Here is a 54417-nt window from a genome sequence, read left to right as displayed (position 1 = left end):
TCTGCCCGGTGACGCCGTCTCGGTTGGACAGGGGGGCAGCGTCGCGGGGTTGAAAGGAGGTGGAGCCTCATCCGCCGAGACGGCAACCAACGTTCCGGCCGTCAGTCCTGCTGCGACGATGATCGTGCCGACAACAACACCGACCAGCTTCCTTCGTCGCGCCCTCATTGCTCTCTACTTGTCGTCTGTCGTTCCCGAGGTGGAGAGTTCGCTCAGATCGATCGGATGTGACCTGGGGAATCCGGCCGGTGCCTGGGTGAAGTCTGCTGAGCCCATGCAGTCGTCGCGTTCCGGTCCACCGTTGGGTGGCGGCGGCGCGACCGATCTGCCCGGTGACGCCGTTTCGGTCGGACAGGGGGGCAGCGTCGCGGGGTTGAAAGGAGGTGGGGCCTCATCCGCCGAGACGGCAACCAACGTTCCGGCCGTCAGTCCTGCTGCGACGATGATCGTGCCGACAACAACGCCAACCAGCTTCCTTCGTCGCGCGCTCATTGCTCTCTCCTTCCCTCAGCACGCCGGCAACTCCGTGCGCTCCGCAAACCAGCGACGCCATTGCGTAATGACCGTTTCGCAGTGGCGCATTGTCCATCCCCCTTGGACAAGTCCAGTTTGACACGACAGACAAAACAGAACAACACCGAAAATAGGGCGCGCGCGCGCGCGCTTGTCAAGGGCTGGAGACAACTCCAGATGAGGGCGTTCCGCCGCTCAGTCGGCCGGCTCGTTCTCGATCGCGCCGCGGCGCATCTTGCCCCACTGGCCGCGCTTTCTCCATACCTGGAACGTCGCAAGGAACCGCTCGAACGCCAGGATTTGGCGGTACCCCAGGGACTCCACCACGGCAGCCAGCAGCAGAGTGAGGCGATCGCGCGCGCGCGGGTAGCGCACGAGCAAGAGCATCTCGATGCCGGCTGCAAGCTCAGAAAGCAGTGCACCGAACAGCACGGCGAAGACGAAGAACAAGACGACGAACTGCATTGAGATCCGCCCCAGGGCAAACCCCACCGGGATGCTGATCAGCCCGAGAACCTCAATCACCGGGGCGAGGCCTTCGAAGAGCCAGAAGTAAGGAATGCCGACCATCCCCACCCGTCCGTAGCGCGGGTTTAGCAGCATACGCCGGTGTGTCCACAGGGTCTCCCAGAGACCGCGATGCCAACGATTCCGTTGCCGGCGCAAGGTGGAGAACTCGCTCGGAACCTCGGTCCAGCACACGGGATCCGGCGCAAAGACAATGCGATAAGGGCGACCGGATTCGCGGAAGTGTCTGTGGATCCGTGCGACGAGTTCCATGTCCTCGCCAACGGTGGATGTCTTGTACCCGCCCACGGCCAGGATTGCATCGCGGCGAAACAATCCGAAGGCTCCCGAGATGATGACCAATGCGCCGAACTGACTCCACGCCGCGCGCCCGGTGAAGAAGGCGCGCGCGTACTCAAGCGTCTGGAATCGCTCGATCCACTTCGTCGGCAACCGAAGACTGGTCACGACTCCGTCGCGGACAGTCGCGCCGTTCAGCGGGCGAACCGTTCCACCGACGGCCACGACGGTCTCGTCTTCGGAGAAGATCCGGTAGGCGCGAAGCAGGGCGCGCGCGTCCAGCAACGAGTCGGCGTCGACCGCGCACACAATGGGGTACCTCGCAAGGTTGATCCCAACGTTAAGCGCGTCGGCCTTGCCGCCGTTCTCCTTCTCGGCCACGATCAGGTTTGGATGGCGCACCGACCGGAGAACGCGGTGCACCGGCATCGTCGGCAGCGTGACGCGGTAGACCTCTGGAACCTCCACGAGCGCAAACGCCTCGATGAGACGCGTCACCGTCTCGTCGGTCGGTCCGTCGGCGATGACGACGACTTCATACTCCGGGTGATGCAGGCCCAGTAGCGCGCGCACACTGGAGACGATGCTCTGCTCCTCGTTGTAGGAGGGAACCAGAATCGAAACCGGCTTGTACGCCCCGCGCTCCAACAGATCCTGCAAGACGATTTCAGACATCCCGCGCGCGGCAACGATCACCGACCGCAACCCGAGGTATACGAACAACGCGTAAGTCAGGTTCAGCACCGCGAAGTAAATAAGAACGAACTGCTGAAAACCGACGACCAGGGCTTCAGCGGTTCTCACACCGCCTCCCGCATTCGCCTAGCCTCGGCGGGATCGATCTTGCCCGCGTCCAAGAGCGATTGCACGGCCATTTGTCGCGCATACTTGTCCGGGCTCCTCCGGGCGGCGTCCTCCAGGGCAGCGCCTCCGCGCGCGCCCATGCGGAGCAGAGTCTGCGCGGCGGACCGGCGAACCCACCACGATTGATCGGCGAGGAGACAGTGCAACTTCGGCACTGCGACCTCCGCACTCGCAAGCGCAAGCGCGCGCACAGCCTGCGAACGCACGAATTCCACCTCATCGCGAAGCGCGGCGATGATGCTCGGCTCGCTTCCCGGCGGGAGGTATCCCAGCCTGCACAGCGCGCGAATCGCCGAGGCGCGCACGTCGGAATGGGGATCCCCAACGAGCGCGGCGGCGTCGTCGGAGAGAGTCAGCAGACCCATCTTGCCGACCACACTCAAGGCAACCAAGACGTGAGATCGAGACGCATCCGGCGACCGCAGCAGGTCGCCGGCCACCTTTGACGCCACGTCCCCGAGCAGGATCAGGGCGTCTTCCAAGACACCCGCCGGCAGATCGGTGGTCCGAAGAGCCGCCGAGAACCGTTCCGTCGCGCGCGAGCGCACCGTACTCGACGGCATCGCGGCGATCGTTCGCGCAAGACCCTGCAGCGCCGCGCGACGAACCGACGGAGTCTCGTCGGAGAGAAACCCCATGAGGGGCTCGAACGCCTCGGGCGCGCGCACGCGGGCGAGGACCTCAAGGCCGTCAAGGCGTCCTGCGAGAGCCTGCCGCCCCCCTCCGGGGAGCCGGCGGCGGCGGAACCCGGCCCGCGCGCTCTCCAGCGCCATGCTGGGGATTCGATACGTTTGAAACAGCTCGTCAATCCGCGTCCCGTCAACACCGCGAAGAACCTCTCGCATCGCGATCAGCGCCTCAACACCGTCACGCGGCAGCGGTCCCTCCGGCGCCGCGGCGCCGCTGAAGACAACTCCCGCCCACAGTGATGCCCACTCGCCGATCCCTCCGACGACACCGGCGCGGCGTTGGGTAAGCACGTGGTAGAGCAGCACGAATGATGTGGCCAGCAAGACGGCAAGGCCGGTGGCGAGAACAGCTCCAATCACGATGTTGCGGAAAGCCGAATCCGGCAGCACTCCACCGGAACCGACCAAGGCCGCCCAAGACAGCACGGCCAGCACAACCGTCTCGAGCACGAAAAGCCCGAGGATTAACGAGGCGTAAAGTGCGTCACCTCGTCCGCGCCAAGTCCTCACGTCCCTCCACCCACTTGCGAATTCGCGACAGCAACTCGGTCGGGCTGAACGGCTTCGAAACGTAGTCGTTTGCGCCGGCTTCGAGAGCCTCCACAACGTTTTGCTCGTGCTTGATGGCCGAGAGAACGATCACGGGCGTCGACATGCCGACCTCTCTTCGCAAATAGGTCAGCAGCTCCAGCCCGTAGCCGCCGGGAAGCATCAGATCCAACAAGACGATATCCACGTCGTGCGTCGCGAGAACATCCTTCGCGGCAGACACATCGTGCACGACAATGGCCTCGTGGTCTTCCAGTTCGAGGACGTGCTCCAGAACGCGGCACACCACCACGTCGTCCTCTACGACGAGCACTTGGCCCACGGGGCAACCTTTCGACCGGACGAACACCGCAGGGGGCGCCCCGGCCTCAGTCTCGGATGGGTTAAAGCCTCACAAGCCTAGCGGACTACCTCAAAGGCGGTCACGCAGTCAGGCCGTGACACTTCTTGTACTTCTTGCCGCTACCGCACGGACACGGTGCGTTCCGAGGAACCTTGTCGGAGTGCGCGGTCTGAACGACCGCCGCCCTCTCCTCGTTGTCGGTCGATTCCTTTAGGAAGCGAAGTCGAGACTGTTTTTGGGCTTGAGCCTGTTCGGGGGCCTGCTCACGGACGACCTGGACATGGAACATGTACTGGATGAAGTCTTCCTTGATGGCTCCCTGAATCGCCTGGAACATCTCGTAGCCTTCGCGCTGGTACTCGATCAGCGGATCACGCTGACCGATCGCACGCAGGCCGATCCCCTCTTGCAGATAGTCCATCTCGTAGAGGTGTTCGCGCCACTTGGTGTCGAGCACCGACAACAGCACTCGGCGCTCGATGTTGCGGAACTCGTCTTCGCCGATCTCGGCCGCGCGCGCACGGTAGGCCGCAGTCGCCTCTTCGACGAAACGGTCGGCCACCTCCTCGACCGTCAAGTGCGCCAAGTCGAAGGACTCAGGCGTGATCTCGGTCGCATACACCGTCCGCATCGTCACGCACAGTTCGGCCAGATCCCACTCCTCGGGGTGTAGGTCCGAGTTGAGCGAGCCGAACACGATCGATTCGACGACGTCGTCAACGAACTGCTCCGCCATCTCGCCCAGATCCTCGCCGTCGAGCAACTGGTTGCGACGTTCGTAGATGACCTCGCGCTGCTTGTTGATCACGTCGTCGTACTTCAAGACGTTCTTGCGGATCTCGAAGTTCTGCTGCTCGCGCTGGTGCTGGGCCCGCTCGATCGACTTGGTTACCATGCGCGCTTCGATGGGGACGTCATCGGGGATCTTGAGTCGATCCATCATGCGCGTCACCATGCCCGTGGCGAACAGGCGCATGAGGTCATCCTCGAGCGACAAGTAGAAACGGCTCGCTCCGGGGTCACCTTGACGGCCCGACCGTCCACGCAACTGGTTGTCGATACGGCGCGACTCGTGACGCTCGGTGCCAAGCACGTAGAGGCCGCCGAGTTCGAGCACTTCGTTGTGCTCTTTCTCCCAGGTCTCCCGGCCGGCCTCCAACCTCCGCTTCAGTTCGCGCTCGTACTCGTCGGTCTCTGGAACGAACTCGTTGACGAGCAGATCTTGCTTGATCTCATACTCCGGACTACCGCCCAGGATGATGTCCACGCCACGTCCGGCCATGTTGGTGGCAACGGTCACCGAATGCTTGCGCCCGGCCTGAGCGACGATGTACGCCTCTCGCTCGTGCTGTTTTGCGTTCAAGACGTGGTGCGAGACCCCGCGACGGTCCAACAACCGCGCCAAGCGCTCCGACTTCTCGATCGAAACCGTTCCGACCAGAACCGGTTGCCCGCGCTCGTACCGCTCGGCGATGTCGTCGACGACGGCGTTGAACTTCGCTTCCTCGTTCTTGTAGACAACATCGGGCTGATCTAGCCGAACAACCGGTCGGTTCGGCGGAATCTCCACGACACCCATCTTGTAGATGTGTTCGAACTCCGCAGCCTCGGTGACCGCCGTTCCGGTCATGCCCGAGAGCTTGTCGTACATGCGGAAGTAGTTCTGAATCGTGATCGTGGCGTAGGTGATCGTCTCTTCCTTGATGCGAACGTTCTCCTTGGCCTCGATCGCCTGATGCATCCCCTCGGAATACCTGCGACCTTCGAGCACTCGACCTGTGAACTCGTCGACAATCTTCACCTCGCCGCCGGTCACGATGTAGTCGACGTCGCGCTTGTACAGCTCCTTGGCCCGCAACGCGTTCTGCAGGTAGTGCACAAGCTGTGACGACACCTGGTCGTAGAGGTTCTCAATGCCGAGAACTCCCTCGACCTCGTGGACTCCCTCTTCGGTGACCGCGACGGTACGCTTCTTCTCATCCACCTCGTAGTGAACGTCGGGATGCAGCCGAGGCACAATGCGAGAGAACGTGCGATACCACTTGGCAGACTCCTCGGCCGGACCCGAGATAATCAGCGGAGTGCGAGCCTCGTCGATCAGAATCGAGTCGACCTCGTCGACAACCCCGAAGTGGTGGCCGCGCTGAACCCTGTCCTCTGAGACCCACGCCATGTTGTCCCGCAGGTAGTCGAAACCAAACTCATTGTTGGTCCCGTAGGTGATGTCGGCGGCGTACGCCGGTCGGCGCTGCTCGGGTCGCTGGTTCGCCTGGATGAGCCCAACTGACAGCCCCAGGAACCGGTAGATGCGACCCATCCACTCCGCGTCGCGGCGTGCCAAGTAGTCGTTAACGGTCACGACGTGAACACCCTTGCCGGTAAGAGCATTCAGATAGACCGGCGCAGTTGCCACGAGGGTCTTTCCTTCACCCGTCTTCATCTCGGCGATGAACCCCGAGTGCAATGCCGCGCCTCCAACGAGCTGGACGTCGTAGTGGCGCTGCCCCAAAGTCCGCCACGCGGCCTCACGAACGGTCGCGAAAGCCTCGGGCAACACGTCGTCGAGTTCCTCCCCGTCTGACAGACGGGAGCGGTAGATGTCGGTGAGCGCGCGCAACTCGGCGTCCGAGCGCGCCTTCATCTCATCCTCGAAGGATGCACTCGCTTGCGCGAAGCGAACACACTGCTTGAGGCGTCGGCCTTCACCGAGGCGCAGGATCTTCTGCAGAGGGGATGCCACGAGAAGCGGTTTCTACTGGATCTCGAGGAGCTTCTCGCGAACCGCGTACACGACCGCCTGCATCCGGGAGTGCAAGTGCAACTTCTCAAGGATGTTGCGGATGTGGTTCTTGACGGTGTTTTCGCTGATGAAGAGCTCCTTGGCGATGTCGCGGTTATTGCGTCCTTTCGCGACCAGGCGCAGCACTTCCATCTCCCGCTCGGTCAGCCGAGGTTGAGATGCAAGGGGCTTCTCGTCGCCCTTCTTGACCATTGTGGCGAACTCGGCCAGAAGCTTCGACGCCATCGACGGGCTGATCATCGACTGCCCGCCCTGCACGGCCCGGATCGCGCCTGCGACATCCTCGATGGATATTTCCTTCAACAGGTAGCCGCTGGCTCCCGCCTTGATGGCATCGTAGAGATCCGCCTCCTCATCGGAGATCGTGAGCATGAGGATCTTGGCATGCGGCACCAAGTCTTTGATCTGCTGGGTGGCCTCGATGCCTCCCCGGCGCGGCATCCGCACGTCCATCAAGACAACATCGGGCATCGTCTCGGACGCGATCTGGATCGCCTCGGTCCCGTCCGAAGCCTCACCTACCACCTCGACGTCCTTCTCTTGCTCAAGAACCATGACGATGCCACGGCGGAACAAAGCATGGTCGTCCACGATGAGGACGCGAATCGGCTCCTCGCCCGCCGGCGGTGTGGTTACGCTCTCGTTCACGTCCCTCCTCCGACCACTAGTCGCGCTCGATCAACCCGAACGAGCCATCATGCCGCCGGTATACAACGCCGGCGTGCTCACTCTCAGCGTCAACGAATAGATAGAAATCATGGCCAAGCATTTCCATCTGGAGCACGGCCTCCTCGGGTGTCATCGGCTTGACCGCAAATCGCTTCGTACGCGTGATGTGCGGCCGATCCTCTTCGCCCGTTTCTTGCTCTCCATCCGATTCTATCGGACCAAGAGCCCCGTTCCGTGAGATCGGGGCCGAAACAGACTCATCGGGACTGAGGGCAATGCCCGAGATGCCCCGGCTTGTCCTGCTTCCCCTCTCGACGAACTTCCCCTTCAGTCGTCGAACCTGCGCTTCAACCTTGTCCAGGACGCGGTCAACTGCGGTGGCGGCGTCGGTACCGCTCGCGCGCGCGCGCAGCACGCGGGTCTTCGTCGTGAGCGTTATCTCGACGATGTGCTTGTCGGAGATCCGCGGGTTGTGCTCCTCGGAGAACTCGATCTCCGCAGTCTGAATGCTGTCCAAGAACCGACTTACCTTCTCGATCTTGTTTGTCGCGAGTTCCTTAAGTGAGCTTGAAACATGCGTGTGGTGGCCCTTGACGATCACCTGCATTGAACCCTCCCGTCCACGGCCCATTTCCACTTTTACGAGGTTCCGCCCGGCTGACCTGGTCTTTGACCCCACACTCGCCTGCCGGGAAGCTCGAGACCTTGCGCTCACAGTGAATCCTGACGGACCCAGCGCTTGCGGCCGCTTACCTCCTCTCGCGCACGGATCCGGCGGACCCGCCACGGCAGGACTTACTCCTAAGTGGCACCATGCTCAGCAACCACGGGTTGCCTTACGTGGGTCGTTTCGCCCGCCACTAGCATCGACTTGGCAGTCCTTCCGGGCTGCCTCAACCACAGACCCAAGCGGAACCTCAATGATGATTCTATAGGGCTCGGGCGAATGTGAGAACGTCGATCTCAACAACGCCCGCATTCAGCAGTGCCCGGGCGCATTCAGCCGCAGTAGCCCCGGTCGTCATGACGTCGTCCACCAGCAGCAGCGAACGGGGAGGACGGGCAACAGCCGCGAACGCCCCCCGAAGATTCTCGCGACGCTCAAGGCGGCCCAAACCCGCCTGGTCCCTCGTCTCCCTGGTCTTGCGCAAGGTTCCAACGCATTGCACACCAAGGGCGCGCGCAACCTGCCGTGAAAGCTCGCGGGCCGGGTTGAAGCCGCGAACCGCGACCGCGCGCCGTGTCGCCGGTACGAACGTCACTGCGGTTCTCGACAGCCCCGCGGACGACTCAACCATCGCGGCGGCGAGGCCGTGCGCCGCGCGCCGCTCTCCACCGAGCTTGAACGTCATCAGCGCATCGCGCGCCGGCCCCTCGTAAACAGCCGCCGCGCGCGCGAAACGCCACGGAGGACGCGCGCGGCAACACGCGGCACACCCCGCCACCGGGCGCATTGACGGTCGCCCACAACGGTCGCAGCACGCCTCGATGCGCGGGAAGGCGGCCGCACACGCCGAGCACAACCATCCCGAACTGAGAACGCGGCACGACAGGCAACGAGGGGGAAACAAAAGGTCCGAAAGCCGCACGAAAACTACGCTATTCCAACCTGACGCACCGTGTAGCGGTGCGCGATCGGAGTGCTCGGAGTGTAACGATGGACCGGTTCGCGACGGAGTCGCTCGTCTACGCGCGGACCGCCCGACGAACCTGCGCAGCAAGAGAGCGGCGATACGGAGCGCGAGCGACTCCTTGCTCGGTAACAATCGCGGTGACCAGGTCGGCCGGCGTGACGTCGAACGCCGGATTGCGCGCGGCAGTCCCCTTCGGGGCGATTGCCGCGCCTCCGAAGGAAAGCACCTCCGATGCCGCGCGCTCCTCGACCTCGATGCCGCTCCCGGACCGGGTCTTCAGGTCTACGGTCGTGGTCGGGGCGACGATCACGAAGGGGATCCCCGCCGCGCGCGCCGCCAGCGCGTGAGCGTACGTACCGACTTTGTTTGCGACATCGCCGTTAGCCGCAATGCGGTCGGCGCCGGTCATGACCAGCGACACCTCGCCGCGCGCGATGAGGCCGGCCGCCGCGCCATCGACGATCAGAGCGTGCTCGATGCCCAGCCGGCCGAGTTCCCACGCCGTCAGGCGCGCGCCTTGCAGCAGCGGCCGCGTCTCGCACGCGAACACCCGCACTGCGAGCCCTTGCTCGTGCGCGTATCCGATTGCCCCCAGCGCGGTGCCGCGCCCGCCGGTTACCAAGAAGCCGGTGTTGCAGTGCGTAAGCACCGTCGCCCCCGCAGAGAAGAACTCGAGGGCGTGAGCGGCCATCACCTCGCACGCGCGCTCGTCCTCGGCGTGGATGGCGAGCGCCTCTTGCAGGAGGCGCCGCGCGAGGGCGGCCGGACCGAGCGATGTCGCCTCGGCGCGGGCGACCGCGAGTGTTCGCTCGATTGCCCACGACAGATTCACGGCCGTCGGCCGCGTCGCGGCGAGAAGCGCGCCGGCCTGCTCGGCGCGCGCCAGAACCGTTGCCGAACGGGAAGCGCGAGGCCGAAGCGCGGCCTGTGCAACCCCCATCGCTCCGACGATTCCAAGAAGAGGAGCCCCGCGCACGCGAAGAGTCGAAATCGCCTCGGCGACCTCTTCAGTCGTGCGCAGCGTGCGCCTCACCAGCCGGTGCGGCAGCAACGTCTGGTCGATGACGACGATGTCGCCGCTTCGCCACTCGATAGCCCGCATCACGGGCGGCAGCATACCGGTGACGCGGTCGCCGTACAGACGACCGGCTAGACGGGCGGCCGCAAGGCCGGCCGCGGCCAACCCAAGCGTGTAGTTCCCAGTCGCGGAGGTGACCCTAAACGACGCGGCCGCGCCGATTCCCGCCACCGCGAATTGACCCAGGGATAGCTGCCCACCGAGTCCGGTAACCACTCCGATGGAGAGCCCGACGAGCGCGAACCGTCCGGTGAAGCGGTGTCTGATGCGCGCGCTCACCCCGTCTCCTATCCTTTTCGCATCTGCCGCACGGGAGGTCCACCGATGGGAAGCACCGCACCGGAAGTCATCGCAGAACTGCGCGCGTTTCTCGGCGACCGGCTGTCCACGAACGCCGCCGTACGCGAGCAGCACGGCAAGGACGAGTCCTACCACACGCCAATGCCTCCGGATGCCGTCGCATTCCCAAACGACACCGCGGAGGTAAGCGAGATCGTCCGCATTTGCGCACGGTCGGCCACGCCGGTCATTCCCTTCGGCGCCGGCACATCACTGGAAGGCCATGTGACTGCGGTTCACGGCGGCATTTGCGTCGACCTGTCCGGCATGAACGCCATCGTTTCGATCAGCCCCGAAGACCTCGATGCGACCGTTCAAGCCGGGGTCACCCGCAATCAACTCAACGAACGCTTGCGCGATCACGGCCTGTTCTTCCCGGTGGATCCCGGCGCCGAGGCGACGCTCGGCGGCATGGCCGCCACCCGCGCGTCCGGCACAAATGCCGTTCGTTACGGCACGATGCGCGACAACGTCGTGAGCCTGACGGTAGTGCTCGCCGACGGCCGCGTAGTGCGCACGGCGCGGCGCGCGCGCAAATCGTCGGCCGGCTACGACCTCACGCGACTGTTCGTCGGATCTGAAGGCACCCTCGGGATCATCACCGAACTGACGGTGCGGCTGTACGGAGTGCCGGAAGCGATAGCCGCCGCAGTCTGCTCCTTCTCCGACATCGCAGGTGCGGTGTCCAGCGTCATCGAGACCATCCAGCTTGGAGTTCCGGTCGCGCGCATCGAGCTGCTCGACGAGGTGCAGATGGACGCCGTCAACAAGCGCTCGGACCTTCACTATCCGGTCGCCCCGACCCTGTTCTACGAATTCCACGGGACCCCTGCCGGCGTCGCCGAGCAATCCGAGATCGCGCAGGCCGTAGCGGTGAGGCACGGAGGGGCCCGGTTCGAATGGGCGACTAGCCCAGAGGACCGCACGCGCCTGTGGCACGCGCGACACAACGCCTACTACGCCGGGCTTGCTCTGCGCCCCGGCGCGAAGGGCCTCACCACCGACGTATGCGTTCCGATCTCGCGGCTGGCGGAGTGCGTCGTGCAGACGAAGGAGGACCTCTCGCGTTCAACCATCCCCGCGCCGATCGTCGGCCACGTCGGCGACGGCAACTTCCACGTGCTTTTGGTCATCGACCCACAAGACCCCGAGCAGCTCGCCGAGGCGGAGCAGTTGAACGAGCGAATCGTGGCGCGCGCCCTAGCGATGGACGGCACATGCACGGGAGAGCACGGCGTCGGCCTCGGGAAGATGCGCTTCTTGGATGCCGAGCACGGTGAGGCACTTGAGATCATGCGCACGATCAAACACGCGCTGGATCCGCTCGGCATCTTGAACCCGGGGAAGCTCGTCGCGATGTGGCCGAGTCACGCCAGCGAACGAGTCCCGCCCGAGTAGGTCGGCGCCGAACCACGTCGCATGCGTCCGCGGCGACGCGCGACGTACTACCCCGAAGCGGGGCACCTGTTCTTCGTCGAGCGCGCGGACGAGTTGATGGAGATCGTGGCGCAGGGGAGGTAACCCCGCCTTAGGTGCCTTCCTGCCAGGAACCCAGGTAGGAGACCTGCTCCGGGGTCAACTCGTCGATCCGGATGCCCATCGTTTCGAGCTTCACGCGCGCAACCTCGCGGTCGATCTCGGCGGGGACGTCGTAGACCTCGGGAGCCAGACCCTGGTTCTGGACGAGCCACTCGGCCGTCAGCGCTTGGTCGGCAAAGGACATGTCCATCACGGTCGCCGGGTGACCCTCGGCCGCGGCAAGGTTCACCAGTCGCCCGTCCGCAAGCAAGTACACCTTGCGGCCGTCGACGAGAACATGCTCGACAACGTGATCGCGAACCTCGCGAGTCGAGGTCGTCATCGCGAGCAGGTCGCCCTTGTTGATCTCAACGTCGAAGTGGCCTGTGTTCGCGACGATCGCACCGTCCTTGATGACCTCGAAGTGCTCCCGACGCAAGATGTCCTTGTCCCCGGTGACGGTGATGAACACGTCTCCGACGCGCGCCGCGTCGACCATCGGCATCACTCGGTAGCCCTCCATTGCGGCTTCCAACGCCTTCACGGCATCGACCTCGGTCACGATGACCTGCGATCCCATCCCGCGCGCGCGCATCGCCAGCCCGCGCCCGCCGTAACCGTAGCCGCCGATGACGACGGTCTTGCCGGCCCACAAGATGTTGGTCGCGCGCGTGATCCCATCAAGGGTGGACTGACCGGTGCCGTATCGGTTGTCAAACATGCGCTTGGTCGGCGTGTCGTTGACGGCGACGATCGGGTACCGCAGTACCTTCGCGGCCGCCATCTGCCGGAGCCTGATCACGCCGGTTGTCGTCTCCTCGGTCCCCGCGATGATCTTGTCGATCTGCCCCTGGCGCTGCTTGTGCAGCACGCTCACCAAGTCGGCGCCGTCGTCCATCGTCACGACCGGCTCGCGGTCCAAGATGCGATTGATATGACCGTAGTAGGTTGCGTTGTCCTCACCCTTGATGGCGTAGGTGGGAATCCCCATGTCGACCAGCGCGGCCGCCGTGTCGTCCTGCGTGGACAACGGGTTCGACGCGCAAAGCGCCACGTCGGCGCCGCCTGCCTGCAGTGCGAGCATGAGGTTCGCGGTCTCGGTCGTCACGTGCAAGCACGCCGCAATGCTTACGCCGGCGAGCGGCTTCTCCTTAGCGAAGCGTTCGCGAATCGCCTCCAAGACCGGCATGTGGCCGGCCGCCCACTCAATCCGAACACGTCCGCGCGCGGCGAGGGAAGCATCCTTGATGTCGAAATCCATCCGAGTCCTCCTGGAGACGAAAAAGCCCGGCAAGCATATGCGGTTTCCCGGGGCCGGGGAAAAGCGGAAAGATTGCCCTACCGCGACGCGAGTTGCGCCTTCAGGCTCTCGATAACCGCTACGGGGGTCGGGTCGGCGCCCCGAAGCAACGCGCAATAAATGCTGACGAAGTCGCCGAGCAGACATGCCGACATCAGTCGCGCCGACGGCGCCTGCCCCGAGGCGGTCGCCTCCAAGACTGCCCCGACGCGCTCCCCCATCCCCGCCAGTGTCGCGTCGATGCGGCGCGCGATCCGGGGGTGCTCCCCGGGCGACCGAAGCACAACAACGGCGACCTCTCCGAGCGCCGCGATTCCCGGGTCGTAGCCGACGATTTCGTTGTGGTCGAGTTCGGGCAGGACGGCGGACCACGCGGGCATCTTCGCGTTCTCGTTCAACTGACAGCGCCACCGCACGGCGGCCACAGACAAGATCCCTTCTTGGCCCCACACGATCGGAAGCCGGCCGCTCAGTGCGACCGCTAGGCGTTTGGCTTCATTGGTCGCGGTCGGAACCTCGCGACGAAGGTTCGCCGCCCCGGCATCCAAAACGGACTCAACTTCCTTGAGATCTCCGGAGAGGTCCGGAAGGACGCCGAGGCGCTCGAGGGTCACCAGAACCGAGGGGGCCAGCGAGTAGAGAGCGGCCCGAGGCTGCAATCCTTCGACCGGGGAGATACACGCCACGCCTGCGCTCGCGGCGAGTTCGGCGAGTGCCCCGCCGGTCGTTACCGCGACGATGCGCGCGCCGCGCGCGCGCGCCTGCTCGAAACACGACAACGTCTCTTCCGTGTTCCCGGAGTACGACGCGCACACCACGAGGGCGTCGGGACCGACCCACGAGGGTAGGTCGTAGCCCTTGACCACCGCCACGGGAACCGACGAAAGCGGCGCGGCAACGGCAACGGCAACGTCGCCTGAGATCCCGCTGCCGCCCATGCCGCAAACCACGACATTGCGGATCCCGGCGGCCTCGACCGAGATGGATGCCGCGCGCGCGCGCCGGACCCCCTCGGCCCACTGCTCCGCAGCACGCTCGACGAAACCGAGCGCGTCGGACGGATCGACGGCCACGATGTGCTCGCGGTCGTCCAGAACGCTCACGACGAGGGCTTCTCCGCCTCGTCGATCAGCATGATGGGGATGTCGTCGCGCACGGGGTAGACGTACCTGCAATCACCGACGCAACTGATCTTCTGCTCCGCTTCCGCGTACTCGATCGGCCCACGACAGTTCGGGCAGATCAGGATGTCGATCAGGTCCTTGCTTACTGCCATCTTCGTCCCTCCTAGTCGCGCTGATTGTACGCAGTCCTACCCGCGAATAATCGTCAACAGATCGTCGCGGCAGCGCTCACCCTCTGCGGCCGTCCGATGCTCAACATTGAGTCGCAACAGCGGCTCGGTATTCGAAGGGCGAACATTGAACCACCAATCGTCGTATTCAACGGTGAGACCGTCATCGCTGTTGTGGCGCCCATCCGCATACGCGGCGGCGATCTTCTCAGTCACCGCCTGTTTGTCGCCGACATCGGAGTTGATCTCGCCGGAGTTCCAATACCGACGGAACGGAGCGAGCGCGGCCTGGAAATCGCCGCCCGCCTCCGAGATGACCTCGAGCGCGAGCAGAGCGCAGATCATTCCGCAGTCGGCGCGCCAATGGTCACGGAAATAGTAGTGCCCGGAGTGTTCGGTACCGAAAATCGCTCCGGTGTCGGCCATGATCTTCTTGATGAAGGAATGCCCAACGCGAGTCCGAATCGGCTCGCCGCCGGACTCGCGAATCACTTCCGGCACAACGCGAGAGCACGTAAGCGAGTAGACGACCTTCTCGCCGGAGTGGCGCTGCAGGATCGACTTCGCGACCATCGCGCCCAGCAAAGACGCCGAAACCGGCTCCGCACGATCATCAACGAAGAACACGCGGTCGGCATCCCCGTCGAACGCAAGCCCGGCGACCGCTCCGTGCTCGAGCACTGCCGCGCGCAGATCGCGGAGGTTCTCGGGCTGGATCGGATCGGCCGGGTGATTCGGAAAGGTCCCGTCCAGATCGAAGTACAGCGGCACAACCTCGATCGGAAGGTTCTCGAACACGGCAGGGACCGTCAGTCCCGCCATCCCGTTACCGGCGTCGACGACGATCTTGAGCGGGCGAAACCGCGATGCGTCCACGAGCGAGAGCACGTGATCGACGAAATCCTCGAGCACGTCGCGCCGGCTGATGGAGCCCAGCCGCGGAGGACGGGGAAACTCGTTCTCCGCGATCATCTGCTTGATTTCCGCCATTCCGGTTTCACTGCCGATTGGGAACGCCCCTGCGCGAACAAGTTTCATCCCGTTGTACTTCGCCGGATTGTGCGAGGCCGTGAACACAACGCCGGGCAGGTTAAGTGCGCCGGAGGCGTAGTAGAGCATGTCGGTCGACGCGACTCCGATGTCGACCACATCGGCCCCTTGCGTCACCGCACCCGACATGAATGCGGCCGACAAGGGCTCGCTGGACGAACGCATGTCGCGCGCGACGATCAACCGGCGCGCGCCGAGCAGCGCAACGAAAGCACGGCCCGCGCGATGCGCGACCTCCTCGTCGAACTGGTCCGGATAGGTACCACGAACGTCGTAAGCCTTGAAGATCGTGTCCAGTTCCATGGGCGTGATCCTACCGGCCGCGCACGGGAAGCCCGTCGAGCAGCTCTCGCGCGACCCGGGCGATCGGCACCGCTCCGAGACGAGCCGCCAGCCGCTCTGCGTCGCGCAGCGGCCGACGCGCGCCGTCATCTCCGGCGGTTGCAAGCGCAGCTCCCAGGAACAGTGAGGACTTCGCCTCGTGCCGGCGCGCGCCGGCAGCCCGCGAACGACTCAGCGCGCGCGCAGCCGCGCGCGCAGCCGCACGCGGACGATTCACCAGCAGCGCATGCTCGGCACGCACCCAGTCCAGCCGAACACGCGCGCGCCAGTCCCCACGCGGCACGACGCCGGCTGCCTCTGCCAGCCGGCCGGCACAGGTTCCGGCGTCGCCGACTCCCACCGCATCGGCGGCGAGCCCGATTAGTGCGTGGGCGCGCGCCGATGACGTCGTCGCAAGACGCGCGGCGCGCAGATCGTGGGCGCGCGCCCGGCGATGCCGTCCGGTTTGACGAAGCACCGATCCCAACGTCAGGGACGCGGAAACCCGGATCCCGACATCGCGCGCGCCGCGGGCAAGCGGCTCCGCAAGGCGCTCCGCCGCCTGAAAATCACCCCGCGCCGCGGCGACATACGCGCGCAGCCAGCGGGAGCCCTCTGGATCTTGGGAGGCAAATCGCTCGGCAAGACGTTCGGCGACCGCAAACCTGCCGACGTACGCCGATGCGGCCGCCCGCTCTCGCCACACCCAGGCTAGCCCTGGGACTTCGAAGCACGCCCCGGTCGGCGGGCCAACTCCAGCACTTCGGGCAGGTCGATCGGCTCGCCGTCTTTATGCCACCAGCGCTTGTCACAGTTGTGACAGGAGAAGAAAGACACCGGGGCCCCGGTTTCCATGGTGAGATTGATATTGATGACGTTGCTGGAACTGCACTGCGGGCAAACTAGCGCGCCCATGATTCCTCTCCTACTCAGCCGGGACGACCCCGGATGACCCGAAACATACCTGTTTATGCCGTCCGTTCCTATGATCCGCGCGGGTCATTCTCATGCTTCTTTCGGGTGATTTACCGATTACCGGACACTCCGTCGGGCTCGGCGCCTTCCGGGAGGGTCTTCCCAATGTAGCGCGATCGAAGCCGCCCGCCCTCACGCCAATAGGCGTACCAGTACGGGCCGTGCGGACAACGAGTGCAGCCGCGCTTCCCACAGCGAACGTGTTCGAGGCGATACGTGACCTTGTTTTGCGAGAGCGCCGCCCCCGGCTCGAACGCCGGGCCTTCACGATGAAGCAGCAGCCCCCGGATGAAGATCATCAAACGGCGCAGGTCATACTCGTCAAGCTTCCGGATCGAGCGGATTAGTTCGCGCTGTATAGCCATCGACCCTCGCAAAGCGGCTTCGAGTTCTTGTGTACAGGGAATGTACCCAAGAACAGCCTCGCACGTTGCGGCATCCCGTGCAAGCCTTGAAAACCGATCGGCGACGTAGGTGAAACGCCAGGTCGAAGCCTGTCTACGATCGCGTGTTCCCGATCAGGCGCCGGTGGACGCGCCGGCTGTGCCGTGCCAGGACCCGACCTCGGGTCGAATCGGGGTCACAGGTGGAGGAACAACTCGCAGGTCCTCCTTGCGCCACCCGAGCGGAACCGCCAGACGTTCGGCGTGCGCCGCGCACAAGTCGTAGGCGGCCGGGTGGGGCTGCGGCGTCACGTCTTCAATCCAGGCGACCTGCTGCTGGTACGCGTACGTCAACGAAGCCGACGCCGGCCAGCGGCAGCCGTTGCGGGAGCAACGGCGCACATCGTTCTTTCTCTTGCCGAGCACGCGCGCACCATACGGGAGCGATACGGGCATTTCAAGCGTCTAGGGAGTTCATCGTCGCCGCGCGGACCCATTCGAGCGGCATGCGCAGGTGGCACCTCCGATCTTACCGGCGCAATCGCTACCTAAGACACTTTTGATTTTCACCGAAGTAAGCGGATAAGACTTCTGCGGCGATTCCCGGACGCGCATCGACGAGAAAGGAAAGAGGCCACCGTCACACGTGGCCTCCAAGCTGCAGATATGGCGTTCGCCGGACGGCGGGCGCAGGGAAGTCCCCCAAAAGATGTACCCCCAAGTAGCTTTCGGGTTTCCCCTAATCACTTCTCGGGAGTACTCAGTCAACCTAGCATCCGGCGCACGACGAAGCAAGAGGTCCGCAAAGGAATTTCCTGCGAGAAAGGCTAGACCGCGGGGACGCGGGCGGGAATACCTACCCGCGGGTCGGTGGTGACCGCGACCGGGCGCGCCGTCCTAACCGGCGACGCGGGGATCCCGTAAGCCAGCGCCGAGCCGTCCGTGGCGCGAGCCGCTACCTGGAGAACGACCGCGACCGGCTGGTCGGAGGAGACGTCGATTCCCAAGGTAGCCGCCGCATTCGACAGCGTCAGCACCAACAGCCTGCCCGGCGCCACCCGGCGCAGGACAGAGCCGGTGCGCGTCCCGAAAAGGTCGATGCGAACGTCGGCCGGTTCGTCGGAAGCGTTGATCACGAAGGCCTGAATCAGCGTCTTGGGATACGGGCTGCCTGCCACTCCCCTCCACCGACGGCCGGCAGCCACAAGCGGCGATGCGACCTCATCCGACGGAGATCCCGCCCGATCCCAGGACACTCCGGCGGCAACGGGCGAGCCCATCCCGACGTCGATCACCAAAGCGGCCGCTCGAGACTTGGCAGACTCCGGAATCGCGATCCGACGAGACGTCCCGGCGCGCAGCGTCGAAGGAGCGCCCGGCAAAACTCCCTGGTGCGTCCCATCTACGACCCTAATCGCGACGGCGGAGTCCTCGACGCCGACCGGCGACACCGTAGCCGCCACGCCCAAACCGCTGCGGGCTGCGATCACCACACCGCTGCGCTCCGGCGGCCGACCGGACAAAATCTCCAGGCCGCGCCCGGACGAGACGATCCCCTCTGCCACCACGCGTCCGGCGCGCGCGGTGATAACCGCGGTCACGGCGCGCGCGTCGAAAGCGAAGTCGCCGACGGCGAGATCCAGGCGCGAACGCGCCGGGACGACTCGACGCGAAAGACGCTGCGGCTCCAGGCGGTGCCCGTCGGCAAGCAACGACACGCTGATATCTGCGCTCGCGCTTCCGGGGTTGAACACCGACACCGACGCCGTCGCGCCAAACGTCCGCAGCGAGGACACGACTATCTCTCCCGCGGTCGGCCTCTCGCACAACGCCCCGGCCCCGCCGCCCCGGCCCCCAACCTTAGGCATCCACATCGAGTGGGCAGCCGTGATATCGGAACCCGAGTACTCGAGCACTGCCGCCGCCGGCGCCTTGACGCGACCGCTGATCCGCAGAGCGCGCGCCTTCGCCGGGCCGATCGCGAAGGGAATCACGACCGGCTTCCCCACCTTTGGAACCAGCGTGACGCGAACATCGGCGGTCCGCGTGCCGGCGTTGGCGACATGTATGTACGCGGTTCCCCGCGAGGGCAACGCATTCGGGCAGGCGAGCACTCCGCCGGTCGTGGCCGAGACGACGCCATGTGACATAGCCGGCGCGGGCGGGCGCAGAGCATCCGCCACGATCGCGCCGACGAACACAACCACGACGAGCACCACACGCATGCGCGTCCTCATCGCTCCCCCCGCTCCCGAGCCGCACGCTGCGACCACCACGCCGCAAACAGCAGCAGAATCCCGAGCTGAATCGAAATCACGAGTCGATGCCGGCGCTGGCCCGTCCACACGATCTCGATGTCTTTGTGCGCGGATGCGACCTCAAACCGCGATGCCCATCCGAAAGATCGCTCGGGACGGAGTTCCTTTCCGTCCACCCGCAAGCGCCACTTCGGCGAGTAGTCCTCCGCGATCACGACCTCGCGCGCTGTCTTCGCCGTCGATCCGGCGTACCTGCTGTCAGCGCGGCGAGCGAACCCCGCCCCGACGCCGGGCACGGACTCGGCGCCGGCTGCGGCATCCAAGCCGGCGGCGCCGGCGAGAACCCATCCCGGCGCCGAGATCCCCGCAGCGATGGGGACGCCGACGCGGTTGACGTACACCGTCGAATCCGCGAACCGCTGAGAGAAGGCAAGATCCACTTGGCTCGCGAATGCGTCTCCGAGGCGCGCGCCCACCTCAGGACGAACGATCACATACCGGACCCCCAGAGTGGCTAGCAGCCTTCCGCCGGACTCGGTAGATCCTCCGGCGATCGCAGCAACCGCGCGCCGCAAAGCCGCGTCGCCCGCTCCCGCAGGACGAACAAGGTACGAGAGCATCGTCGTGCCCCGAGCCCCGCTCAACGCCACCCGCGGCGACGACGCCGTTCCGGAGACCCACAGGACCCGGAAGGCGCCATACGACTGCTCCTCGGCAGCAATGAACGATGGCACCAACGTCTCGGACCGCACGAGTCCGGGATGCCACCCGGACGCGATCCAGCCCGCAGACACGACCGCTTGGAACAGCAGCAAGGCACCAGCCACCCCAACTGCGACATGCGCGGCTCCGAACTGGCGGGCGCCCAAACGCGCGGCCGCCTCGATGCCCATGCCTGCCAGCAGGGCCAACGCAACAGACGCCCCCACAAGCGGCAGCGTGGCCCGGGGCGCGATCCACGGGACGCCTCGAACAACCATCCACCCGAGCAGCATCGCCGTCACGACAAGCGCGCCGAGAATCCGTGCAGGGGCTCTGCGCTCAGCGGGAGCCATCAAGAACCCGAGGAAACCCGCGACAGTCAGCCCCGCCGCGATGGCCAGTGGCAAGGGGCGCACCACCCCCGGAGACAACACCAGAATGTCGAGCATGCGGGCCTGCGGATCCGCACCGCCGGCGCCGAGCGGTGAACCTGCCCGGAACAACTCAATGCTCCAAGGAAACAGCAGCACCAGCGCGCCGATGACAGCCGTTGCGCCCAGCGCCAGGACGTCCCGGGCGCGCTCCCGTACGACCACCGAGAACACCACGGCTGCCCCGAAAGTGAAGACGAGTGTCCACGGCGACAGCGAAGTTGCGAGGGCGACACCGGCAACGGCCGCAGCAGCCGGTCGCCACCCCTTGCTTGGAGCGAGTCCCGCGGCGCGCGCCAACACCAACAGGATTCCCGGCGCTGCGGCAATCAGAACTAGGTCCCCCAGTCGCCCCGCACCGAACGCCCCCATCAACAAAGGAGACACCGCGTAGGCGAGCATTGCGACTCGCCGCCCCGTAGGACCCAGACCAACGGCGTACGCCAGCCGGAACATCGCCGACACGCCGATCGCCGGCAGGCCAAGGACCAACACGCGCTGGGCAAGCCACGCGCTTCGCGCGCAGACGATAGTCAAAAGCCCCAAGATCACCAGCCCCGGCGAGGCAGGGGCCGCACCGCCGTAACCGGCGCCGCGCCAGCCCGACCAGTACTCCGAGAAGAACTCGCCGGCCTTCATGGGAAACGGCGCAAAATCCGCACCGGCTATGCCGCCGGAAAACAACAACGTGCGGGCGCCGAGCGCGACCACTATCGCAGTCAGTGCTCCAAGAGCGAGACCAGGGTGTGCGCGCGCTCTGTCGATCAGCCGAGGCGGCGGCTTGTCGAAGTCGTCCTCACTTCCCGCGTCCACATCGCCGACAACTACCTCGATAGCGTGCTCAAACTGCGAGCGAAGACGCGTCGCGCCGTGGTGCATCCAGCGCGTGATCTCCGAATCCCTCACCCTGCGCGCGCGCTGAGCGCGGCGGCGAGCACGCAGCGTCGACGGCAAATGCACCACGTTCCACTCGAGCGCCTCAAGAACCTGAATCGCCGACGCGCGCCTACCGGTGATGAGGAACAACACCACGTTCATCAGTGAGATCGCCAACGTCATCGGAACCGCCAGGGCAAGGTGCCACCCTCCGTAGTTCTTGATGAGCGTTGCGATCATGTTGCGCTCGGAGAAGTACCGGATGCGGTTACTCGCCGCCGTCGCTCGTAGGTTGCGCATCGTCGCCGATGCGTGGCGCGCGGAAGCGGTCGTCGTCACGACCGTCCGATAGCCGGCAAGACGAGCGCGCCAACAGAAGTCGAAGTCGTCACGCAGAACCGCATACCGCGGGTCGAACAAGCCCACGGACTCGACGACATCGGCGGAAATCAGCATCGCCGCGCTCGTCACGTACAAGACCTCGTGGATCCCATCGTGCTGACCTTGGTCCAACTCCCCGCGCTCGACTCGCGGAACATAACGGCCGTAACGGTCGGCAGTCTGCCCAATATCTTGGAGCAGTCCGGACTCGGTCCATTCGAGCAACTTCGCGCCGACGACACCGACACCGTCGGCGCGCATCGCCTCGATCATCGCCGACAGCGCGCCCGGCGCGAGTTCCGCGTCGTCGTGAACCAGAAGGAACACGTCGGCAACAAGCTTGCGGTCGGTCGCGGTCTTTAGTGCCACGGCGAGCGCCCGACCGTAGCCGGCCCTGCGTTCCAGCTTCACGACCCGGCGCGCGCCGAGCGCCTTCGTCAGGATCTGAGCTGTGGCATCCGTAGAGGCGTTATCCACCGCAACGATGTCGATGGGTCTGTGCTTTTGGGCTCGCAGCCCACGCAAGGCCTCAGGCAGCCACCGCGCTCCGTCGGTCGCAACCAGCAGCACGAGTACGGAGGGGCGATCAGGGAACTCCATGAGCGCGCGGGAGCGTATCACGCTGAGAAACCCGCTTCATATCGGACCGCGAAGACCACTGAGGCCTGCCGGGCGGGCAGGCCTCAGACGAAACTCGATGCTACTTCTTCCGAGCAACCGTTCGGCGTGTCGTCTTCCGAGCAGCCGGCTTCTTCGCAGCCGACTTCTTCGCAGCGACCTTCCGCTTCGGAGCAGCCTTCTTGACCGGCTTCTTGGCAGCCGCCTTCTTCGGCGCAGCCTTCTTGACCGGCTTCTTGGCAGCCGCCTTCTTCGGAGCAGCCTTCTTGACCGGCTTCTTGGCAGCCGCCTTCTTCGGAGCAGCCTTCTTGACCGGCTTCTTGGCAGCCGCCTTTGCAGCCGGCTTGCGCTTCGGAGTCGCCTTCTTTACTGCGGTCTTGCGGGCCCGCTTCGGCGCCGCCTTCTTTGCGGTCGTCTTCGCGGCGGCGGTCGCGCGCTTCGTCGTGCGCTTAGCCGTTCCCGTCTTTGTGACCCGACGCTTCGTCGGTGGCATGAGGTGTCACCTCCTCCCCGTTCCTAGAAAGGAACACTTAGGCAGTGAGCCGCTTCAGGCGCCGACGTTCACGCTCGGACAGCCCGCCCCAGATCCCAAAACGCTCGTCGTTCACGAGCGCGTACTCGAGACAGTCCTCTTGCACCGTGCACTGCGCACAGATCCGCTTCGCTTCGCGCGAGGAACCACCCTTCTCGGGAAAGAAGACGTCCGGATCGACGTACGCACACAGCGCCTGTTCTTGCCATGGCAGCCGGTCGTCGTCTGCGAACCGTTGCACATCCTCCCCCTTGCGCGCATGACGAATACGACAACTGTAATTACGCTGCTGTAATTCTAGGGATCGATATGCGTGGGTCAAGCCCGAACGCCTATTTTCTTCTCACCGTCCGAATACGCGTTCGGGCACCCGGACCGACAATTAAGCGCGAAAAGCCGACCGGCGGGCCCTTTCGGGTGCCCGCCGGTCGATGGGGGGAGAGGTTGCGCGCTGGCGCGCTGAGAATAGTTTCGTCTTCGGAGCGTCCATCTGAATGACTCGCCGTGATGGAAATGGAATAGTCCGTAGGGTCTAAGTCGAGCGACGGCGCGATGCGGGCGCACTGCCGACCGACCCGGTTCCACGCTTTCGAGGCGGAATCTCACGCCGCTTCGCATCCGCAGCGCGAGCAGGGATCTTCTTGCCGGGAGTCTTCTTCGCCACGGCTTTCCTCACTGGAGTCTTCGTGGATGATGCGCTCTTCGCCGAGCTGCGACTCGCGCGTTGCTGCGGAGGGGCCGTCGAATCCAGCTCTCGCGCCAACTCAAGCGCGCGCACGATCTCATGCGATGGCTCCTCCCCCGACTCGGGGACCTCTTCCCCGCTTTCAACGGCGACGGTCACCGTCGTCTCGACGGATGACTCAGGGAGTTCGACCGGCTCTGCAAGCGATTCGCCGGGTCCCGCGAACACCTCTATCGGCTCTGCGAACTCCCCGATCGGCTCCGCGAGCAAATCGAACAGCCCCGGCGATCCCTCGGCGTGCGGTGCGGGTGGCGCGACCGGTGACTCCGGCACCAAGGCCGGAGGGGACGGCGGCGGAACGGACACTGCCTCCCAAATCCCCGCATCCGGTGCAACTTCAGGACTGGGCCGACGCGACGATCCGGGTCCGCGCGCAAAACGACGAAACCATCGGGGACCGGTCGACGGCGCGACCTGGTCGTCCGAGCCGGAGTGGTCGCTCGCTTCCGCGTCCGCCGGACGAAGACGCCCGAGAGCGCCCTCCAGATCGGCACGTACAAACTCGCCCAAACGCGCCGGCAGCATCCGCAAGGTCTCCTCGATCCGTCCCGCGGACTCCCCGACGTCACGGACGGCCGTGTCGAGTCGTTCACCCAGCACCGCCGCAAGCCGGTCGGCGCGCGGAAGGTCGCGCAGGAGCGCATCGATGCGTTCCCCCACGCCTGCCGCGAACGACTCGGCGCTTGGCACAGCGCGCAGAATCTCGGCGGCTCGCTCAGCGACCGCGCGCGCAGTCTCCTCTGCCACGATGGCGACGGAGGCAACCTCGGTCCTGATGTCCGCGCGCGCAGCGAGTATCTCTGCCCGAATGCTCTCTGCTGCTGCCGCCGACTCAGAATGAAAACGCTCGGCGGACGCGGTTGCCGTCGCTTCAATGCCGGCGCGCGCCACAGCCACCGCGTCGCGCACGACCGAAGTGACGCGACCCTCGGACGCGGCAACCTCGGAGCGCAGCAGCGAGGCCGAAGCCGATTCGAACCGCTCGACGCGCGCGGCGATGTCTGCGATGCCCGCACCCAGTGCGCTTACGCGATCTTGCATCCCCTGCGCCCAGTCGTCGAGATCCGATCGCATCTGGCCGCGCAGTAGCGAAAAGTCGGCAATGCTCGGGGTGGACTCCAGACGATCTTCCATCGCACGAACGCGCAGGATCGCCTCGCGGACGGTTTCGCCCAACTCGTGCAGCGCCAGCACCTCGTCGTTCCGGCCCTGCGAGCCGTCGTCCCCGGCTTCCCTTTCGACGAACAGGTCCTCAGACACGAGCGGCCACCACCGGAGTGATGATGTCGTACAGGGTCGTTCGACGGGCCGGGATCCGCCCGATCTCGCGCACAGCCCGGTGGATCTCATCGGGCTCAATGCGGATGCCGTTCGATGCGCCGGCCATCCGACTGATCGTCTCTTCGGTCAGGGTTCCCCCGAAGTCGTTGCAGCCCGACTGAAGCATCCGCTTCGCGCCCTCGACGCCGAGTTTCACCCACGACACCTGAACGTTGCGCACGGCGCCGTGAAGAAGAATGCGCGAGATCGCGTGCATGCGAAGGTTCTCGTACGGCGTCGGGCCGGGACGCGCTTTGCCCGCGAGATAAATGGGCGCGTTCTGATGAACAAACGGCAAGGGAACGAACTCGGTGAATCCGCCGGTGTCCTCTTGCAGTGCTCGGATCCGGCGAAGATGTGCGACCCACTGCGGCGGGGCATCGACGTGTCCGTACATGATGGTCGCCGAACTCGGGATCCCCGCAAGGTGGGACGCGCGCACGATGTCCTCCCACGTTGCCGCCGGAAGCTTGCCCTTGGTGAGCACCCAGCGCACCTCGTCGTCCAGGATCTCTGCCGCCGTCCCAGGGATCGAGTCCAGTCCCGCGGTCTTCGCCTCGGCCAGCCACTCGGCAAAGGAAACACCCAGCCGCGCCGCGCCGTTGAGGACCTCCATGGGACTAAAAGCATGGATGTGGATCTGAGGAACCCGCTGCTTGATCGCGCGCAAGATACCGAAGTAGTAATCGCCGGGCAGGTCGGGATGGATACCGCCCTGGATGCAAACCTCGGTCGCGCCGTCGTCCCACGCTTCTTGGGCGCGCGCGGCGATCTCATCGTTGGTGAGAAAGTACGCGTCGGGGTCTTCCCGCCGCTGCGCAAACGCGCAGAACCGACACCCCACGTAGCAAATGTTGGTGAAGTTAATGTTGCGGTTCACCACGTACGTCACCACATCTCCGACGGTCTCGCGGCGCAGATCGTCAGCAATCCGGCATAGCTCGTCGAGCGCATCGCCCTCGGCGTCAAACAGGGCCAGCGCATCGTCGTTGGTGATCGCGCGCCCGGACTCCGCTCGCGACAGCGCGGACAGCACCGCCGTCGGCGTGCTAGCCGGACGTGCGGTTCTTGCCTGCGGCTCGATGACTTCCCAGTCCCCGTGCACGGTCGTGCTGTCGTCGCGCAACTCACGCCGAAGTTCCTGCGTCGCCCCTTCGGAGTCCTCGACGTGAGCAATACCCGCGCCGGACGGACGAACGAACGCGACGTCCGGAGCTTGCCAAGCGATGGGTTCGGCGACGCTTCCGGCGCGCGCCCAGCCGTCGCCCTCTCGCAGCGCATCCACCGCGCGCCGCATGCGTCCGTCGATCCAGGGATCCGGCGTTGTTGCGTACGGCGGGTAGATCGTCAGGCGCTCACGCAACTCGCACCCGCGCGTTTCGGTCTGCGCGCGCACGTGCTCGATCTGCGGCCAGGGTTTCTCCGGGTTGACGTGATCGGGGGTCACCGGAGAAATCCCACCCCAGTCGTTGATCCCGGCGTCGAGCAGCTCCGGGAAACGCTCGTCGGACAGGTTGGGCGGAGCCTGCACACTCGCGCGCGGGCCGAGCACAACGCGCGCGACGGCAACCGTAGCGAGCATGTCGTCGAAATCGGCGTCGGGGAAACATCCCATCGCGGTTCCGGACTTGGCCACGAAGTTCTGGATAATCACTTCCTGGATGTGCCCATAGGTCCGAGAAAGCGCGCGCAGAGCAAACAGCGACTCGACCCGCTCACGCAGGGTCTCCCCGATCCCGATCAGGATGCCGGTGGTGAACGGGATTGAGAGCCGGCCGGCGTCCTCGATGCACCGCAAGCGTGCAGTGGGGTCCTTGTCGGGCGATCCGAAGTGCGCCAGTCCGGGCGTGCGGTGCAGTCGCTCCGAGGTGGTTTCCAGCATCAGGCCCATCGACGCGGCGACCGGCTTCAGGCGCGCCATCTCTTCCCACGACATGACGCCGGGGTTGAGGTGCGGGAGCAGTCCGGTCTCCTCGATCACGCGAACAGAGGCCGCACGAACGTACTCAAGCGTGGAGTCGTACCCGCGCGACTCCAGCCACTCCTTGGCTTGGGGCCACCGATCCTCGGGGCGGTCGCCGAGGGTAAACAGAGCCTCTTTGCATCCGGCCGCGCGCCCGGCTAGTGCAACCTCTGCCACTTCATCCAGGGAAAGGTACGGCGAAGAAACCTCTCCGGGGACGGTAGCGAACGTGCAGTACCCGCAGCGGTCACGGCACAAACGCGTGAGTGGGATGAATACCTTGCGCGAATAGCCGACAACGCGACCGAAACCCGCGTCGCGCAACCGACGGGCCACCGCGCAGAGGCGTTGCAGGTCTTCGCCGCGGGCTGCCAGCAGCGCCTCGGCCTCGTCGAGGGACAAGGTCTTGCCTTCCTCCGCCCTACGCAGCGCGCGACGAAGGGCGCGCGCGAGATCGCCCGAGAACGCGGACGGATGAACTGCGACACCTTCTCGAGGAGAACGATCGGAGCGCGGCATCGTGCGGGGAGACTACCACGACCGATCAAAGCCCCGACACGCCGTCCGAGAGCGCGTCTGCGACGCGCGACGGTAGGCTGCGCGAATGATCGTCGTACTCGCCGGCGGCCTCGGCGCCGCACGTTTCCTGCGCGGACTGGTGCGCGTCGTGCCTGCCGAAGAAGTCTGCGTGATCGGCAATACCGGCGACGACATCGACATCTACGGGGTGCATGTCAGCCCAGACCTCGACATCGTGACGTTCATGCTCGCCGGCATCCTCGACGAACAGCGCCAATTCGGGATTCGCGACGACACGCACGTGGTGATGGACGAACTCGCTGCAACGGGGCACGAAACCTGGTTCGGGCTCGGCGACCGTGACTTCGCGATGTGCACGGCGCGCACCCAGTGGCTTGCGTGCGGCGTGCCGCTGCACGAGGTCACACGGCGACTCGCGCGGCGATTCGGGATCGGGGTACGGATCTTGCCGATGACCGACGACCCCGTCCAGACGCGCATTACCGTTCGAGAGCAGACGGGGGACGAGACCAACCTTCACTTCCAGGAGTACTGGGTTCGGCGGCGCGCGGCCGACCCCGTCATCGGTGTCCGGCTTGACGGCGCAGAGGGCGCGCGTCCGGCGCCGGGAGTACTCGAGGCGATCGCGGACGCGGAGACGATCTTGGTGGCACCCTCCAACCCCATCGTGTCCATCGGCACGATCTTGTCGATCCCGGGGATCCGAGAAGCGCTACGCGACGCGCGCGCGCCGGTGAGCGGAATCTCCCCCATCGTCGGCGGACGCGTGGTCCGAGGAATGGCAGACAAGCTGATGCACGCCGCCGGGGTCGAGATATCGGCAACCGGCGTCGCGTCTTTGTACGCGGACTTTCTCGATGCGTTCGTGGTGGATCACTGCGACGAGTTCCAACTTGAAGCCATCGAAGCACTCGGCGTGCGCGGGGTCGCAACGCAGACCATGATGCACACGGCAAACGATGCGGCCGCGCTCGCCAAGGTAGCTCTCGGGGCGCCGGTATGAGCCTTGAGATCTTCCCCGTCGAAGGAATTCCCGAGATCACAGCCGGCCGGGACATCGGCGAGATAATCGCCGCGTGGGCTGATCTTCGCGCCGGCGACGTCGTCGTCGTCGCGCAGAAGATCGTGTCGAAGTCCGAGGGGCGCTTGGTTCCGGTCGACCCCGCACGGCGCGACACCGAGCGCGCGCGCCTGGTTGAGCGGGAGTCCGTTCGCTTAGTGGCCCGGCGCGGCGACCTCATGATCGTGCAGACGCGGCACGGCTTCGTGTGCGCTAACGCCGGCATCGACGCGTCCAACGTTCCCCCAGGATACGTGAGCCTGCTCCCCGAGGATTGCGACGCGAGCGCCGCGCGCATCCGGGCACGCATCAATGATCTGACCGGGCTGGACGTCGGAGTCGTCGTGTCGGATACGTTCGGCCGTCCCTGGCGCACGGGGCTCACAAACGTCGCACTCGGCGTCGCCGGCCTTTCGCCGCTGCGCGACCACCGCGGCGAAACGGACGTCTTCGGGGCTCAGTTGCACGCTACGGTGATCGCAGTCGCCGACGAGATCGCCGGAGCCGCCGAGCTGGTCATGGGCAAGTCGGACGGCATCCCCGTCGCCGTCGTACGAGGTATCGCGACTCTCGGGGCGGGCGGGCACGGCCGGGACCTAATTCGGACGCCGGAGCAAGACCTGTTCCCCCTGGGGATCATCGATGATTGACGTGTCGCTCTAACCCGTATGCAATAGGCCGGAACTCAAAGGAGGCAGGCGTGGCAAACAAGAAGGCCCGGCAAGGACGGCGCGACACGGCAAAGCAGCAGCGAGCAGAGCACGCACGGCGTGCGGCACGCAAGCAGCAGGTTCGCAAGGTTGTGACCCTGGTGATCGTCGTGGGGGCCCTGGCGCTCGGCGGGATCATCGTCCAAGGCGGTAATGGTGGAACTAAGAAAGTCGCCTCCCTGGACACACTCGCGGCTGCGGCCGGATGCTCGAAACTGCAGTCGCCGCCAAATCAAGGCCGCGAACATCTGACGAGCGCGACCACCGTCGACTACAACTCGAACCCTCCGACCTCAGGGACACACTCGCAGAGCGAGGCCAACACAGGAATCCACGCCACCCCGATTCCCAGCGAATTGCAGGTCCACAACCTCGAGCACGGACACGTCGGCATCCAATACACCGACGCCCTGCCGGAGGCGATTCGCACGAAGCTCGAGGAATTGACCAGCAAGCACGACAAGTACGTATTCATGGCACCGCGCGCGGACATGCCGTATACGCTCGCGTTCACCGCGTGGACCAAGCTGATGACCTGTGAGGCTCCGACGGACCCGGTGGCGGTGGCGGCGGTGGCGGAGAAGTTCCGGGACGTCCACGAGGATCAGGGGCCCGAGAACAACCTCCCGGGAACTCCGAACTAGCTACAGCACTACCGTCGAAACCATCCCGCGGGCGGGGTTTCCTGCCTCGTCCCCGACCGTGAGTTGGATGGTGTAGCTGCCGACATCCGTAACTTGTGGGTTCCAGTACGCGACTGCGCTCGCAGGAAGAGAGACCGTCACGGGCGCCGACTGATAGACGACTTCGTTCGTCCCGACTAGGTCACGAACAACAGTGAACGAGTACGTCGCCGTCGCGGCGTAGTCGTCGGACACATCGAAAGTGATCGTGGCCGCATCTTCCTGCACCGGGACGACGACGGGCGTCACCTCGAACGCGCTCAGCCTGGGCGGCGTGCGGTCGACGATCAGCGGCCCGACGGAACATGCTCCCCATTCGACTCCGTCGAAGGCTCGCACGAACAAGCGATGGACCCCGGTCGGAATGTTGAGCGGCACGAGGATTTGTCCCCGCAACGACTCGACCGCGGAGTTGAAGACGCCGTCGGCTGCGTCAAGGCGCTGCCCGGCGGCGAACCCCGAGCCCGGCGAGCCGGGGAGGTCCAGGAACCACTCAACAGCTTGGATCGGACGAACGGCCGAGCGCGCCGTCCCGGTCGCCGTCACTTCGCTCGAGCCGCCGACCGCACGCGGAAACGACGCCGCGACTCGGTCTACCACGGGGCCGATGCCGTCCTTCAACGCTCGCTCGAAGTTCACCCTGCCGGAGCCGTAGTAGTCGTCGCGGCCCGGGTATGCGACGGCGTTCACGTCGTCGGCGTTTCGCTTGATGATCTCGGACACCTCCGACGGCGTCCTGCCGGGAACCTGTGCAAACAACAAAGCCGCGAGGGCTGAGACATGCGGCGTGGCCGTGCTGGTGCCGCACGGGCCCGTCGAGAACCCACTCGGCGTGCGCGGATCGAGCGACACGATGCCGACCCCGGGGGCGGCCACGCCCACAGAAGCGTTGTGGTTCGTGCACGTCCCCGGCCGGTCCGCCTCATCGACGGCGGAGACCGAAAGCACGCCGCGCATCTGCGCCGGGTAAAAAGGCGCGTCGTTCGCGTTGTTGCCGGCGGCAGCGACCACAAGAGATCCGGGACGCGTGTCGGTGCCGGTGGTCACGGCCGCGATGGCTGCCTGGACGGTTTGCGAGTACTCGGTCAACCCGAGCGAAAGATTCAGCACCCGCGCGCCGTGTTCCCAAGCCCACAGGATGCCCTCGGAAAGCCCCGAGGCCTTCGTTCGACCCGCCCCGTCTACCACCTCGACCGGCATGATCTGCGCCGAGTAGGCGAACCCGGCAATTCCATGTGCGTTGTTCGCGGCTGCGCCCAGAATTCCGGCAACGAAGGTGCCGTGGTAGGCGGCCGAGCCTCCACGGTCGGCCGCGGAAACAAAGTGATCAGCCGCATCGGCGGTGTCGATCTGGCCGCCGTTGGCAGCGTCGAACGCTGCGGAGATGGGACCGGGTTCCGCGTTGATCCAGTCCTGCATCGTGGTATCGATGGCCGTGTCTAGGACTGCGACCTTGACGGGAGCCGGAACGGTGTCGCGCTTCTGGGCCTGGGTGAAGAAGCGACCCGGGGCGACATCCCATCCCCCCAACGCATTGACGGCACCGACGTCCCACTGCCGACCGGAATCGCACCCCCCGATACACGGATCCTGCGGAAGCAGCGCCACGTGACCGACGTAGTCGGGCTCGGCGTACTCAACTCCGGCGCGAGAGGAAAGGCGTCGCGCGGCAGCGATGACTGCCGCGCCCGCGGAAAGCCGGACGACCGAGGTTCCGATCACCGGTATCCTGCGCTCGACGACACCGCCGACCGCAGCGAGTGCCGCACGGCGTTGTGAGGGGCGCGCGCCGGATGCGAACTTCACCAGCACTCGACCGGGAACGAACTCGGACGACGCAGGGACGGACGCAGCCGGCGCGGGCACGGCAGCCCCCCCTGCCGCTGCGACACAGATCGCGAGGACGGCCCGTCGAATCCTGCTGCTACGCATACGTCGGCGCTCCACCGGCACACCGTGCGCGCCGGGTTCCGGTTGGGCGAGCGTGAGTTCCCATGCGTCGCTCAGGCGCAGTACCGTCCGGCGACTGCCTGCCCAAGCGTGAACTCAAGCGCGGGGCTCGGCATGGAAACCGCGGACGTGCGACCATTCGGGACCGGGAGATTCTGTGCCGGGATCATGACTCCGGCTCCCGCGATCACAATCTTCAGCGCGGCAACGTCCACCCGCTTCGGTTCCGAAGTTGCCGAGCGCGCGTGCGCGACGATCGAAACATACCCCGGCTGATCGAAGATCACCGTGTTCGGCTGGTAGGACTCTCGAAGCGGAATCGGACCGATCACCGTGTCCGGCACCCCCTGTCCGGGATTGGACAGCAGAATCGAGATCGACGCGTTCTGGAGATTGACCGCGGAGGCGGTGGCGGTACAAGTCGCGGAGGCAACAGTTTCAAGCGACTGCGCGCCGATCGACACCACTACCTTCTGCGACGGATCGGCAAACGCCACACTAACGCCGGCCAAGCGGACCTCGGACGTTACCTTGCCCCGTGAGGCAAACGTGCGCAGCGTGGCACCCGCCGACGGCGAGCCGCCGCCGGGGTTGTCGAGGGAAGTGACCTTCGCCTCCTCGAAGTCGTCTTCGGAGTACTGGTACCCGGTGTCGGCCGCGTCGGCCCGGTACCGGTCCAGTTCTTGCGTCGCTTGCATTGACGTCCCGCGCCGGACCTGGCCGTTCTCCCCGTGGCTCGCATAAACATCGCCGGCGTTGGCCCTGCCTTCGTACGCTCCGTCACCGACAACCGTGAAGTTGTCGAACCACGCGCGCGTTCCCGAAGTTCGCAGCCCAACCGCGCCGGAGTCGTAAGGCAGACCCGGGAAGGGGTCGGCCGCCGTCGGAGTGTCGCCCGAGGGAACATCGGTGTGATCGATCACCATGCGTCCGTCCACGAAGGCCTGGATGCGTCCGCCGGCGACGACCACCTTGTACCGATGCGGCTTGCTGAGATCCGCCCACGTAGGCGCCATCTTCGTCGACAACAGGAAGTACCCGCGGCCGATGCGCTTCCACAGCGCATAGATCTTGCCGGTGGGAAAGTCGCCATTGATCCCCGTGACCACGGCACTGAAGAGATACAGGTTGTCCTTGTCGGCAACCCCTTCGGTGACCGGCGCGCGGAAGACCATGCCGACGCTGACTCCCGGAGGCAGGTCACCAAGCGCCGTCTGTGAGTCCATGATGGCTGCGGTTACCTCGGCGGTGAACGTGCGGAAGACCCTGCCGCGCACGAACAGCATCGGCTCATTGGGCACCGCGGCGCGTGATTGCTGGACAAGAACCCGATTGGCCCCGGCCGTCGGCGTATCGCTCATCGACTGGTCCTCAACGGTCCACGCCCCGCTCTTGATCTCCCAGGAGTCGGTGGGATTAGTTCCCGGCAACGGACCGGGAGCCTCGACGTCGAAGTTCGTCTGGAAACCGCTCGTGATGGGATGCGCAACACCGGTGCCCGATACCGCGAGCCCGAGCGCAAGGACGAAAGACGCCGCGCTCGCCCCCACTCGCTTGGATGCGCACCGCTTTGTTCTCATCACCGCTCCTTCGTCAACCCGCAACGGACGCCGACAGATGCGACGAACAATCGAAGGTTTCTCTGTTCAACCTGTCGCTCCTGCCACAGATGTGCCCAGAAACGCCATGTTTACCGGGTCAATCAAGCATGGTTACGCATTGCTCAGATTGCGGACCGAGGGCCCGTTCGTCGCGAAGCGGTGCGAACCTCCCCCGGCAATTGCCTACGAGCCGGGCGAAACGGGCACATCGAACTCGGCGGCTTTTGGAGGGGGCCCGAAGGCTCGCGCGCGCCCATGAGCGAGCCCCAGCTCGATCGCACGCGCGACCGGCTGAGAGGTCTGCGGTTGACTAATCCATCCGCGATACCGGCGCGAGATCGCCCGAAGCGTGCGAGCCCGCCGCACGCCCCGCAAGTGGTTGGCGACGATCAGGAATGAGTTGCGCACGAAGAAGTACTGGTACATCGGCGTCGCCTCGCCACCGAAGGAGACGCTGCGCCCGTGGTGGACGCGCGCGCGCGCAACCACGCCGATTCGCGAACCCGCGGCGCGCGCGCGCACCCCGAAGTCAACATCCTCCCACACGAGGAAGAACCGCTCGTCGAACAGACCAATCTCCTCGATCAGCGAGCGCCGGATCAACATCGCGCTGCCCGTGGCGTAGTCGGTCTCACAATCGCCGAGTTCGCCGAGAGGCTCATCCCGGCCTTGCGCATGCACCGCAAGGTGATCCAAATCGACGGTCGCGCGATAGAAGTCGACGATCGAGGGGTCGTCGCGGCACAGAGACACCGGTGCGGCGATCCCCCACTCCGGGTGATCCAGCAAAGCCTGGGTGAGCAAATCGAGCGCACCCGGTTCCACCACGACGTCGCTGTTAAGCACCAGCACCGCATCGGTCCCCCGGTCTAGGGCCAGGCGAATCCCGGTGTTGTTGCCGCCGGCATATCCCGCATTGACGCCGTTCTCGATCATCACGACGCCGGGGTACGCATCGCGGATCGCATCCACGGACCCGTCTCCCGAGGCATTGTCAACGACGATCGCGTCGACTCCGGTATCGCGAAGAGACGACAGCGCCGCGATCGTCTCGTGCGGCTGCCGCCAGTTCAGCACGACGGCCGTCGTCTTCACGCCCGCTCCCACTCCCCCGTCACGGAATCGCGCCGGCGGATCACCCGGGCCGGAACGCCTGCGACGACCGAGTACGCAGGAACGTCTCGCGTCACAACCGAGTTCGCACCCACCCACGAGTTGCGTCCAATCCGCACGCCGGCCAAGACCGTAGCGTGCTCCCCGATCATCACGCCGTCTTCGATGATCACTTCGGCCACACGGAAGGGTTGCTTCTTCAGCGGGATGACGTCCGAAGCTTCCTCGTATTCGTACTGGTGATCCTCGATACACACCCCGGACGCGATGCCGACATCGTCGCCGAGCACGATGCGCTGCATCGCACCGAAGTGAGCAAAGGAGTTGATCACGACCCGATCGCCGATCTCGATGCGCGCATCGCGCTCCGGAAGCGGCGGACCTTCCAAGTGTGGGTTCTCCGTAACGATCTCAATCCGGCAGTAGGGGTGGATCGTCGTCGCCGAGCCGACGAAAAGGCGCTCGGGATGATGGAACATCGAAGGCATTCGGATCAGCGACCCGACGCCGACGGATCCGAACTTCGGAGCGTCGCGGCGATCCTCGTAATCGTGGATACGCCGGTGCATGCGTGCAACGTAGTCCTTCACGGCCGTACCCCCGCCATCGAAAGCGCGTCCCCCAACCCCGTGGCCGCCGCAAGTCCGAAGGCGGCCTTGCGCAGCCGTTCCTTGCGATTCCGTCCGAAATCGCGGTGAAGGTTGAAGGTTCGCTCGAAGACTACTCGGAACCCGGCGCGCGCGAACACCGCGCGAAGGGTCGCCGGCGAGAACTGCCAGACGTGTCCCGTCGGTTGGATCCCATACCAGAGCGCGCGCTCATATCGCGCGCCGAAGGACCGGTAGTTCGGCGAGTTTGCGACGAACAGCATTCCGCCGGGACGCAATAGTCGTCTGCAAAGAGCAAGAGATTGGTCGAGTTCGGCGACGTGCTCGGCGGTTGCCGAGAGACAAACAATGTCGAGACTCTCGTCGGAAAACCCCGCGGAAACCAGCGGTGCTGAGATCATCTGCAAGCCGCGCGCGCGGCCGACTTCGGCTGCTGCTTCGTTCGGCTCCACGCCGGTCGCGTCGTAGCCGAGAGCGGTCGCCATGCTCACGATGGTCCCGATGTTCGCGCCGACATCAACGAAACGTCGGGGCGGCGGAGCGAGAAGGGTAATGTCGTCCATCGTGGAACGAAGCAATCTTTGGAAAAGCTCTTCCCGGGCAAGGTAAGTCTCGACGAACGCGTCGTCGCGATAAGAGCTGTGATCGTGGTCTTCGGGTGCCGGGGACGTCCGCACCAAGCCGCATGCCAGGCAGCGGATCAACGAGTACTCCAACGGCTCCGTGTTGACGCCGTAGGTGCAGTAGCGGTCCGCGCGCAGCACCCTGCGGTAGCGCGCGCCACCGCACGCGCACACCGTGGCTTGGGTGCCGGCGGCCTTGTTCACTGCACCTCCTCGGTCCCGTCGTCGCGAGGCTCCGGCAGATCCAGTTCCTCGTCGGCCCGCCGGTAGGTCTCCTGCAGGGGTTCCGGCCGGGTCTTCTCCCACACCTTAGCCACCACCAGCGCCTCATTGAACGCAAGAAGGACTGCCTCTACGGCGCCGGCGCCCCCTTCCGCACGCAAGCCCGAGCGCCACAAGCGAACGAAGGCCTTCGGAAACGCCGCAACAAGCGTGCGCGCCGCAGGAGGCTTCGCCCCGCGCGCGACCAGTTCGGAAGCCTGGAACTCCGTGTATGCATCGATCTTGCGCACGACCTCGGAGACCGACCGGTGCGTGAAGTGCACCAGAGGGGCCGACAGGCGTCCGGTCCGGCGCGCGCCCTCAATCCGCTCGTGAACCAAGCCGACCCAGCGCACCGCATCGCGTCGCATCAGCCGCACCGGCGCGTCGGGACCGCCCGGATGCCACTTCAAACGTCGCCCCAGCGCCATGCTCTCGCGCGGGACGGCGTAAGCATCTGCGTCGGGCGAGCCGGCAAGAAGCGACAGCACCTCACGCGCCAGAGCCGGCGTCACCCGCTCATCGGCGTCGACGAAAAGCACCCAGTCCCCGTGCGCCTGCTTGAGGGCGAAGTTCCGCTGGCGCGCGAAATCGTCGAAGGGGCGCCCGACGACTCGCGCGCCAGCAAGACGCGCAATCTCTACGGTGGCATCTGTCGAGCCACCGTCGATTACCAAGACCTCATCTGCGAACCGGCCCGAAGCGACGGCGCGCTCGATCATGCGCGCTTCGTCCTGGGCCAGAATCGCAACCGTCAGTCGCATTCGGCCTCCCGCCGCAGCACGATCTGCTCAACGATCGAACCAAGTCCAAATGCATCGGTCGCGCGCACCAGGATGTCGCCGGCGGCGCGGCGCGCGCGAACCGGAATGCGCCGTCCGAAGCGGGTCGAGGCGAGGATGTCCTCCCCGTCGTGCAGCCCCGGCGCGCGCGCGCTCCAAGTGGAGCGACACGCGGAAGCGAAACCTGCGGCGTCCAGCAATCGCCCGAGGGCGTCGGGCGTGTACCACACGCAGTGCGTCGGTGGAATCCAGTAGTTGAACCGTTCGCGCTTCACGCGCGCCAGCACACTCACCGGGTTCGGAGTCGCCACGACCAAAGCACCGCCGGGCCGAAGCAGGCGCCGGCACTCGGCCAGGAGCGGACGGGGATCCACCAGGTGCTCGACGACCTGCAGCAGCGCGACGGCGTCGTAGCCGCCTTCCTCCAGCCGAAGGTCCTCAAGCATCCCCTCGTGCGCCTCGAAACCGAGCCCGCGGGCATGCTCCACCGCGAACGACGATGGGTCCACGCCGACGGAGTCCCATCCACGCGCGCGCCCAGCCTCCAACAGGAACGCAGGACCGCTGCCGACGTCGAGCAAGCGTCCCGGGCCGACCCATCGCTCGACCGCGTCGAGCGTGCGATCGTGTTGCGCCAGGATCGGCTCACGGAGCGCGAACGCTACGTCGTAGGCCGATCCGTCGTCGAACTCCTCCATGCGAACGCCATCGGGCTGCGGCGACAGAGCGTGCAGCCCACACGTTCCGCAACGATCGATTCTCCACGCGTCCATGCGCAGAGCCGGACGACGGTCGCCGCCGCAGACCGCGCACGGGGACGCCACAGGGCTACGCACGATCGGTCACCGCTTCCGCCGCAACCGGCGCCGGAGGGCGGGCAGGCGCGATAGGCGCGCGCGCGCGCCGGATCATCGCACGCACGTCGTCCAGCTCGCCGGCCGCGAACATCAGCCCAAGGTATCCGGCTACTCCCAAAGCCCCGACCGCGACCAACTGCAGCGAGTCGTGCACCACGAACCGAGCGAAGCTCGCGACGACGACTGCGGGAATCGCCGACAAGACCAAAATCCGAAGCAGCGGCCGAACGAAGTTCACACGCACAACCTTGTTCATCTCGCGCACGCTGAGCACCGCCAACCACGACACAGCGAACATCCCGAGCGCGAATCCGTCCTTGCCGATCCACAACGTCAGCGGCACCCCGAGCGCCCAACCGGCCACCGCCCAGATGAGCGTCAGCCGCAACACCGCTCGCGCGCGCCCTAGTCCGTACAACGCGCTGACGATCACCGTCGAGTAGGCCGCGTTCATCATCGGAATGCACAGCAGATAGAAGGAAGTGAGCCCGGGGAACCACTTGGGACCGTAGACGTGCTCGACGATCTGTCTGGCCAGCGCAGCCAGCAGCAACGTGGTCGGAAACACCGTCGCAGCAACCCACTTGATCGACTTCTCGATGGCATCCTTCAGCGCGGGAGGGTCGTCCTGCAGGCGCGCGTAGGCGGGGAACGTGACTCGGCTGACGATCGGCAGCAAGAACAGCGCGTTGGTCGCCATCCCGACGGCCCAGATCACGTAGCCGACGGACTTCGCGCCGGCGACGAACGCGATGAACGTCGGCACGAAATTGTCCTTGATCGCGTTGACGAATCCGTTCGCTTGGTACGGCAACCCGAAGGCAAGCATCGCGCGCATTGCCCGACGGTCGAGCCCGAGTCGCGGGCGCCACCACGACGACACGTTTATCACCAGCGCATGCACCGCGCGCGAGGCGAGGGTCGCCCACACGAAGCACCACACCGCGTCGTCGGCGCGCGCGAGCGACACGTTCGGATGGCGGAACGTGAATGCTAGAGGTACGGCGATCAGCACGTACACAAGCTGCCCCGACAAATCCGCGGCCGAGAGGCGGCCGAACTTCAGCTCTCGCTCCAGCCTGATCGACGGAATCGTGGTAAACGTCGAAAAGAGAATCGACGCGGCCAGCATGCGTACGGCAAGGACGTTGACTGTGTGCAAGTGGTAGGCGCGCACCAGGGGACCCGCAACAGCCCACAGCGTTCCGACCACGACGAGGTTCAGCATCAGACTGAGCGAGAACGCGGTTCGCAGATCCCGCTCGGTCAAGCGCTCGCGACGCTGGATCAGCGACGCGCCGAGCCCGAGGTCCGAGAGAAACCCCGCCATCCCCACAACAAAGCTGACGATCGCGTAGATGCCGAAGGTCTCCGGCGCCAGCCAGCGAGCAAGCAAGATGTTGCCCGCCATCTGCAGGCCGCGCTGCCCGATCGTACGCACGAGCAGGGTTCCGAAGCCGCGCATCGCCAGGCTCTTGACTTGCGAGGAATCAAGTTCGGGGTGCGCGGTCGGACCGGCATCCAGCTCCGGATGCTCGACGACGCCGGGTGCGACTTCAGGAGGCATGCGCGTGCTCCACGGAACGCCCGGCCGCCAAAGCCTCGTAGGTCAGTTCGATGCGTTCGGCAACGCGTGCGAGTGCGAATCGCCGCTCGGCGCGCGCGCGGTTGAATGCCCCCATAGCTTCCGCGCCGAGCGGATCGGCCAGGACCGACGCGAGCGCATCCGCCAGCAATCGCTCGTCTCCGCGGGGGACAAGTCGTCCGCCGCGGCCATCCACGATTGCGTCGGGAATGCCTCCGGATCCGGTAGCGACCACCGGACGTCCACTCGCCATCGCCTCGACGACGGTCATGCCGAAGGGCTCCCCAAAACTGGGCTGGCACACGACGCGCGCGCGCGCATAGATCTCCGGCGCTTGCGCCGGCTCGACCGCCCCAATGAATTCCACCGCAACCCCGAGTTCGCGCGCGCGCGCCTCGAGCGCCGGCCGCAACCCGGTCGGATCGTCGCCGGCGATCACCAGGCGCGCGGCGGGAATCCGGCGCAGGACATGCGGCATAGCTTCCAGCAACACGCGAACACCCTTGCGCTCGGACAAGACCGAGAAGAACACGATCACCGGATCGTGCGGCAGCGGGGTCGCGCCGAACCGCTCGACGTCCACGCCGAAGGGGATCTCAACGGCGCGCTCACGAACCTGCAACGGGATCGCCTCGTACGAGGAGGACCCGGTCACCAAGATCCGATCCGCGCGCGCCAGCGTGCGTCGGTGCAGCCTCGCCTCAATCGAATCGGTAACCACGGCTGCGAGGCGCGCGGCCGGTTTCCCGCGGCGCGACGCGACCTGCGGCCAGGGCAGGTTCACGGGCCCGACGACCAGCGGAGCACCGCCGGCCAGCGTGTATCCGTCCGCGGTCGTGAATGGGAACAGCAAGTGCACAACGTCGAGGTTCTGCGTAGCGCAGTCGCGCGCGATACGCCGGGCAAACGCAATGCGCCCCGCCCCGACCGTCGGGCCCCGGACCGAGATCTCCCGGACATCTATCCCGTCGAAGCTGCCCTCCGCGCGCTCGCAGTAGGCGATCACGTCGTGCCCGCGAGCCGCCAGCGCGCGCAAGAGTGCTGCCGCGATCAGCGCTTCACCGTTCGCGGCGCGATCCGACAACAGGCGCGCGGCAGGCACGAATGCGACGCGCATCTACGCGACCCCTTCGGCCATTTGCGGGGACTGCCCGGTCGCCCACGCAACGGTGCGCGACACACCGGCCTCGAACGAGACTGCCGGCTCGTATCCCAGTTCTCCGAGTCTCGAAATATCGGCCACCATCCGCTCGGAATCGCCGGGGCGGACGGATCCGGTAAACACGATCTCCGGCGTCACTCCCATCGCGCGCGCGATCGTTTCGGCGAGTTGCGCGATCGTGACCATGTGGCCGGAGCCGACGTTGAAAGCCTCCCCGCGCGCGGGCGCGCAGTCGGCCGCGACGATCGTCGCCGAAACGACGTCGTCCACGTACCCCAGATCGCGCAGTTCTCGCCCCGTTCCGAACACCTCGACCCGCCGTGGGTTCACTCGAAGCTTGTTCACGAGGTCGTACACAACCTGCTTGCGCTGGCGCGGCCCGTAAACCGGGAAGTAACGCAAGACGGTGGCGCGGATGCCGTGCAGAAGCGACGCGACGCGCACATGCTCCTCAGCGCAGAACTTGTCCACACCGTAGGGCGACACCGGCGACGGAGGGCACTCCTCGCGAATCGGTTGCACGTTCGGCTGACCGTAGATCGCCGCGCTCGAGACATGCACCAACCGAGGGCGGGACGAGAGGTCTCGCAGAGCCTGAAGAATCAGCAGCGTCTGCTCGGCGTTCGCACGCAAGTCTCCGATGGGATCATCGACCGAAGGCGGAACGTATGCCGGCGAAGCCAAGTGGAATACGACGTCGTACTCTTCCTCGGCAATGAGTCGAGCGGCAACGCCGCAGTCACCGAGGACGAAGCGAACTCGGTTCGCGACCGCCGACAAGTTCTCGGTGGTCGAGTTTCGAAGATCGTCGAGCACTGTCACTTGATCCCCGCGCGCGATGAGGCGCTCAACCAAATGACTGCCGACGAACCCGGCTCCGCCCGTGACGAGCACGCGGGCCGGCACATGATGGCTCAAGACGGTCGCCCCTTACTCCGTCGTGGCGCCGGACCGACACGGCGCTCACAGTTCTCAACGAGCGGGCCGCGCGCGCGCGACGCCCGGCGGCCTGCGCGCGAAAGATTCGCCCGGGCAAACCGTGACACAGACAGCGAAACGGGCGGGTGCGTGCATCCGCGTCCCCGCGCCGCTACGTTTGCGCGCGTGAACCAACCTGCGGAGGACGCGTGAGCTACTTCCTGGACCTCGTAAACGGCTACTGCCGCACCTACCGCGTCGACGCGTCCGACCGGCGCCGTATGCTCGCCCGCTACCCCTTGTTCAAGTTGGCTTGGCTGGCGGAATCCGGTTCTCCCTCCGCGCGACGAGCAGCCGAGGCGGCGCTCTCTCCACTGCGTCGTTTCGGGTTCACCCAGCACATCCCCGCTGCGGACGACACCCCAATGACACTGCGCGTCACCTTCGCGCGGGATGATTTGGCCTCGTTCCGCGAGGTCTTCTTCGGCGGCGAGTACACCTCTCCATTCGACCTGTCGAGCGCGCGCACCTACGTCGACCTCGGCGCCAACACCGGAATGGCCGCTTACCACTTCGCAGCGACCTGCCGACTGGACACCGTGCTTCTTGTGGAGGCGAACCCGAGCCTGGCCGAGGAACTGCGAAGCAAGTTCCCGCGCGCGGCAGTGGAGCACGTCTGCGTGGTCGGCGATCCGCCACCGGGCGGGGTCGCGTTCACAATCGGGTCCAACCCACGGCACGGCAGCGCGCGCGCCGATGCCGGACCCGGACACACCGTGGTCGTTCCCGGGATCCGCCTCGGCGAACTGCTCGACCGCCACGGCCTCGATCATGTTGACGTTCTGAAGATGGACATCGAGGGATCCGAGCACGAGGTCCTCGCGCGGGACGGAGCCGCCCTGGCGCGCGCGCGTCGGCTGTTCGTCGAGGTCCACGGCGACACCCGCGCATGCGGCGAGTTCGTGCGCGGCATTGAGCATCTGGGCTTCAGCGTCGCAGTGCGCCGCGCGCGCCCTGAATTCGGCTGCGAGACATTCGCGGCCGAGCGACGAGCTCCTCCGCTAGCGCCGCCCGGGATCGGTTCGGGGGTCGTGACGTCCAGCCCGTGCCCTACATCGGGCCTCACCCGTGATCCCCTCAACACACCCGAGCGATCCCCTTGACCAACCGACGCGGCCAGCATTATGTTCCGGAATGTCGGTGGCTTCGACCTGGGGAGGGTTTCAATGGCCATCAGCAGACGTCTCATGGTTGGAATGCTCGTCGCGGCGCTTGGTGTCGGTGCCTCGCCAGCTTGGGCCGGACCCGAGTCGGACAACGACCCCTGTCACGCTGTCGACGCACCTTGCCAGGCAATCGATATCGTGATGGACGGAACAGGCGGATTCGATCCCCCGCTCCTCAACTGGGGTGGAGCCGCGAAGTCCTGGACGATTTGTCGCGGGGGTGGAGGCGGTTTGATTCAGTGCGCCGGAGCGTTTCTTTACAATCTGGGAATGTGATGCGCGATGGAGCTTCTTGACAAAGGCCGGGACAAGCTGCATTGCTCCTTCTGTGGACGCGCAGGATCGGAAGGGCAAGCGCTCGTCGCCGGGCCGGGAATCTACATCTGCGACAAGTGCGCCCGCAAAGCCGTCAGCCTGGCCGAAGGGAGCAAGCCGAACCGCTGACGCGGGTGCGACACGACAGTTTGTCATTACTCTTCCTTTCGGGAAACGGATCGTCCATCTTGCGGCTGAGAATTGTGCATCCGACTTGTCAGATGTCTACGGACTGATCTTCGACTTCGACGGCCTACTGGTTGATACCGAAGTGCCCGATTTCTCCTCGTGGGAGCGGGTTTATCTCGCGCGCGGAGCCAAACTGACGTTCGAGGACTGGGCGAAGTGCATCGGAACGGTCGGCGCCTTCGATCCCGTGGCCCACCTGGAGTCGGCCCTCGACCAGACCTTGGACCGGGCGGTCCTACAGGCAGAGCACAAGGTGGCCTTCCGGGAACTGATGAACGGATGCCGCCCGATGCCGGGCGCCGCCGAACGTATCTCCGAGGCGCGCGCTGCCGGACTTCGCGTCGGCATCGCCTCCAGTTCGACGCGCTCCCACGTCGAGCGCTACCGCACCGCAGCCGGGTTGGAGGAGTTCGATGCGATCGTCTGTCGCGACGACGTCGGCCGCGCAAAGCCGGACCCGGCCTCATATCGCGAAGCGCTCGCGCGCCTGAACCTGCGCCCCGACAACACCGTCGCCTTCGAGGACTCCCCCAACGGTATCCGCGCCGCCAAGGCCGCCGGCCTCACCTGCATCGCGATCCCAAACGCCCTCACCCGCCGCCTCCCGATGGAGGGCGCCGACGCCGTGCTGGAATCCCTCGCAGGCCAGACCCTGCCCGACATCCTGGCGCGCGCCGGCAAGGCCCTACCCCAGCGTTAGCGGATCCGCTAACATTGCGTCATGAGTGTCGCATCTGGACTGCTCGCCGACGCCCGGGCGCGCGCCGGACTCAGCCAGGCCGCCCTCGCGCGCAAGGCCGGCATCCCCAGGTCGGTTCTGAACGCCTACGAGCGCGGAAACCGCCAACCCGGCGCCGATGCTCTCGCCGCCATCCTCGCGGCGGCCGGATTCGAACTGCGCCTTGCCCCGCGCATCGACCTCGAGCGCAACGCGCGCGTGCTCTCCGAAGTCCTCGACCTCGCGGAGCGCCTGCCTTGGCGACCACGGCGCACCCTGTCGTTTCCGCCCTTCCATCGCGAAGTCGGATGAGCGTTCTCGCCGGTCGCCTCCTGGCGATCCACGTCGCCTTGGAGCGCGCCGGAGTACGGCACGCGTTCGGTGGAGCGATTGCGCTCGCGTACTTCACCGAAGAGCCGCGAGGAACGCGCGACCTCGACCTGAACGTCTTCCTCCCGTCCGATCGGGCCGACGAGGCGCTCGATGCCATGCCGAAGGGCGTCGCGGTGCGCAAGACCCATCGGACGGCGGCGAAGCGCGACGGACAGGTCCGCGTGATGTGGGACGACACTCCGGTGGACTTGTTCTTCGACACCCACGAGTTCCACCACGCCGCCGCCGAAGCCGTCGTGAGGGTCCCCTTCGAAGGCACCACGATCCCCATCCTCGCAGGGCACACACTTGTCGTCTTCAAGGCCATGTTCAACAGGACCAGGGACTGGGCAGACATCGAAGCGGTCCTGGAAACCCAGGCGCCCATCGGCGAGCAAGCCCTGACAATCTTGCGATCGCTGCTGGGAGCCGAGGATGTCCGCACTCTCCGGCTCGCCGAGTTGGTCGGCCGCGCGCGCGCTTAGCGCGCGCGCGCCAGGACGTACCAGCCGAGGGTGTTGTCTTTGGTTCGGTCGAGGCGGTCCAGCAGAGTCACCAGCGGCATAGCCGTGCGCATGAGCAAAGCGAAGGGTGAAAGCAGAACCGTCGCGATGCCGCGGCCGCGCGCGGTGCGCGACCACAGGTGTGGCGCGAGCGTTTGGGAAACCTGGAACAGCGCGACGGTGAACGCTCCGCCCATCGCGCGCATCTGAACGACATCAAGCCCCGCCTGCTCGAAGCAGTAGCGCAACCCGAATGAAGTGAAGCGGTAGTAGTCGTGCGGCTGCTGGTGCTGCGGCCACTGCTGATTGGTCGAGAGCAACACCGTTCCCCCCGGCCGCAGCACGCGGCGCATCTCGCGAAGCGCATCCACCGGTTCGGGCAGATGCTCGAGGACTTGCTTGGAGACGACCAAATCCGCGGCTCCGGACGCGAGTGGGAGCGCGGTCGCGTCGGCAACCGCGTCTAGAGCCGAATAATCCCAACCGGCATGGCCGATTCCTCTGTCAATCGCGACGTAGCGCGCGCGCGGAACGCGCGCGCGCAACTCCGCCTCGCCTGCTCCCACGTCGATCACAAGCGCGCCGTCGGCGACGTTCTCGACCTCGTCGAGGAACTCCCCCCAACCGCCGCCGAGCACCGCGTTGCGGTTCCACCATGCGCGCGCCCGTCCATTGAACCGACGACGGTCCATATCACGAAGCCACTGCTTCACGGCATCACCGACAGGTAGACGTCTTCGTGGCGCGCGCCCACGGCCGCGGGCGAGTAACGCTCGGAAACCATCTCGCGACCGGCGATGCCCATGTCGCGCGCGCCGCTCGGATCGCGCAGCATCTGGATCAGCGCCGATGCGATCGCCGCCGGGTCGGGAGGCTCGTTCGGCTGCGCGGGAACGATGATCCCGTCGCGCTCATGAGTGATCAAATCGCGCGCGCACCACCACTCGGCTGCGACGACCGGCGTCTCGTACTGCCAGGCCTCTAGGATCGCGACCGGCATGATCTCGCTCGTCGACGGCAGGCAGTAGACGCTTGCCGCGCGATGCCACGCGGCAACCACGTCGTCGGCGACCATGCCGACTTCCACGATGCGATCATCATCTACCTCCGCGAAATCGGCCTTAGATGCCTCGGTCCGCGGACCGACGAAAGCGAATCTCGCGTCCGGGACTTCCGCCCAGACCGCGGGCGCAGCCTCCAGTAGTGCGCGGTAGCCCTTGTAGGGCTCCTTTACTCCGAGGAACAGCACTAGCGGCGCATCGTCGATGCCGTACGCCGCGCGCACATCGGGTCCACCCTTGGGAAGCGGTGTCACAGGAACGCCGACCACATGGATCTTGCTCTCGTCGATTCCAAGAGCCGCGTATAACGCAGCCTCGGATGGAAGCAACGCGCACACGGCGTCTGCGCTCTTGTAGAAGGCCACGTTCATGTCGTCGTCGCCCCACGCGCCGGGGTGCGCGAACGGCGTGACCACGAGCGGACGGCTGTGCTCAAGCGCCGCGCGACCCGCGGCCCAGTTCAAAGCCTCGCCGCCCCAACAGTGCACGACGTGCGGCTCGCCCCAGTCCTCGGCGAGGCGCGCAGCGACCGCGTGCACGTAAGCCGGCGCAGTCGCGCGGCGCAAGGCGCCGTACCCGACTCGGCGAAGCCCCGGGACGGCCATCAGCGACATCGGAACCGCGGCCGCGATCCCCGAGATCCCCATCGGAACCGGACGGACCTCGACGTGGTCGATCCACATCGGGGCAAACGACTGCGCGCCGAGCGTCGCGTTCAAGCGGGTGAGCGGCGCCGCGTCCACGCGCGCGGCCCACACCCGGACGTGATGCCTGCGCGCAAGCTCGCGCGCAACGACACGCAACGCGGTCGCGATCCCCCCGGGGCCGGGGAAGGAACGGCGCACGACACACGCGATATCCATCAGATGTCCCAAGAAAACGAGCGGAAGTGCGCTGCGCCGCGCGCAACCCAGTAGGTCTGCACGAACGGATGTGCCGCGGCTTGCATCATCGACAGCGGATCGTGTGCACGGTACGCGTGAGCGACGCGCTTGGCGAACAGGCCGGCCGGGAGCGCGGCGACGGCGGCGGGAATCCACCACCCAGCCGCGGCGAACACGCACACCGCGCCTACGGACCCCATGTACTTCAAATGCAGCGGCGGCAAGCCGGGCACCACTCCGCGCAAGTGGCGCCGGTACATCTCCGGATGCTTCTTGTACAGCAGCGGGTTGTAGAACCGCTTGCGCGCCTCGCGTCCGAACTTGCGGCGCCCGATGGGAAGCACCAGGTGCCGCACCACGACGTCGGGATCCCACACGATGCGCGCTCCGCGGTCGAGCAAAGCGAACGCGACGTCGGAATCCTCCAGGAACGCCAGGCGGAATCGTTCGTCAAACCCGCCGACCTCATCCAGGGCCGAACGCCGGTACAGCATGTTGCAGGTCATCCATAGACCGCCGGTCTCATTGCGCATCTGGTGCGTCAGCGTGCCGGGGTCGCCCTTGGGCAGCGTCCGCCCTTCGACTCCCGTGCTCTCCAAGTCTGCATCCAACGCGGCGAGCCCGCGAGCAAGCCAGTCGGGATCGGCTTCGCAATCCGCGTCGGTGAACGCGATCACCGAAGCGCGCGCCGCGGCGATCCCTGCGTTGCGCGCGGCGGCCGGACCCTTCTTCTGCGGCTGCGCGATCACCCGCATGGGCGCGCGCGCACTGTGCGCAAACGCCTCGGCAACCTCACGTGTACGGTCGCGGGAACCGTCGTCAACCACGATGACTTCGTAGTCCTCGGGCGCGAGCGTCTGCGCATCGAGCGACGCCATGCACCCGGCGATCAAGCCGCCGCCGTTGTAGACCGGCACAACCACCGACACGCGCGGCACCGTCATCGCGACCCCACGGCTCGATACAAGGTGGTCAGCTTTTCGACGTGCGCCGCGAGCGAGAACTCGGTCTCGGCGCGCGCGCGCCCCGCGGCGCCCATTCGCGCGCGCGCCGACTCATCACCAAGCAGCTCTTCGAGCGCGCGCGCGAATCCACGCACGTCCCCGGTGGGCACCAACCGGCCGTTGAGGTCGTCGGTGAGCCACTCGCGGATCCCGCCGGAGTCGAACGCGACCACCGCGCGCCCCGCGGCCATAGCCTCCAAGCCGACGATGCCGAAGGGCTCCGGCCACATCGAGGGAACCGCGATGACGGCTGCGCGCGCGCGCCACCCCTCCAGCGCCTCGGGCGAAAGCCATCCGGTGAACGTGATCCTGTGCGGCCCGTAGACCGAGCGCGCGCGCTTCTCCAGCGCATCGCGCTCGTGCCCGCTGCCGGCGATCACCAAGTGCGCCGCAGTACGCACGCGCGCGACCGCCTCAATCAACTGGCGAAACCCCTTTTCTTTGTTCAGGCGCCCGCTCGCAAGAATCACCGGACGCGGATCGTCGTCGCGAGGGTCGAGCGAAGGCGTCGGCGGCGGAACCGGGTAGGGAGTCACCGTGATGATCGGCAAGTCCAGTCCTGCGCGCACCAACTCGCCGCGCATGTACTCACTAAAGGCCTGCAAGTGCAACCCAAGCACGGCCGCGCGCGCCGCGCGCCACTCTCGATACGGCCGAAGCGACGCGTTCGCGCGAAGCGACCCGCAGTGGCCGGCGACGTTGAATGCCAGACACCACGCGCCCGGGCGGATCGTGCAAGGTTTGCGCCACGCAGCCCAATACTTCGTGCCCGCGGGCGAATCCAACCGGTGATCGTGAACCGCGAGCAAGACCCGAGCCCGGCGCGCGACGGCCGGCGCCACCCAAGCCGCATCGGCCGTGTGAACGTGCACGACGTCGGGCCGGAAATCCTCGATCGCTTCGTCCAGAGCCGGCGCGCCCTCGATAGCGTCGCCGCCAGCAAGCGCCGGAATCGCGTACCCGGTCTCGACCTCGGGACGCTCCATGTCGGGATCGCTCCCGTACGCGAGCACAACCTCGTGCCCGTCTGAGCGCAACCCCTCGCACACCGCAGCGACGTAAGTCTCGGCGCCGCCTTTGACGCTGCCGTAGCGAGCGACCTGCAGAACCCTCACTGCGCCACCTCGAGAAGGAAGTCAAGCAGCGCGCGCGCGACGACCTGCGGGGTGAACCGCGCGGCAACGACCGCGCGCCCCGCCTCTCCCAGCGCGCGCCGGTGAGCGTCGTCGGCACACAGGCTCCGCAACGCTCCCGCAAGCGCTGCCGCGTCCCCCTCGCGAACCACTACCCCGCCGCCGGTCGCCGCAACCGTCGCCGGCAACTCGCCGGAGTCGCTAGCCACGACCGGAACGCCGGCCGCGTTCGCCTCGATCACAACCCGCCCGAACTGCTCCATCCACGTCGGCGTGGTGCGCGAGGGAACCGCGACCACGTCCATCGCGCCGTACCACGCAGGAACCTCGTCGTGCGGGATCGCTCCAAGAAATCGATGCGGGACGGAGCGCGCGTGCGCGATCCTTTGTGCTGCGTCTCGAAGCGGTCCATCGCCGACGACGAGCAAGGACCCGATTCCGGCGACGGCTTCGACGAGGTCGAGGATGCCCTTCTCGGGAACCAGGCGCCCGACGAACCCGATCACCGGACGCGGGAGCCCGGCCATGCGGGATCCACCCGAGAATCGCGAGAGATCAACCGCGTGGGGGAACTCGGCGACCGGCCCGCGGAATCCGTGCGCGCGCACCAGTTGCTCTGCGTCGCGGTTTCGCAGCGTCACGCCCGCCGCGCGCGAGAGCACCATCCGGCGAATGATCCCGAACGGCGGCGTCAAGCGGCGCTCGATGTTCTGGTTCTCGTGCACCACGAACGGCAACCCCGCCTTCTCGGCCAGGCGCGCCGCTTGCGCGGCGGCAAAGGAGAAAGGCTCCTCCTCCACAAAGATCACGTCGGGTCCGACGCGCGCCACCGCGCGCCGCAGTCCCGCGTACACCAGCAAGTGGATGCCGCGCTGCCCGCCGAGCGCCTGACGGTATCCACCGAGCAGCACCGGCAACCCGATCACGCGCGCCGCGCTCCCGGGGAGTTCTCTCAGGCGAACCCGCCCGCGGATGTCGGTCCGCAGGGCACGAGGAACGACGACGGTCACCGACGCGCCGGCGCGCGCCAGGGCGTCGTAAGGCTCCTGGTTCGTCTCCACGACCGCCGCGTGGCTGATTGCCAGGACGCGCAAGGTGTCTTGGTTCTTGGGCATCGTCACGAATAATAGGGGCCTGTGATCAATCAACTGGTGCGCTACGCCTCCGTGCTGCCGCTTCTTCGCGGCGAGCAGGGCCCTGTGCTGGAGGTCGGCAGCGGTTCAGACGGCATTTCCGCTTACCTAGAACACCGAACATTTGGGCTGGAAATCCGCTTTCCCGGGCCGCCTGGTCCCCTGTTAACCCCCATCCGAGGCACCGCCGTGGATCTGCCCTTTGCCGATCGCTCCGTCGACGTCGTGCTGATCATGGACACCCTGGAACACATCCCAAAGGACCTTCGTCGGCGCTGCATCGAAGAGGCAATGCGGGTCGCGCGGAGCCGCGTGATCGTTGGAGGACCAATGGGAGCGCCCTCGGCGGAGGCCGACGGGCGGTTGGCCGCGTACTACCGCAGGCGCAACCTTGAGCTCCCCGACTGGCTGGCAGAGCACCTCAATGAGAAACCGCCGGAACTCCAAGAAGTGACCGAGCCGCTGCGGGCGGCAGGGTGGACGGTGCGCGCGCGCGGCAACGAGAACCTGCCGCTGCACCTCGCCATCATGCGATTGGAGACCCGGCGGTTCTTCTTCCGCGCCTTCGGACGTGTCCGCCGCCACACGCCCGCGGCAGCCGCCGCCGTGGCGCGCGCGCTGAGCTTCGGCCCCTACTACAGCTACTTGGTCGAAGCGACCCGGTCCCAGACTTCTTCGACGCGACCCACGATCGAGCCCCAGTCGTAGCGCGCCGCGATGTGCGCGCGCCCCGCCGAACCCAGGCGCGCGCGCCGCGCCGGGTCCCGAAGCAACGTCACCACCGCGCGCGCAAACTCCTCCGGCTCGTCGCCCAGCAACAGATGCTCGTCGTCGGCCAGACCCAGACCCTCGGCCCCGACCGTGGTGGACACGACGGCGCGCGACATCGATAGCGCTTCGAGGATCTTGTAGCGCGTGCCCGTCCCAACGCGCACCGGGACGATCGACACCGGGGCGCGCGCCAAGTGCGGCCTCACGTCCTCGACCCGCCCGAGCACCCGCACCCCGTCGCCGAATGACTCCGTGGCCGCAGTGCCCACGAGGTCCAGGCGCGCGCCCGGCTCCTCGCGCCTCACCAGAGGGAGCACCTCGCGCGCGAACCAGCGCATCCCATCCAAGTTCGCGTCGTAAGTCATCGGCCCGACGAACAAGATCACCCCGGGCTCCTCGGCAACCTCCGGCATCGGACTGAACGAAGCGACGTCGACCCCGTTGGGGACCTCGACTGCGTCCACCCCAGTGAGTCCGCGCAGGAACACCCCGTCCATCGCGCTCGAAACCAAGACCGCCTCGGGGATGCGCGCGCACCGAGTCTCGTACGCGCGCGTCTTGAGGAACTCCAGGCCCATCAGCGCGCGCTGCTTGCGTGTGTCACCGTGGCGCCGCACGCGGCCAAACCACCGCGACGCGACGTCCTGCAGATCCAGCACGCGCGCCGGTCCGGCGGGGATGTCTCCGAGGTACTGCCCCATCTCGGTGGTCTCTACCTGCACCACGTCGGGGTGGAAACGCTCGACCGCATCCCGCACCGCCGCATGCATCTCCGGCGAGTCCATCCACGAGACAAACGCCGGCAACCGCTGAAGTTTCTCACGGTAGAAGACCGCCGCACCCGTCGGACCGCCGGGGCGCGCGCGCTTCGGCGGCGGCGCCAACACGATCCCCGGATAAGGATTCTCGTGCGCCTGTTGCTCCGCCGACGTGAAGGCAACCAACGAAACGTCGTGACGCTGCGACAAGCGCGACATCAAGTTGAGCAACCGCGTCCGTCCCCCCGACCCCGGCGTCGGAAGATACGGAGCAACAAAAAGCGCGCGCACGGTCAGAGAGACCCCCACATCTAGTCGGGATCCCCACCAGGCCATATTCGCAACCTGGCCTCGTCGATCACCCAGAGCCTGCCACGAATGGGCTCCTGGTGAAGCAGTGCGGCGACCGACGCGGCTAGCTCCCGGACGAGCGTGGGGGTCTGACGATGTGGGCGAAGGACAACGATGCCGGCCGCGGACTGGGGAGGATGAGTCAGGATGTCCCCGAAGTCCAAGTCAAGAGTGACCAGGAGACGTCCCTCCGATGCAGCCGCGCGAAGCACCGCGTCATCACTAGCTCCGAGCAGATCCTCCTCGGCAACCGTTACTACATCGTGGCCCGCGCTCCGCAGGACATCACGAACCGAGTCGGGAATGTTCTCGTCGAGCTTGACCGACGCCACAGTTACGCGCTGAGAGGCACGATCCGGTCGCGCGCCAGGTCGGCCGCATACCCGAGAGCTGCCGGTACTGCTTCTGCGGGGAGACTCGGGTAATCCCGATGGAGGTCCTCAGCACTGACGCCGGCTGCGAGACTGTCCAGGACTACGGACACAGGGATCCGTGTTCCCCGGAATCGCGGCGCCCCGTGAAGCGTGTCGGGAGTCGCGACAATGTGGTCGGCCCAATCCATGAGTACCTCCTTGTCCCCAAGTGTAGGCCAATCCCCGCCCAGCACGCCCTCGAACGGGCCCGGTCCTCAGCAAACGTCACGATCGCCGCAGGTGACTTGAAGCCGCGCGATTCACCCCGCGCGCGATCTCCGCGACTCCTCCTCGATCCGCTCGGCGAGGAACATCTTAAGGAGCGACTGATACGGGAGTCGCCCGCGACGAGCTTGCGTTCACGATCGGCGGCAAACGCGAGACACGCGCGAATGTCTTCCAACTCAAGGTCGGGAAAGTCGCGCGAGATCTCTGATTCACTCATCCCCGAGGCGAGATAGCCCAACACGTCGTACACCGTGATTCGCAGCCCGCGAACGCAGGGCTTTCCCCCGCGCTTCCCGGGCTAGATCGTGATCCGATCGTGGTAGTTCCATGATTCGTATTGCACCGGGCACTCCAACCTCGACGAGCTGGGCACTCCCCCGGTCATTCCGGCGAGGCTTGGGCGTCTGCGGAAACCCGCTTGAGTTTCGGTCGGATCGCAGCGAAGTAGATGATTGTGCCGATGAATCCAAGGAACAGCTGAATCAAGATCCACACGACCTTGTTCTGGCTGGCTCCCTGCCACTGCGTCTCGGGGCGGAGCGCCGCATCGATGATGCCCCAGATGGGCGAGACGAACACGACGAGCAAAACGAGTAGCTCTTGCGGTCCGACATCCACTCCCAAGACCATGAGTTCCCCCTGCCTCAGCCGCGACTCCTGCCTATGCGGACCTCAATAAGATCACGCGCGGACAGGATAGCGCGCGCCTGGCAATGCTCGACATGTTTGTAGTCCAATCATTGTGCCAATCCCCGGCGGAAGTAAGGGAGCGGAAACCCTCTCTGCTTCCTCCCCCCTCGGGCTAAACGTCATTATCCACCGGATGCCTCAGTTGGACGCTCCGCCCATATAGAACGGCGCGCGCACCGGCGTTCTTAGGGCGCGCGCGCGCCAGTCGGGGCCTACCACAGTGGAGGCGAGGACAGCCGTCGGGGGGCTGCAGGCGACAGTAGTCCAACCGGCAAGGCTGGGTGGGGATCCTCGGTGGGTGACCCTACCGATCGACAGCCGCGCAGTTTCCCGATTTCTCTTCAGTGGAGATCTTCGTGGGGGGGTCGCTGTCCGTCCATCGTCCCAGCCGCTGACCCGCGCGAGGCGAAGCCGAGCGTCAGTTCCAGCCGCGCTTTGGGCGGCGATCCATCGAGTTCATGGGCCGCAATCGACATCCTCATCGCGAGAGATGTGTCTTATCGCGCCATCGGTCAAGTTCAACTCCCAGAGATTCGAGACACCTACACACCCATCTCCGCCGGAGGACTGGAATCTCATCCTGCTGGCACTGAGGAATCGAATAGAGGCGATCTCCAGGGAGTCCATCTCATCCTTCTCACTGCGCCACCGCGCAACGAATCGCGTCTGTGGATCGGCGCCGTTGGCGTAGGCTGGTTCGACGAAAAAATAGCAGTACTCCGACGTGTACATGGATCCACAGGCCGCATCATTCACGCAACGTTCCGGCTCACCTTCACTTCCGCAATCTGCCCTTGCGCGTTCAGTTGCAATGATTAGGTAGTAAGGCGCCTTCGTGTTCTCCACCACGCCGAGCACGCGGTACGCGGAATTGACGAACTCATCGACAAGACTGTGCCGAGTGGATACGGGAGTCGGATTCCTGGATGTGGTCGGCGATGCCACTACTGGGCCGGACGGTGAGGCGGTCTGTGGCGGAATCACAGACCCAGACGGGGAGCCGCCACAGGCGCTCACGGCAAGCGCTGCCGCCGCTCCAATCACCACACCGAGCCGGGCTCGGTCAACTCTCCTCATCATCCCAGGTCCTCCCAACGTCTCTGCACGTCAGAGGCTGGACGCCGAAGGGGGACAGTCGGGACTGCCCCCGATCTGGTTGACTCGTAGCTTGTGAGCCTTTCACGCTGCAAGGGCTCCTTCGTACACGGCCTCAAACTCTACGGGAGTTAGCCGCCCGAGGCCGCGTTGGCGGCGGCGGCGGTG

53 protein-coding genes and 1 pseudogene are annotated in these 54417 nt (G+C 66.0%); 11 read left to right on the top strand and 43 right to left on the bottom strand.

Going from position 1 to position 54417, the window contains the following annotated elements:
• Positions 1-174 precede the first annotated feature (174 nt).
• From WDA27_09735 to mtnA, 9 genes are all read right to left on the bottom strand, one after another.
• On the bottom strand, positions 175-492 hold the full coding sequence (locus WDA27_09735) for a hypothetical protein (protein MFA5891213.1): 318 nt from the start codon (positions 490-492) through the stop codon (positions 175-177).
• A 216-nt stretch (positions 493-708) separates the two neighbouring features.
• Complete coding sequence (locus tag WDA27_09730) at positions 709-2124, bottom strand: glycosyltransferase (GenBank protein ID MFA5891212.1); 1416 nt, start codon at positions 2122-2124, stop codon at positions 709-711.
• On the bottom strand, positions 2121-3323 hold the full coding sequence (locus WDA27_09725; protein MFA5891211.1) for a HEAT repeat domain-containing protein: 1203 nt from the start codon (positions 3321-3323) through the stop codon (positions 2121-2123). Before WDA27_09725 ends, WDA27_09730 begins: the two co-directional genes overlap by 4 nt.
• 34 nt (positions 3324-3357) lie before the next feature.
• Positions 3358-3744 (bottom strand): response regulator transcription factor, encoded by a 387-nt coding sequence (locus WDA27_09720; protein ID MFA5891210.1) that lies wholly within the window; start codon positions 3742-3744, stop codon positions 3358-3360.
• 100 nt (positions 3745-3844) lie between these two features.
• Positions 3845-6505 (bottom strand): preprotein translocase subunit SecA, encoded by a 2661-nt coding sequence (gene secA, locus WDA27_09715; protein MFA5891209.1) that lies wholly within the window; start codon positions 6503-6505, stop codon positions 3845-3847.
• A gap of 12 nt (positions 6506-6517) precedes the next feature.
• On the bottom strand, positions 6518-7213 hold the full coding sequence (locus WDA27_09710; protein ID MFA5891208.1) for a response regulator transcription factor: 696 nt from the start codon (positions 7211-7213) through the stop codon (positions 6518-6520).
• Between the two features lie 16 nt (positions 7214-7229).
• Positions 7230-7865 (bottom strand): ribosome-associated translation inhibitor RaiA, encoded by a 636-nt coding sequence (gene raiA / locus WDA27_09705; GenBank protein ID MFA5891207.1) that lies wholly within the window; start codon positions 7863-7865, stop codon positions 7230-7232.
• A gap of 298 nt (positions 7866-8163) precedes the next feature.
• Positions 8164-8823 (bottom strand): ComF family protein, encoded by a 660-nt coding sequence (locus WDA27_09700; GenBank protein ID MFA5891206.1) that lies wholly within the window; start codon positions 8821-8823, stop codon positions 8164-8166.
• Between the two features lie 97 nt (positions 8824-8920).
• Positions 8921-10225, bottom strand: coding sequence for an S-methyl-5-thioribose-1-phosphate isomerase (gene mtnA, locus WDA27_09695; protein ID MFA5891205.1), 1305 nt, complete (start codon positions 10223-10225; stop codon positions 8921-8923).
• A gap of 45 nt (positions 10226-10270) precedes the next feature.
• On the opposite strand from mtnA, the gene WDA27_09690 reads away from it, so the two are divergent.
• The gene (locus WDA27_09690; protein ID MFA5891204.1) at positions 10271-11683 is read left to right on the top strand and encodes an FAD-linked oxidase C-terminal domain-containing protein; all 1413 of its coding nucleotides are present in this window, start codon (positions 10271-10273) and stop codon (positions 11681-11683) included.
• 130 nt (positions 11684-11813) lie between these two features.
• Here the strand turns inward: WDA27_09690 and ahcY are convergent, their stop codons facing one another.
• The 14 genes from ahcY to WDA27_09620 form a co-directional block, all read right to left on the bottom strand.
• A complete protein-coding gene (gene ahcY, locus WDA27_09685) occupies positions 11814-13064 on the bottom strand; it encodes an adenosylhomocysteinase (GenBank protein MFA5891203.1) in 1251 nt (416 codons plus the stop codon).
• Between the two features lie 77 nt (positions 13065-13141).
• Entirely contained in the window at positions 13142-14206 is a 1065-nt protein-coding gene (locus tag WDA27_09680; GenBank protein ID MFA5891202.1) for a bifunctional phosphoglucose/phosphomannose isomerase, read from the bottom strand.
• Entirely contained in the window at positions 14203-14379 is a 177-nt protein-coding gene (locus tag WDA27_09675; GenBank protein ID MFA5891201.1) for a Trm112 family protein, read from the bottom strand. The genes WDA27_09680 and WDA27_09675 overlap by 4 nt, the downstream gene beginning before the upstream one ends.
• A gap of 36 nt (positions 14380-14415) precedes the next feature.
• On the bottom strand, positions 14416-15750 hold the full coding sequence (gene manB / locus WDA27_09670) for a phosphomannomutase/phosphoglucomutase (protein MFA5891200.1): 1335 nt from the start codon (positions 15748-15750) through the stop codon (positions 14416-14418).
• 10 nt (positions 15751-15760) lie between these two features.
• A complete protein-coding gene (locus tag WDA27_09665; GenBank protein MFA5891199.1) occupies positions 15761-16474 on the bottom strand; it encodes a hypothetical protein in 714 nt (237 codons plus the stop codon).
• Positions 16475-16479: 5 nt separating this feature from the next.
• The gene (locus tag WDA27_09660) at positions 16480-16683 is read right to left on the bottom strand and encodes a hypothetical protein (protein MFA5891198.1); all 204 of its coding nucleotides are present in this window, start codon (positions 16681-16683) and stop codon (positions 16480-16482) included.
• A 110-nt stretch (positions 16684-16793) separates the two neighbouring features.
• Entirely contained in the window at positions 16794-17108 is a 315-nt protein-coding gene (locus WDA27_09655) for a hypothetical protein (protein MFA5891197.1), read from the bottom strand.
• A 153-nt stretch (positions 17109-17261) separates the two neighbouring features.
• Entirely contained in the window at positions 17262-17582 is a 321-nt protein-coding gene (locus WDA27_09650) for a DUF3499 family protein (protein MFA5891196.1), read from the bottom strand.
• 371 nt (positions 17583-17953) lie between these two features.
• Complete coding sequence (locus WDA27_09645) at positions 17954-19363, bottom strand: DUF5719 family protein (GenBank protein ID MFA5891195.1); 1410 nt, start codon at positions 19361-19363, stop codon at positions 17954-17956.
• Positions 19360-22395, bottom strand: a complete 3036-nt coding sequence (locus WDA27_09640) for a glycosyltransferase family 2 protein (GenBank protein ID MFA5891194.1) — start codon at positions 22393-22395, stop codon at positions 19360-19362. Before WDA27_09640 ends, WDA27_09645 begins: the two co-directional genes overlap by 4 nt.
• Before the next feature lie 79 nt (positions 22396-22474).
• Positions 22475-22885 (bottom strand): hypothetical protein, encoded by a 411-nt coding sequence (locus WDA27_09635; GenBank protein MFA5891193.1) that lies wholly within the window; start codon positions 22883-22885, stop codon positions 22475-22477.
• Between the two features lie 37 nt (positions 22886-22922).
• Positions 22923-23192, bottom strand: a complete 270-nt coding sequence (locus WDA27_09630; protein MFA5891192.1) for a WhiB family transcriptional regulator — start codon at positions 23190-23192, stop codon at positions 22923-22925.
• Positions 23193-23456: 264 nt separating this feature from the next.
• Positions 23457-24929: a hypothetical protein gene (locus WDA27_09625; GenBank protein ID MFA5891191.1), complete on the bottom strand. Its 1473-nt coding sequence runs from the start codon at positions 24927-24929 to the stop codon at positions 23457-23459.
• Positions 24922-27471 (bottom strand): bifunctional FO biosynthesis protein CofGH, encoded by a 2550-nt coding sequence (locus tag WDA27_09620; protein MFA5891190.1) that lies wholly within the window; start codon positions 27469-27471, stop codon positions 24922-24924. The genes WDA27_09625 and WDA27_09620 overlap by 8 nt, the downstream gene beginning before the upstream one ends.
• Before the next feature lie 85 nt (positions 27472-27556).
• On the opposite strand from WDA27_09620, the gene cofD reads away from it, so the two are divergent.
• The 3 genes from cofD to WDA27_09605 are packed head-to-tail and all read left to right on the top strand — an operon-like array spanning position 27557 to position 29906.
• Entirely contained in the window at positions 27557-28495 is a 939-nt protein-coding gene (cofD, locus tag WDA27_09615) for a 2-phospho-L-lactate transferase (GenBank protein MFA5891189.1), read from the top strand.
• Positions 28492-29202 carry a coenzyme F420-0:L-glutamate ligase gene (locus tag WDA27_09610; GenBank protein MFA5891188.1) on the top strand — a complete coding sequence of 237 codons (711 nt, stop codon included), beginning with the start codon at positions 28492-28494 and terminating at the stop codon, positions 29200-29202. Before cofD ends, WDA27_09610 begins: the two co-directional genes overlap by 4 nt.
• 50 nt (positions 29203-29252) lie before the next feature.
• On the top strand, positions 29253-29906 hold the full coding sequence (locus WDA27_09605) for a DUF3105 domain-containing protein (protein ID MFA5891187.1): 654 nt from the start codon (positions 29253-29255) through the stop codon (positions 29904-29906).
• Here the strand turns inward: WDA27_09605 and WDA27_09600 are convergent, their stop codons facing one another.
• The 10 genes from WDA27_09600 to WDA27_09555 all read right to left on the bottom strand — a co-directional run bounded on the left by WDA27_09600 (position 29907) and on the right by WDA27_09555 (position 41405).
• Positions 29907-31877, bottom strand: a complete 1971-nt coding sequence (locus WDA27_09600) for a S8 family serine peptidase (protein MFA5891186.1) — start codon at positions 31875-31877, stop codon at positions 29907-29909.
• A 71-nt stretch (positions 31878-31948) separates the two neighbouring features.
• A complete protein-coding gene (locus tag WDA27_09595; protein MFA5891185.1) occupies positions 31949-33475 on the bottom strand; it encodes a family 16 glycoside hydrolase in 1527 nt (508 codons plus the stop codon).
• A gap of 204 nt (positions 33476-33679) precedes the next feature.
• Complete coding sequence (locus WDA27_09590; GenBank protein MFA5891184.1) at positions 33680-34591, bottom strand: glycosyltransferase family 2 protein; 912 nt, start codon at positions 34589-34591, stop codon at positions 33680-33682.
• Positions 34588-35199, bottom strand: a complete 612-nt coding sequence (locus tag WDA27_09585; protein ID MFA5891183.1) for an acyltransferase — start codon at positions 35197-35199, stop codon at positions 34588-34590. Before WDA27_09585 ends, WDA27_09590 begins: the two co-directional genes overlap by 4 nt.
• On the bottom strand, positions 35196-36044 hold the full coding sequence (locus tag WDA27_09580) for a class I SAM-dependent methyltransferase (protein MFA5891182.1): 849 nt from the start codon (positions 36042-36044) through the stop codon (positions 35196-35198). The genes WDA27_09585 and WDA27_09580 overlap by 4 nt, the downstream gene beginning before the upstream one ends.
• Positions 36041-36865 carry a glycosyltransferase family 2 protein gene (locus WDA27_09575; protein MFA5891181.1) on the bottom strand — a complete coding sequence of 275 codons (825 nt, stop codon included), beginning with the start codon at positions 36863-36865 and terminating at the stop codon, positions 36041-36043. The genes WDA27_09580 and WDA27_09575 overlap by 4 nt, the downstream gene beginning before the upstream one ends.
• Positions 36856-37719, bottom strand: coding sequence for a class I SAM-dependent methyltransferase (locus tag WDA27_09570; protein ID MFA5891180.1), 864 nt, complete (start codon positions 37717-37719; stop codon positions 36856-36858). The genes WDA27_09575 and WDA27_09570 overlap by 10 nt, the downstream gene beginning before the upstream one ends.
• On the bottom strand, positions 37712-39307 hold the full coding sequence (locus WDA27_09565) for an oligosaccharide flippase family protein (protein ID MFA5891179.1): 1596 nt from the start codon (positions 39305-39307) through the stop codon (positions 37712-37714). The genes WDA27_09570 and WDA27_09565 overlap by 8 nt, the downstream gene beginning before the upstream one ends.
• A complete protein-coding gene (locus WDA27_09560; protein MFA5891178.1) occupies positions 39297-40442 on the bottom strand; it encodes a glycosyltransferase family 4 protein in 1146 nt (381 codons plus the stop codon). The genes WDA27_09565 and WDA27_09560 overlap by 11 nt, the downstream gene beginning before the upstream one ends.
• A complete protein-coding gene (locus tag WDA27_09555; GenBank protein MFA5891177.1) occupies positions 40443-41405 on the bottom strand; it encodes an NAD-dependent epimerase/dehydratase family protein in 963 nt (320 codons plus the stop codon).
• Between the two features lie 209 nt (positions 41406-41614).
• On the opposite strand from WDA27_09555, the gene WDA27_09550 reads away from it, so the two are divergent.
• The 6 genes from WDA27_09550 to WDA27_09525 all read left to right on the top strand — a co-directional run bounded on the left by WDA27_09550 (position 41615) and on the right by WDA27_09525 (position 44710).
• The gene (locus WDA27_09550) at positions 41615-42568 is read left to right on the top strand and encodes an FkbM family methyltransferase (protein MFA5891176.1); all 954 of its coding nucleotides are present in this window, start codon (positions 41615-41617) and stop codon (positions 42566-42568) included.
• Positions 42569-42631: 63 nt separating this feature from the next.
• Positions 42632-42907: a hypothetical protein gene (locus WDA27_09545; GenBank protein MFA5891175.1), complete on the top strand. Its 276-nt coding sequence runs from the start codon at positions 42632-42634 to the stop codon at positions 42905-42907.
• A 6-nt stretch (positions 42908-42913) separates the two neighbouring features.
• The gene (locus tag WDA27_09540) at positions 42914-43075 is read left to right on the top strand and encodes a ClpX C4-type zinc finger protein (protein MFA5891174.1); all 162 of its coding nucleotides are present in this window, start codon (positions 42914-42916) and stop codon (positions 43073-43075) included.
• 85 nt (positions 43076-43160) lie between these two features.
• Positions 43161-43835 (top strand): HAD-IA family hydrolase, encoded by a 675-nt coding sequence (locus tag WDA27_09535; GenBank protein ID MFA5891173.1) that lies wholly within the window; start codon positions 43161-43163, stop codon positions 43833-43835.
• Between the two features lie 21 nt (positions 43836-43856).
• Positions 43857-44165 carry a helix-turn-helix transcriptional regulator gene (locus WDA27_09530; protein MFA5891172.1) on the top strand — a complete coding sequence of 103 codons (309 nt, stop codon included), beginning with the start codon at positions 43857-43859 and terminating at the stop codon, positions 44163-44165.
• Complete coding sequence (locus WDA27_09525) at positions 44162-44710, top strand: hypothetical protein (protein ID MFA5891171.1); 549 nt, start codon at positions 44162-44164, stop codon at positions 44708-44710. The genes WDA27_09530 and WDA27_09525 overlap by 4 nt, the downstream gene beginning before the upstream one ends.
• On the opposite strand, the gene WDA27_09520 is transcribed toward WDA27_09525, so the two are convergent.
• The 5 genes from WDA27_09520 to WDA27_09500 are packed head-to-tail and all read right to left on the bottom strand — an operon-like array spanning position 44707 to position 49925.
• Positions 44707-45420: a class I SAM-dependent methyltransferase gene (locus WDA27_09520; GenBank protein ID MFA5891170.1), complete on the bottom strand. Its 714-nt coding sequence runs from the start codon at positions 45418-45420 to the stop codon at positions 44707-44709. The genes WDA27_09525 and WDA27_09520 overlap by 4 nt on opposite strands.
• Before the next feature lie 17 nt (positions 45421-45437).
• A complete protein-coding gene (locus WDA27_09515) occupies positions 45438-46652 on the bottom strand; it encodes a glycosyltransferase family 4 protein (protein ID MFA5891169.1) in 1215 nt (404 codons plus the stop codon).
• Positions 46652-47617, bottom strand: coding sequence for a glycosyltransferase (locus WDA27_09510; protein ID MFA5891168.1), 966 nt, complete (start codon positions 47615-47617; stop codon positions 46652-46654). Before WDA27_09510 ends, WDA27_09515 begins: the two co-directional genes overlap by 1 nt.
• A complete protein-coding gene (locus tag WDA27_09505; GenBank protein ID MFA5891167.1) occupies positions 47614-48792 on the bottom strand; it encodes a glycosyltransferase family 4 protein in 1179 nt (392 codons plus the stop codon). The genes WDA27_09510 and WDA27_09505 overlap by 4 nt, the downstream gene beginning before the upstream one ends.
• Complete coding sequence (locus WDA27_09500) at positions 48789-49925, bottom strand: glycosyltransferase family 4 protein (GenBank protein MFA5891166.1); 1137 nt, start codon at positions 49923-49925, stop codon at positions 48789-48791. The genes WDA27_09505 and WDA27_09500 overlap by 4 nt, the downstream gene beginning before the upstream one ends.
• A gap of 21 nt (positions 49926-49946) precedes the next feature.
• Here WDA27_09500 and WDA27_09495 point away from each other — a divergent pair, with 21 nt between their 5' ends.
• The gene (locus WDA27_09495) at positions 49947-50651 is read left to right on the top strand and encodes a class I SAM-dependent methyltransferase (GenBank protein ID MFA5891165.1); all 705 of its coding nucleotides are present in this window, start codon (positions 49947-49949) and stop codon (positions 50649-50651) included.
• Here the strand turns inward: WDA27_09495 and WDA27_09490 are convergent.
• The 5 genes and pseudogenes from WDA27_09490 to WDA27_09470 all read right to left on the bottom strand — a co-directional run bounded on the left by WDA27_09490 (position 50585) and on the right by WDA27_09470 (position 53094).
• A complete protein-coding gene (locus tag WDA27_09490) occupies positions 50585-51781 on the bottom strand; it encodes a glycosyltransferase (GenBank protein ID MFA5891164.1) in 1197 nt (398 codons plus the stop codon). The two genes, WDA27_09495 and WDA27_09490, sit on opposite strands and share 67 nt — an antisense overlap.
• Before the next feature lie 2 nt (positions 51782-51783).
• Entirely contained in the window at positions 51784-52155 is a 372-nt protein-coding gene (locus tag WDA27_09485; GenBank protein ID MFA5891163.1) for a DUF5615 family PIN-like protein, read from the bottom strand.
• Positions 52156-52157: 2 nt separating this feature from the next.
• Complete coding sequence (locus WDA27_09480) at positions 52158-52385, bottom strand: DUF433 domain-containing protein (protein MFA5891162.1); 228 nt, start codon at positions 52383-52385, stop codon at positions 52158-52160.
• Positions 52386-52585: 200 nt separating this feature from the next.
• Positions 52586-52849 (bottom strand): annotated as a pseudogene (locus WDA27_09475) (DUF433 domain-containing protein).
• On the bottom strand, positions 52846-53094 hold the full coding sequence (locus WDA27_09470) for a PLDc N-terminal domain-containing protein (protein ID MFA5891161.1): 249 nt from the start codon (positions 53092-53094) through the stop codon (positions 52846-52848). Before WDA27_09470 ends, WDA27_09475 begins: the two are co-directional and overlap by 4 nt.
• Between the last annotated feature and the right edge of the window lie 1323 nt (positions 53095-54417).

This window comes from Actinomycetota bacterium (genome assembly GCA_041658565.1).
Classification (GTDB): Bacteria; Actinomycetota; AC-67; order AC-67; family AC-67; genus JBAZZY01.
Note: the sequence above shows the minus strand (reverse complement) of the source record. Positions and strands in the feature narration are given on the sequence as shown.

Coding starts and splice junctions, on each gene's coding strand:
- WDA27_09610 (MFA5891188.1), top strand. CDS start 28,492: ATGAGCCTTGAGATCTTCCCCGTCGAAGGAATTCCCGAGATCACAGCC.
- WDA27_09690 (MFA5891204.1), top strand. CDS start 10,271: ATGGGAAGCACCGCACCGGAAGTCATCGCAGAACTGCGCGCGTTTCTC.
- WDA27_09525 (MFA5891171.1), top strand. CDS start 44,162: ATGAGCGTTCTCGCCGGTCGCCTCCTGGCGATCCACGTCGCCTTGGAG.
- WDA27_09660 (MFA5891198.1), bottom strand. CDS start 16,683: ATGGGCGCGCTAGTTTGCCCGCAGTGCAGTTCCAGCAACGTCATCAAT.
- WDA27_09545 (MFA5891175.1), top strand. CDS start 42,632: ATGGCCATCAGCAGACGTCTCATGGTTGGAATGCTCGTCGCGGCGCTT.
- WDA27_09510 (MFA5891168.1), bottom strand. CDS start 47,617: ATGACGGTGCCGCGCGTGTCGGTGGTTGTGCCGGTCTACAACGGCGGC.
- WDA27_09735 (MFA5891213.1), bottom strand. CDS start 492: ATGAGCGCGCGACGAAGGAAGCTGGTTGGCGTTGTTGTCGGCACGATC.
- WDA27_09565 (MFA5891179.1), bottom strand. CDS start 39,307: ATGCCTCCTGAAGTCGCACCCGGCGTCGTCGAGCATCCGGAGCTGGAT.
- WDA27_09470 (MFA5891161.1), bottom strand. CDS start 53,094: ATGGTCTTGGGAGTGGATGTCGGACCGCAAGAGCTACTCGTTTTGCTC.
- WDA27_09645 (MFA5891195.1), bottom strand. CDS start 19,363: ATGAGGACGCGCATGCGTGTGGTGCTCGTCGTGGTTGTGTTCGTCGGC.
- WDA27_09540 (MFA5891174.1), top strand. CDS start 42,914: ATGGAGCTTCTTGACAAAGGCCGGGACAAGCTGCATTGCTCCTTCTGT.
- WDA27_09520 (MFA5891170.1), bottom strand. CDS start 45,420: ATGGACCGTCGTCGGTTCAATGGACGGGCGCGCGCATGGTGGAACCGC.
- raiA (MFA5891207.1), bottom strand. CDS start 7,865: ATGGGCCGTGGACGGGAGGGTTCAATGCAGGTGATCGTCAAGGGCCAC.
- WDA27_09675 (MFA5891201.1), bottom strand. CDS start 14,379: ATGGCAGTAAGCAAGGACCTGATCGACATCCTGATCTGCCCGAACTGT.
- WDA27_09655 (MFA5891197.1), bottom strand. CDS start 17,108: ATGGCTATACAGCGCGAACTAATCCGCTCGATCCGGAAGCTTGACGAG.
- WDA27_09635 (MFA5891193.1), bottom strand. CDS start 22,885: ATGCCACCGACGAAGCGTCGGGTCACAAAGACGGGAACGGCTAAGCGC.
- WDA27_09575 (MFA5891181.1), bottom strand. CDS start 36,865: ATGCGACTGACGGTTGCGATTCTGGCCCAGGACGAAGCGCGCATGATC.
- WDA27_09500 (MFA5891166.1), bottom strand. CDS start 49,925: ATGCCCAAGAACCAAGACACCTTGCGCGTCCTGGCAATCAGCCACGCG.
- WDA27_09600 (MFA5891186.1), bottom strand. CDS start 31,877: ATGCGTAGCAGCAGGATTCGACGGGCCGTCCTCGCGATCTGTGTCGCA.
- cofD (MFA5891189.1), top strand. CDS start 27,557: ATGATCGTCGTACTCGCCGGCGGCCTCGGCGCCGCACGTTTCCTGCGC.
- manB (MFA5891200.1), bottom strand. CDS start 15,750: ATGGAACTGGACACGATCTTCAAGGCTTACGACGTTCGTGGTACCTAT.
- WDA27_09595 (MFA5891185.1), bottom strand. CDS start 33,475: ATGAGAACAAAGCGGTGCGCATCCAAGCGAGTGGGGGCGAGCGCGGCG.
- WDA27_09650 (MFA5891196.1), bottom strand. CDS start 17,582: ATGCCCGTATCGCTCCCGTATGGTGCGCGCGTGCTCGGCAAGAGAAAG.
- WDA27_09560 (MFA5891178.1), bottom strand. CDS start 40,442: ATGCGCGTCGCATTCGTGCCTGCCGCGCGCCTGTTGTCGGATCGCGCC.
- WDA27_09620 (MFA5891190.1), bottom strand. CDS start 27,471: ATGCCGCGCTCCGATCGTTCTCCTCGAGAAGGTGTCGCAGTTCATCCG.
- WDA27_09515 (MFA5891169.1), bottom strand. CDS start 46,652: ATGGATATCGCGTGTGTCGTGCGCCGTTCCTTCCCCGGCCCCGGGGGG.
- ahcY (MFA5891203.1), bottom strand. CDS start 13,064: ATGGATTTCGACATCAAGGATGCTTCCCTCGCCGCGCGCGGACGTGTT.
- WDA27_09530 (MFA5891172.1), top strand. CDS start 43,857: ATGAGTGTCGCATCTGGACTGCTCGCCGACGCCCGGGCGCGCGCCGGA.
- WDA27_09480 (MFA5891162.1), bottom strand. CDS start 52,385: ATGGATTGGGCCGACCACATTGTCGCGACTCCCGACACGCTTCACGGG.